At 63.3% G+C, this 55,871-nt stretch carries 54 protein-coding genes and 1 pseudogene (1 of these 55 running past the window's edge); 22 read left to right on the forward strand and 33 right to left on the reverse strand.

Annotation, left to right across the window (positions count from 1 at the left end):
• Positions 1-159: 159 nt before the first annotated feature.
• From rpoD to NKK52_RS16405, 3 genes are all read right to left on the reverse strand, one after another.
• The gene (gene rpoD, locus NKK52_RS16395; RefSeq protein WP_023672446.1) at positions 160-2,184 is read right to left on the reverse strand and encodes an RNA polymerase sigma factor RpoD; all 2,025 of its coding nucleotides are present in this window, start codon (positions 2,182-2,184) and stop codon (positions 160-162) included.
• Between the two features lie 412 nt (positions 2,185-2,596).
• Positions 2,597-4,537, reverse strand: coding sequence for a DNA primase (gene dnaG / locus NKK52_RS16400; RefSeq protein ID WP_023683795.1), 1,941 nt, complete (start codon positions 4,535-4,537; stop codon positions 2,597-2,599).
• A 171-nt stretch (positions 4,538-4,708) separates the two neighbouring features.
• Entirely contained in the window at positions 4,709-5,077 is a 369-nt protein-coding gene (locus NKK52_RS16405) for an RcnB family protein (protein ID WP_023683794.1), read from the reverse strand.
• Positions 5,078-5,466: 389 nt separating this feature from the next.
• Between NKK52_RS16405 and NKK52_RS16410 the strand changes: the two genes are divergently transcribed.
• Together NKK52_RS16410 and NKK52_RS16415 are read left to right on the forward strand one after the other, a co-directional pair.
• Entirely contained in the window at positions 5,467-7,131 is a 1,665-nt protein-coding gene (locus NKK52_RS16410; protein WP_023672443.1) for a Na/Pi cotransporter family protein, read from the forward strand.
• Positions 7,132-7,226: 95 nt separating this feature from the next.
• On the forward strand, positions 7,227-8,408 hold the full coding sequence (locus NKK52_RS16415) for an MFS transporter (RefSeq protein ID WP_023683793.1): 1,182 nt from the start codon (positions 7,227-7,229) through the stop codon (positions 8,406-8,408).
• A gap of 7 nt (positions 8,409-8,415) precedes the next feature.
• Here NKK52_RS16415 and NKK52_RS16420 read toward each other — a convergent pair whose 3' ends face one another.
• On the reverse strand, positions 8,416-8,973 hold the full coding sequence (locus NKK52_RS16420) for a GNAT family N-acetyltransferase (protein WP_023683792.1): 558 nt from the start codon (positions 8,971-8,973) through the stop codon (positions 8,416-8,418).
• Between the two features lie 116 nt (positions 8,974-9,089).
• A pseudogene (locus NKK52_RS16425) lies at positions 9,090-9,540 on the reverse strand (GatB/YqeY domain-containing protein).
• A gap of 258 nt (positions 9,541-9,798) precedes the next feature.
• Between NKK52_RS16425 and carA the strand changes: the two are divergent.
• The gene (gene carA / locus NKK52_RS16430) at positions 9,799-11,016 is read left to right on the forward strand and encodes a glutamine-hydrolyzing carbamoyl-phosphate synthase small subunit (protein ID WP_084565734.1); all 1,218 of its coding nucleotides are present in this window, start codon (positions 9,799-9,801) and stop codon (positions 11,014-11,016) included.
• Between the two features lie 263 nt (positions 11,017-11,279).
• On the opposite strand, the gene NKK52_RS32250 is transcribed toward carA, so the two are convergent.
• The 4 genes from NKK52_RS32250 to ypfJ form a co-directional block, all read right to left on the reverse strand.
• Positions 11,280-11,630 carry an aldo/keto reductase gene (locus NKK52_RS32250; RefSeq protein ID WP_280940313.1) on the reverse strand — a complete coding sequence of 117 codons (351 nt, stop codon included), beginning with the start codon at positions 11,628-11,630 and terminating at the stop codon, positions 11,280-11,282.
• Complete coding sequence (locus tag NKK52_RS32255; protein WP_280940312.1) at positions 11,624-12,193, reverse strand: aldo/keto reductase; 570 nt, start codon at positions 12,191-12,193, stop codon at positions 11,624-11,626. The genes NKK52_RS32250 and NKK52_RS32255 overlap by 7 nt, the downstream gene beginning before the upstream one ends.
• Positions 12,190-13,455, reverse strand: a complete 1,266-nt coding sequence (locus NKK52_RS16440) for a TCR/Tet family MFS transporter (protein ID WP_023683790.1) — start codon at positions 13,453-13,455, stop codon at positions 12,190-12,192. Before NKK52_RS16440 ends, NKK52_RS32255 begins: the two co-directional genes overlap by 4 nt.
• Before the next feature lie 176 nt (positions 13,456-13,631).
• Positions 13,632-14,567 (reverse strand): KPN_02809 family neutral zinc metallopeptidase, encoded by a 936-nt coding sequence (ypfJ, locus tag NKK52_RS16445; protein WP_023672436.1) that lies wholly within the window; start codon positions 14,565-14,567, stop codon positions 13,632-13,634.
• 186 nt (positions 14,568-14,753) lie between these two features.
• Between ypfJ and NKK52_RS16450 the strand changes: the two genes are divergently transcribed.
• Positions 14,754-16,142 (forward strand): hypothetical protein, encoded by a 1,389-nt coding sequence (locus NKK52_RS16450; RefSeq protein ID WP_245263096.1) that lies wholly within the window; start codon positions 14,754-14,756, stop codon positions 16,140-16,142.
• 705 nt (positions 16,143-16,847) lie between these two features.
• On the opposite strand, the gene NKK52_RS16455 is transcribed toward NKK52_RS16450, so the two are convergent.
• Together NKK52_RS16455 and mntR are read right to left on the reverse strand one after the other, a co-directional pair.
• Positions 16,848-17,036, reverse strand: a complete 189-nt coding sequence (locus NKK52_RS16455) for a hypothetical protein (RefSeq protein ID WP_023672434.1) — start codon at positions 17,034-17,036, stop codon at positions 16,848-16,850.
• Between the two features lie 91 nt (positions 17,037-17,127).
• The gene (gene mntR / locus NKK52_RS16460; RefSeq protein ID WP_023683789.1) at positions 17,128-17,583 is read right to left on the reverse strand and encodes a manganese-binding transcriptional regulator MntR; all 456 of its coding nucleotides are present in this window, start codon (positions 17,581-17,583) and stop codon (positions 17,128-17,130) included.
• A 257-nt stretch (positions 17,584-17,840) separates the two neighbouring features.
• Between mntR and NKK52_RS16465 the strand changes: the two genes are divergently transcribed.
• The 3 genes from NKK52_RS16465 to NKK52_RS16475 all read left to right on the forward strand — a co-directional run bounded on the left by NKK52_RS16465 (position 17,841) and on the right by NKK52_RS16475 (position 20,978).
• A complete protein-coding gene (locus tag NKK52_RS16465) occupies positions 17,841-19,199 on the forward strand; it encodes an Nramp family divalent metal transporter (RefSeq protein WP_023672432.1) in 1,359 nt (452 codons plus the stop codon).
• Between the two features lie 153 nt (positions 19,200-19,352).
• Positions 19,353-20,210: a protein-L-isoaspartate O-methyltransferase family protein gene (locus tag NKK52_RS16470; protein WP_023683788.1), complete on the forward strand. Its 858-nt coding sequence runs from the start codon at positions 19,353-19,355 to the stop codon at positions 20,208-20,210.
• 117 nt (positions 20,211-20,327) lie between these two features.
• The gene (locus NKK52_RS16475) at positions 20,328-20,978 is read left to right on the forward strand and encodes a dihydrofolate reductase family protein (RefSeq protein ID WP_023683787.1); all 651 of its coding nucleotides are present in this window, start codon (positions 20,328-20,330) and stop codon (positions 20,976-20,978) included.
• A 63-nt stretch (positions 20,979-21,041) separates the two neighbouring features.
• Here the strand turns inward: NKK52_RS16475 and NKK52_RS16480 are convergent, their stop codons facing one another.
• Positions 21,042-21,911, reverse strand: a complete 870-nt coding sequence (locus tag NKK52_RS16480) for a LysR family transcriptional regulator (protein WP_023683786.1) — start codon at positions 21,909-21,911, stop codon at positions 21,042-21,044.
• A 96-nt stretch (positions 21,912-22,007) separates the two neighbouring features.
• Here NKK52_RS16480 and NKK52_RS16485 point away from each other — a divergent pair, with 96 nt between their 5' ends.
• Entirely contained in the window at positions 22,008-22,607 is a 600-nt protein-coding gene (locus tag NKK52_RS16485) for a LysE family translocator (protein ID WP_023683785.1), read from the forward strand.
• Between the two features lie 159 nt (positions 22,608-22,766).
• Here NKK52_RS16485 and NKK52_RS16490 read toward each other — a convergent pair whose 3' ends face one another.
• On the reverse strand, positions 22,767-23,561 hold the full coding sequence (locus NKK52_RS16490; RefSeq protein WP_023683784.1) for an SDR family NAD(P)-dependent oxidoreductase: 795 nt from the start codon (positions 23,559-23,561) through the stop codon (positions 22,767-22,769).
• A gap of 179 nt (positions 23,562-23,740) precedes the next feature.
• Between NKK52_RS16490 and NKK52_RS16495 the strand changes: the two genes are divergently transcribed.
• Positions 23,741-24,205, forward strand: coding sequence for a MarR family winged helix-turn-helix transcriptional regulator (locus NKK52_RS16495; protein WP_023683783.1), 465 nt, complete (start codon positions 23,741-23,743; stop codon positions 24,203-24,205).
• A 29-nt stretch (positions 24,206-24,234) separates the two neighbouring features.
• Here the strand turns inward: NKK52_RS16495 and NKK52_RS16500 are convergent, their stop codons facing one another.
• The gene (locus tag NKK52_RS16500) at positions 24,235-25,413 is read right to left on the reverse strand and encodes an MFS transporter (RefSeq protein ID WP_023683782.1); all 1,179 of its coding nucleotides are present in this window, start codon (positions 25,411-25,413) and stop codon (positions 24,235-24,237) included.
• Between the two features lie 199 nt (positions 25,414-25,612).
• On the opposite strand from NKK52_RS16500, the gene NKK52_RS16505 reads away from it, so the two are divergent.
• Positions 25,613-25,969: an ArsR/SmtB family transcription factor gene (locus NKK52_RS16505; RefSeq protein ID WP_023683780.1), complete on the forward strand. Its 357-nt coding sequence runs from the start codon at positions 25,613-25,615 to the stop codon at positions 25,967-25,969.
• 23 nt (positions 25,970-25,992) lie between these two features.
• Here the strand turns inward: NKK52_RS16505 and NKK52_RS16510 are convergent, their stop codons facing one another.
• Positions 25,993-26,463: a nucleoside deaminase gene (locus tag NKK52_RS16510; RefSeq protein WP_023672423.1), complete on the reverse strand. Its 471-nt coding sequence runs from the start codon at positions 26,461-26,463 to the stop codon at positions 25,993-25,995.
• A 178-nt stretch (positions 26,464-26,641) separates the two neighbouring features.
• Between NKK52_RS16510 and NKK52_RS16515 the strand changes: the two genes are divergently transcribed.
• From NKK52_RS16515 to carB, 3 genes are all read left to right on the forward strand, one after another.
• On the forward strand, positions 26,642-27,418 hold the full coding sequence (locus NKK52_RS16515; RefSeq protein WP_023672422.1) for a metallophosphoesterase family protein: 777 nt from the start codon (positions 26,642-26,644) through the stop codon (positions 27,416-27,418).
• Positions 27,419-27,660: 242 nt separating this feature from the next.
• A complete protein-coding gene (locus NKK52_RS16520) occupies positions 27,661-28,719 on the forward strand; it encodes an SH3 domain-containing protein (protein WP_245261783.1) in 1,059 nt (352 codons plus the stop codon).
• Between the two features lie 234 nt (positions 28,720-28,953).
• Positions 28,954-32,457 carry a carbamoyl-phosphate synthase large subunit gene (gene carB, locus NKK52_RS16525; RefSeq protein ID WP_023683778.1) on the forward strand — a complete coding sequence of 1,168 codons (3,504 nt, stop codon included), beginning with the start codon at positions 28,954-28,956 and terminating at the stop codon, positions 32,455-32,457.
• Positions 32,458-32,484: 27 nt separating this feature from the next.
• On the opposite strand, the gene NKK52_RS16530 is transcribed toward carB, so the two are convergent.
• The 5 genes from NKK52_RS16530 to NKK52_RS16555 all read right to left on the reverse strand — a co-directional run bounded on the left by NKK52_RS16530 (position 32,485) and on the right by NKK52_RS16555 (position 36,225).
• Positions 32,485-33,225 (reverse strand): thymidylate synthase, encoded by a 741-nt coding sequence (locus NKK52_RS16530; protein ID WP_155921624.1) that lies wholly within the window; start codon positions 33,223-33,225, stop codon positions 32,485-32,487.
• Positions 33,191-33,895: a hypothetical protein gene (locus NKK52_RS16535; protein WP_023751211.1), complete on the reverse strand. Its 705-nt coding sequence runs from the start codon at positions 33,893-33,895 to the stop codon at positions 33,191-33,193. The genes NKK52_RS16530 and NKK52_RS16535 overlap by 35 nt, the downstream gene beginning before the upstream one ends.
• A gap of 382 nt (positions 33,896-34,277) precedes the next feature.
• Entirely contained in the window at positions 34,278-34,670 is a 393-nt protein-coding gene (locus NKK52_RS16545; protein ID WP_023683775.1) for a Rid family hydrolase, read from the reverse strand.
• A gap of 238 nt (positions 34,671-34,908) precedes the next feature.
• Positions 34,909-35,373, reverse strand: a complete 465-nt coding sequence (locus NKK52_RS16550; protein ID WP_023683774.1) for a cupin domain-containing protein — start codon at positions 35,371-35,373, stop codon at positions 34,909-34,911.
• A gap of 300 nt (positions 35,374-35,673) precedes the next feature.
• On the reverse strand, positions 35,674-36,225 hold the full coding sequence (locus NKK52_RS16555) for a DUF4142 domain-containing protein (RefSeq protein WP_023683773.1): 552 nt from the start codon (positions 36,223-36,225) through the stop codon (positions 35,674-35,676).
• A 326-nt stretch (positions 36,226-36,551) separates the two neighbouring features.
• Here NKK52_RS16555 and NKK52_RS16560 point away from each other — a divergent pair, with 326 nt between their 5' ends.
• Positions 36,552-36,890 carry a hypothetical protein gene (locus tag NKK52_RS16560; RefSeq protein WP_023683772.1) on the forward strand — a complete coding sequence of 113 codons (339 nt, stop codon included), beginning with the start codon at positions 36,552-36,554 and terminating at the stop codon, positions 36,888-36,890.
• Between the two features lie 288 nt (positions 36,891-37,178).
• Here NKK52_RS16560 and NKK52_RS16565 read toward each other — a convergent pair whose 3' ends face one another.
• Positions 37,179-37,667 (reverse strand): GNAT family N-acetyltransferase, encoded by a 489-nt coding sequence (locus NKK52_RS16565; RefSeq protein ID WP_023683771.1) that lies wholly within the window; start codon positions 37,665-37,667, stop codon positions 37,179-37,181.
• A gap of 5 nt (positions 37,668-37,672) precedes the next feature.
• Complete coding sequence (locus NKK52_RS16570; protein WP_023683770.1) at positions 37,673-38,602, reverse strand: lytic transglycosylase domain-containing protein; 930 nt, start codon at positions 38,600-38,602, stop codon at positions 37,673-37,675.
• A 177-nt stretch (positions 38,603-38,779) separates the two neighbouring features.
• Between NKK52_RS16570 and NKK52_RS16575 the strand changes: the two genes are divergently transcribed.
• Positions 38,780-39,361, forward strand: a complete 582-nt coding sequence (locus NKK52_RS16575; RefSeq protein ID WP_023683769.1) for a methylated-DNA--[protein]-cysteine S-methyltransferase — start codon at positions 38,780-38,782, stop codon at positions 39,359-39,361.
• A gap of 162 nt (positions 39,362-39,523) precedes the next feature.
• Here the strand turns inward: NKK52_RS16575 and NKK52_RS16580 are convergent, their stop codons facing one another.
• A complete protein-coding gene (locus NKK52_RS16580) occupies positions 39,524-39,850 on the reverse strand; it encodes a hypothetical protein (protein ID WP_023683768.1) in 327 nt (108 codons plus the stop codon).
• A gap of 298 nt (positions 39,851-40,148) precedes the next feature.
• Between NKK52_RS16580 and NKK52_RS16585 the strand changes: the two genes are divergently transcribed.
• Positions 40,149-40,361 carry a cold-shock protein gene (locus tag NKK52_RS16585; protein ID WP_015316174.1) on the forward strand — a complete coding sequence of 71 codons (213 nt, stop codon included), beginning with the start codon at positions 40,149-40,151 and terminating at the stop codon, positions 40,359-40,361.
• Positions 40,362-40,591: 230 nt separating this feature from the next.
• Positions 40,592-40,792: a hypothetical protein gene (locus NKK52_RS16590; RefSeq protein WP_023671961.1), complete on the forward strand. Its 201-nt coding sequence runs from the start codon at positions 40,592-40,594 to the stop codon at positions 40,790-40,792.
• Between the two features lie 100 nt (positions 40,793-40,892).
• Here NKK52_RS16590 and NKK52_RS16595 read toward each other — a convergent pair whose 3' ends face one another.
• Together NKK52_RS16595 and NKK52_RS16600 are read right to left on the reverse strand one after the other, a co-directional pair.
• Positions 40,893-41,753, reverse strand: coding sequence for an EAL domain-containing protein (locus tag NKK52_RS16595; RefSeq protein ID WP_023683767.1), 861 nt, complete (start codon positions 41,751-41,753; stop codon positions 40,893-40,895).
• Positions 41,750-42,649 (reverse strand): EAL domain-containing protein, encoded by a 900-nt coding sequence (locus tag NKK52_RS16600; protein WP_023683766.1) that lies wholly within the window; start codon positions 42,647-42,649, stop codon positions 41,750-41,752. Before NKK52_RS16600 ends, NKK52_RS16595 begins: the two co-directional genes overlap by 4 nt.
• A gap of 275 nt (positions 42,650-42,924) precedes the next feature.
• Between NKK52_RS16600 and NKK52_RS16605 the strand changes: the two genes are divergently transcribed.
• Positions 42,925-44,127: a pyridoxal phosphate-dependent aminotransferase gene (locus NKK52_RS16605; protein ID WP_023683765.1), complete on the forward strand. Its 1,203-nt coding sequence runs from the start codon at positions 42,925-42,927 to the stop codon at positions 44,125-44,127.
• Positions 44,128-44,186: 59 nt separating this feature from the next.
• Here the strand turns inward: NKK52_RS16605 and NKK52_RS16610 are convergent, their stop codons facing one another.
• Together NKK52_RS16610 and NKK52_RS16615 are read right to left on the reverse strand one after the other, a co-directional pair.
• Positions 44,187-44,582 (reverse strand): (R)-mandelonitrile lyase, encoded by a 396-nt coding sequence (locus tag NKK52_RS16610; RefSeq protein WP_023683764.1) that lies wholly within the window; start codon positions 44,580-44,582, stop codon positions 44,187-44,189.
• A 48-nt stretch (positions 44,583-44,630) separates the two neighbouring features.
• The gene (locus NKK52_RS16615; RefSeq protein WP_023683763.1) at positions 44,631-45,182 is read right to left on the reverse strand and encodes a methyltransferase family protein; all 552 of its coding nucleotides are present in this window, start codon (positions 45,180-45,182) and stop codon (positions 44,631-44,633) included.
• Positions 45,183-45,329: 147 nt separating this feature from the next.
• On the opposite strand from NKK52_RS16615, the gene NKK52_RS16620 reads away from it, so the two are divergent.
• The 3 genes from NKK52_RS16620 (at position 45,330) to NKK52_RS16630 (ending at position 49,710) form a co-directional block, all read left to right on the forward strand.
• A complete protein-coding gene (locus NKK52_RS16620; RefSeq protein ID WP_023683762.1) occupies positions 45,330-46,190 on the forward strand; it encodes an alpha/beta fold hydrolase in 861 nt (286 codons plus the stop codon).
• Between the two features lie 245 nt (positions 46,191-46,435).
• Complete coding sequence (locus NKK52_RS16625; RefSeq protein ID WP_023683761.1) at positions 46,436-48,487, forward strand: elongation factor G; 2,052 nt, start codon at positions 46,436-46,438, stop codon at positions 48,485-48,487.
• A 725-nt stretch (positions 48,488-49,212) separates the two neighbouring features.
• Positions 49,213-49,710 carry a methyltransferase family protein gene (locus tag NKK52_RS16630; RefSeq protein WP_023671969.1) on the forward strand — a complete coding sequence of 166 codons (498 nt, stop codon included), beginning with the start codon at positions 49,213-49,215 and terminating at the stop codon, positions 49,708-49,710.
• A gap of 22 nt (positions 49,711-49,732) precedes the next feature.
• On the opposite strand, the gene NKK52_RS16635 is transcribed toward NKK52_RS16630, so the two are convergent.
• Complete coding sequence (locus tag NKK52_RS16635; RefSeq protein WP_023671970.1) at positions 49,733-50,629, reverse strand: LysR family transcriptional regulator; 897 nt, start codon at positions 50,627-50,629, stop codon at positions 49,733-49,735.
• 80 nt (positions 50,630-50,709) lie between these two features.
• Positions 50,710-51,684, reverse strand: coding sequence for a thioredoxin-disulfide reductase (gene trxB / locus NKK52_RS16640; RefSeq protein ID WP_023671971.1), 975 nt, complete (start codon positions 51,682-51,684; stop codon positions 50,710-50,712).
• Between the two features lie 255 nt (positions 51,685-51,939).
• Here trxB and NKK52_RS16645 point away from each other — a divergent pair, with 255 nt between their 5' ends.
• The gene (locus tag NKK52_RS16645) at positions 51,940-52,419 is read left to right on the forward strand and encodes an Lrp/AsnC family transcriptional regulator (RefSeq protein ID WP_023683760.1); all 480 of its coding nucleotides are present in this window, start codon (positions 51,940-51,942) and stop codon (positions 52,417-52,419) included.
• Between the two features lie 5 nt (positions 52,420-52,424).
• On the opposite strand, the gene NKK52_RS16650 is transcribed toward NKK52_RS16645, so the two are convergent.
• The 4 genes from NKK52_RS16650 to NKK52_RS16665 form a co-directional block, all read right to left on the reverse strand.
• The gene (locus tag NKK52_RS16650) at positions 52,425-53,072 is read right to left on the reverse strand and encodes a D-glycero-alpha-D-manno-heptose-1,7-bisphosphate 7-phosphatase (protein ID WP_023683759.1); all 648 of its coding nucleotides are present in this window, start codon (positions 53,070-53,072) and stop codon (positions 52,425-52,427) included.
• A complete protein-coding gene (locus NKK52_RS16655) occupies positions 53,065-53,637 on the reverse strand; it encodes a D-sedoheptulose-7-phosphate isomerase (RefSeq protein ID WP_023683758.1) in 573 nt (190 codons plus the stop codon). Before NKK52_RS16655 ends, NKK52_RS16650 begins: the two co-directional genes overlap by 8 nt.
• An 8-nt stretch (positions 53,638-53,645) precedes the next feature.
• Entirely contained in the window at positions 53,646-55,139 is a 1,494-nt protein-coding gene (gene rfaE1 / locus NKK52_RS16660) for a D-glycero-beta-D-manno-heptose-7-phosphate kinase (protein ID WP_023683757.1), read from the reverse strand.
• Positions 55,140-55,263: 124 nt separating this feature from the next.
• Positions 55,264-55,871, reverse strand: the 3' portion of a protein-coding gene (locus tag NKK52_RS16665; RefSeq protein WP_023671977.1) for a LysE family translocator. The gene runs 25 nt beyond the window's last position; the window shows 608 of its 633 coding nt (coding positions 26-633); its start codon lies off the right edge, out of view — the gene reads right to left on this strand; it ends in the stop codon at positions 55,264-55,266.

Consider the following 55,871-nt stretch of genomic DNA (forward strand, 5'->3'; position numbering starts at 1 on the left):
GCTGAGGACATCAGCCGGGGCGGACATCCGGTTTTTCGCCCAGAACATGCATCCGACCAGGCAAGTATCCTCCCGACGGAGATGGGCGACAAGAGCCTTCACCCGGCAACAAAAAGGGCGCCATCGGCGCCCTTTTCGAATGCTGGTCTGTTGCCGGTATCAGCTGTCGAGGAAGCTCCTCAGCTTGCGGCTCCGGCTCGGGTGCTTGAGCTTGCGCAGCGCCTTGGCTTCGATCTGGCGGATACGCTCGCGCGTCACCGAGAACTGCTGGCCGACTTCTTCCAGCGTGTGGTCGGTGTTCATGCCGATGCCGAAGCGCATGCGCAGCACCCGCTCCTCGCGCGGCGTCAGCGAGGCGAGCACCCGCGTGGTGGTCTCGCGCAGATTGGCTTGGATCGCCGCATCGATCGGCAGGATCGCCATCTTGTCCTCGATGAAATCGCCCAGATGCGAATCCTCTTCGTCACCCACAGGGGTTTCGAGCGAGATCGGCTCCTTGGCGATCTTCAACACCTTGCGCACTTTTTCGAGCGGCATTGCGAGCTTTTCTGCCAGTTCCTCCGGCGTCGGCTCGCGGCCGATTTCATGCAGCATCTGGCGCGACGTGCGCACGATCTTGTTGATCGTTTCGATCATGTGCACCGGGATGCGGATGGTGCGCGCCTGGTCGGCAATCGAACGCGTGATCGCCTGCCGGATCCACCATGTCGCATAGGTCGAGAACTTGTAGCCGCGGCGGTATTCGAATTTGTCGACCGCCTTCATCAAGCCGATATTGCCTTCCTGGATCAGGTCGAGGAACTGCAGGCCGCGATTGGTATATTTCTTGGCGATGGAGATGACGAGGCGCAGATTGGCCTCGACCATTTCCTTCTTGGCGATAGCGGCTTCGCGCTCGCCCTTCTGCACCTGGTTGACGATCTTGCGGAATTCCAGGATCGAGATCGCCGTCTCGGTGGCGAGGTTCTGGATTTCCGAACGCAGATCCTTGATCGCGTCCTTCTCGTTCTTGGTGAATTCCTTCCAGCCGCGCGAGGTCAGGTTGCCGATCGAGCGCGTCCAGTTCGGGTCGAGCTCGGAACCCTGATATTCCTTGAGGAACTCCTCGCGGCGCACGCCATAGCTTTCGGCCAGGCGCAGCAGCTTGCCTTCGTTCTGCACCAGCCTCTTGTTGATGTCGTAAAGCTGCTCGACCAGCGCCTCGATGCGCGCCGTGTTGAGCGACAGCGACTTCACCGCCTTGATCAGCTGGTCCTTCAGCTCCTTCAGGCGGCGGTCCTGGCTTGGCGACAGCGTGCCGGTCGCGGCCAGACGGTTCTCGACCTGCTGGTCCTGCAGCTTGCGCAGCTTCTTGTAGGTGTCGGCGATGACGTCGAGCGTCTCCATCACCTGCGGGCGCAGTTCCGCTTCCATCGCCGCCAGCGACAGGCTCGCCTCGTCCTCGTCTTCCTCGTCGTCATCGACTAGGCCGCGCGTGTCGGCGCCGACATTGGTGATGTCGTCTTCCTCGTCGCGTCCACGCCTCGGCTTGTCCTCGGCCTTGGGCGCCTCCTCGATGCGCTCGACCACCGGCGCCTGCTTGGCTTCGGGGCCGGCATAGGTGGCTTCGAGGTCGATGATCTCGCGCAGCAGGATCTTGGATTCGTTGAGCTCGTCACGCCAGATGATGATGGCCTGGAAGGTCAGCGGGCTTTCGCAGAGGCCCGCAATCATCGTCTCGCGGCCGGCCTCGATGCGCTTGGCGATCGCGATTTCGCCCTCGCGCGACAGGAGCTCGACCGAGCCCATCTCGCGCAGATACATGCGCACCGGGTCATCGGTGCGGTCGGTCGGCTCTTTCTTGGTGGTCGTGGCGGCGACGGCGGTGCCGGTCTGCTCGGCCAGCTCGTTGGCGTCTTCCTCGGCGTCGGCATTGCTGTCGGCGGCCTCGGGCTCCTCGCTCTGATCGTCGTCCTCGACCACGTTGATGCCCATGTCGGACAGCATCGCATTGATGTCTTCGATGCGATCCGGATCGGTCTCTTCCGACGGCAGCACCGCGTTCAGTTCGTCGAGAGTCACATAGCCGCGCTTCTTGGCGGCCTTGATCATCTTCTTGACAGCATCATCGGAAAGGTCGAGCAGAGGCCCATCGGTGGCGCCTTCACGTTCGGTCTCGACCTCTTCCTTTTCCTTTGTCGCCATAGTCTTTATCTTCTCCTAGCGGCCGAGCATCGAAGCCGCGTAGCTGCCGCACCGGTCAAACTACATGCGCTGGTGGCGCATAACCGGGCCGGTAACCGAATCAACTCTTTTGTTTGTTCATATCGTGCCCCCAAAACCGGTTTTCACTTTTGGGCGATATGCATTAAGTCCAGATTAACCCTGATATCTGTGGCAGGCTGTCAGCCTGTCCAGTGATCAGCACCTCGCGTCAGTGCATTTCCATCGACGCCGGCGCGGGTTAAGGTTTCGAATCGTCCTGATTCCGTCATTCTGCCAGAAGGTCAAGCGCCTCTCGCATGATTCGCATCAAAAAAGCGAATCAATTACCCGACTTAGAGGCGTCGATTCGACGCGCAGCACGTACAACATTCATTCTTGCGCAGGTTTCGACCTAGACGCGCCCACCCCTGCCCGAGGATACACCGAACCCTTCGATCAGCGCTTCCGTTGCTTGTACATCACGGAATTGCGCCTGAATCTCGATGAGGTGCCGGTAGTTTTCGTCAGTGGGATCGCTGGCGAGCGCTGCTTCCGCCTGTTTCAGTTCCTTATGTAAGGTGCGCGCGCTGCGCTGCAAGTGCAGCGCCTGGTTGAAGGCGTCGCGGGCATCGTCAAGCGCTGCGGTTTCCAGCGCGGGCCATTGCCTGGCCCGTTGGATGAGCGCCACGGCGCGCCCCCAGATATCGCTGCAGCCGGCACGTTCGATGGTGGCGATCACCGCGCTACGGTCATTGGCCATGTCGTGCGCCATCGCATCGAGGATGGCGGCGTGCAGCCGCTGCAGATCGGTGTTGGCGAGATCGAGGAACTCGACATGGGCGAAGTTCTCGTCGATCAGCGCCGGATGGTTGACGAGGGCTACGATGATCGTCGCCTCGCGCACCGACATCATCTCGCCACCGCGTTTGACCATGGCGGAGCGGCCGAGGCTTTCGGTGATCGCGGCGCGCGCGCCTGCCCCGCTGCCTTTGGCGAACTGTCCGCCGGGTGCGGGCGTTTTGCCCTGCCCCGGTTTCCAGTCCTGGCGACCTTGCCGCACTTCGCGCTGGGCGCTGAAGAAGGTCAGCTCCCGCTCGCGCATCCACTGCTGGTAGTGGTAGCGCTGGCTCTCATCGCGGATGCGGCTGGTCAGTTCGCGCAGCGTCTTTGTCAGCCCCGCCCGCCGCTCCGGCGTGTCGAAGACGCCACCGGATGTCTCACGCATCCACAACAAATCAGCGAGAGGCCGCGCTTCCGCCAGCACGGCACGAAACGCGTCCGGCCCTTCTGCCTTGACCAGATCGTCGGGATCCTTGCCCTCCGGCAACAGCGCAAAGCGCACCGACCGCCCGGCCTGCACCGACGGCAGCGCGAGATCCGCGGCGCGCCACGCCGCCTTCAGCCCGGCCTGGTCGCCGTCGAAGCACAGCATCGGCTCAGGCGCCATGCGCCACAGAAGTTCGAGCTGGTTTTCGGTGAGCGCGGTGCCGAGCGGCGCCACGGCGTTCTCGAAGCCGGCCTGCGCCAGCGCGATCACGTCCATATAGCCTTCGACGGCAATCACCGTGCCGCCTTTTGCCAGCGCTTTGCGGGCGCGGGCGAAATTGTAGAGCACATTGCCCTTGTGAAAGAGCTCGGTGTCGGGGGAATTCATGTATTTGGCCAGCGCATCGGGCGCCAGTGCCCGGCCGCCGAAGGCGATGATCTTGCCGCGCGAATCCGGGATCGGGAACATGATGCGATCGCGGAACCAGTCATAGGAGACCGGGATGTCGTCGCCATGACGCACCAGCCCGCAGGCCTCGATGTCGGCCTTGGGCACACCCTTGGCGGCAAGATGTTCCTTCAGCGCATTGCGGCTGTCGGGCGCAAAGCCCAGCCGGAACGATTGCTGCGTCGCCGGCGTCAGCCCGCGATCCCTGAGATAGGCGCGGGCTTTTGCACCCTCCGGTCCTTGCAGCCGCTCCTGGAAGAAGGCAGTCGCCATCTCCATGACGTCGGTCAGACTGGCGCGTTCCTTCTCACGCTGTTCTTCCCGCTCGTCGCGCACCGGCATCGGCACGCCGGCCATGTCGGCGATCTTCTCGACCGCTTCGGGAAAGCTTAATCCGTCGAGCTCGGTCAGGAACTTGAAATGATCGCCCGACACCGAACAGCCGAAACAGTGATAGCGGCCCTTCTTGTCCTCGCAGTGGAAGGAGGGGCTCTTTTCGCCATGGAACGGACAACAGGCCCAATAGTCGCCGCGCGAGGCGTTGGTCTTCTTCCTGTCCCATGCGACGCGCTGGCCGATGACCGATGAAATCGGCACACGGTCGCGTATCTCATCGAGAAAGGCGGGCGGAAAGCGCATTGGGGAACTCGTTTGTCCCTCATATAATCATGCGCGCGGAATCCGACGACCCTTATTGCGGACCATACCCGGTTTCCACAGCCAAAAAGCCCGGTTTCTACAGCCAAAAGAAAGGCGGCCGTTTCGGACCGCCTCCTTTCAAGTCTCTGCATTGCGCCGGCGAGGCCGGGCTTAATGCGCGGCAATGGCGCCGAAGATGATGCCGGACAGGACGCTGACCAGCACATAGTCGTTGCCGACGCGGATCCATTCCTGGCCGCGGCCGGGGCGATGCAGGCCATAGCGGCCATAATCGCGGATCGGCTGGTGCCGCTTCCAGCTGGAATATTTCCGGCCATTGCGCCAATGGCTGCGCTTGACGACCACCGTCTTCTTCACGACGCGCTTCCTGACATCGACATGCTTGCCGGGCCTCTGCCAGTCGACCTGCGTGTAATTCGACTGCGGTGCGACCGGTGCGTTCACCGGTGCGGCCTGGCCGGTAAGCGAAGTGGCGGCCAGCATCGAGAAAGCGAGGGCGGAAAGAACAATACGTTTCATAGCGGGGCTCCTTGGTTGTCGATGCCTAGGGAATAGCGCCCGAAGGATGAACCGAAACTGAACACTAGCATTACATTTACGTAATGAAATCCGGTGCTTATCCTGGATATTTGAACATCATCGCAAAGGCGATTGCCGGGAGTCCGGCAAACCGGGACGATCCGCTGCCATCACCAGGGATCCGCCATGCAACCATTTGCGCATCCGTCCATTTTCCGACACGCCCTGTCGCGCCGCGACGGCTCTTGAAATCGACAAGATTTTATTACCCGGCTAAAATATTCCGGGATATTGTTCAAGACTGTCATGACCATGATTCGCAGCCCCGTTTTCCTCCCTGCACTGCGCGCCCTCCGCGTCGCGGTCCCTGTCTGCGTGCGGGTTTCGAAATGAGCGGCTCCGTCGTCCTGCTGCATCTGGCGGGCGCGGTGGCGCTGATGTTGTTTGCCACCCGCATGGTCAAGACAGGCGTCGAGCGCGCCTATGGCGACGTGCTGCGTCACCGGCTGCGCTCCACCATGCGCAATCCGATCATGGCGGTTTTGGCCGGCTGCGGCCTGTCCATCGCGCTGCAGAGCTCGACCGCCGTCACGCTTCTCGTCGGCTCCTTCGCCGGCGCCGGCATCGTCTCGGGCATGTCGGGCCAATTGGCTGTGCGCGGCGCCGAGATCGGCTCGGCGCTGGTGGTCAAGCTCTTGACCTTCGATCTGACTCTGCTGGTGCCGATCTGCCTCGTCGCCGGCACGGTCATGTTCATGGCCACCGAGCGGCGCGACTGGCGCCAGTTCGGCCGCATCCTGGTCGGCATCGGCCTTCTGGTACTGTCGCTGGAGATGATCGGCCAGGCCTCGGAGCCGCTGCGCCAGAGCACGCTGATGCCGCTCATCATCGAATATTTCTCCAGCGACTACGTCACCGCCTATCTGCTCGCCGCGCTCGTCACCTGGCTGTTCCACTCCTCGATCGCCGCCGTGCTTTTGATGGTCACGCTGGCCGGCCGCGGCTTCATCCCGCCCGAACTCGGCATCGTGCTGGTGCTCGGCGTCAATCTCGGCTCGTCGATCATCGCGCCGCTGCTCACCCGAAGTGCCGAACCTGGCGTGCGCGTCGTGCCGATCGGCAATCTGTTGATGCGCGGCATGGGCTCGCTGGTGATGCTGATCCTGTTCATGACGCTGAAGCCACCGGTCGCCTTCCTCGGCGCCACCGTGCCCGACCAGATCGTCAACGCCCACATCCTGTTCAATGTGCTGATCCTGCTCGCCGGCCTGCCGCTTGCCAGCCTGATCTATCGTGCCTCTGAGAAGATCGTCGCAATGGGCACCAAGCCGGCGCCTGCTACAGAGCTCGATGTGGTCGAACTCTCCGCCCTCAACGACGGCGCGCTCGACGTTCCGAGCCAGGCGCTGGCCAACGCCACCCGCGAGGTGGTGCGCGTCTGCGAGACGGTCGAGATCATGCTCAAGCGCATCATCGAGCTGTATGAAAGCGCCGACGGCGACAAGATCAAGGCGCTGGCCGCCCTTGACGACCGCGTCGACAGGAAGCACGCGGCGATCAAGCTCTATCTGGCCAAATTGACCAGGAACTCGCTCACAGAGGACGAGGCGCTGCGCTGCCAGGAGCTGATAGGCGCCTGCGTCAAGCTCGAGCAGGTCGGCGACATCATCGTGCGCAACATGCTGGTGCATGTGAAGAAGAAGTTCGAGCGCGGGCTGGAGTTCACGCCCGAGGGCTGGAGCGAGCTGCTCGCCTTTCACACCTCGGTGCTGGCCAATGCCAGGCTTGCCTTCAACGTGCTGGTGTCGCGCGACCCTGAGACTGCCCGCCAGCTGGTGCTGGAAAAGGACCGGCTGCGCGACCGCGAAAAGGAAACCAGCGCCAGCCATTTCGTGCGCCTGCGCGACGGCACCGCCAAGAGCGTCGAGACAAGTTCCATCCACCTCGACACCATCCGCGACCTGAAGCAGATCAACTCGCTGCTGGCGTCGATGGCCTATCCGGTGCTGGAAGAGCGCGGGTTGCTCGGCGGCTCCAGGTTGAAGGCGAGCTGATCAAGAAAACCTAAACCGGCCGCAAAAATTTCTGCATTGCCGGCAAGCGCCATCCATGATTTGAGGCCAACTCATTCAAGGATCGCTTCCGCGCCATGCTTCCGCTCATTGCCCTGTTCATCGCCGCCTTCGCTTTCGGCACCACCGAATTCGTCATTGCCGGCGTGCTGCCGCAAGTGGCCGACGGCCTTGGCGTTTCGATCCCGACCTCCGGCTATCTCGTCTCAGGCTATGCCGGCGGCATCGCGATTGGCGGGCCATTGCTGGCGCTCGCCACCAAGGGCATTTCCCGCAAGACGCTGCTGCTTTGCCTGACCGTCGCCTTCACCATCGGCCAGGCCGCTTGCGCGCTGGCGCCCGATTTTACCTCGATGCTGCTCTTGCGCATTGCGGTCGCCGTCGCACACGGCGCCTATTTCGGCGTCGCCATGGTGGTGGCTGTCGGCCTCGTGCCCGAGGACAAGCGCGGCATGGCCGTGGCTGTGATCCTCTCCGGCCTCACCGTATCCAATGTCATCGGCGTGCCGGCCGGCACCGCAATCGGCAATCTCTGGGGCTGGCGCGCCACCTTCTGGGTGATGTGCGCGCTGGGCGTGGTGGCGTTTGCCGCCATGGCCGCCCTCCTGCCGCGCAAAACGGGCGCATCGAGCCCATCCACCAGCCTTGGCAGCGAGGTTCGCGTGCTGGCGCGCCAGCAAGTCTGGACCTCGCTGATCCTGATGCTGATGTTGATGATCGGCCAGTTCGGCCTGTTCACCTACATCACCCCGACACTGCTTGAGGTGAGCCATCTCGACGAGAGCCTGATCCCCTGGGTGCTGCTGCTCAACGGCGTCGGCGCCACGGTCGGCGTCTTTCTCGGCGGCAAGCTTTCCGATTGGAAGCTGATGCCGTCGCTGATCACCATGCTTGCGCTGCAGGCGGTGATGTTGGGCGTGATCTATGCCGTCAGCCCCTACCCCGTGCCGATGGTCATCGCCATCGTTGTCTGGGGTGGCCTCAACTTCGCCATAGGCACGCCGATCCAGACCCGCATCCTGGCCTGGACGGCGGACGCCTCCAACCTCGCCTCCTCGCTCATCCCCTCCGGCTTCAATGTCGGCATCGCGCTCGCCGCGTCGCTGGGCGCTGCCATGCTCAATGCCGGCTACGGCTTTCGCAGCCTGCCGGTTGTGGGCGCTGCCGCCATGCTGGTGGCGGTGGTGGTGGCACTTGCCTCCTACATCTGGGAGGGGCGCAGCCGGGCAGCGCCACCGCTGCCAGCAGCGGCCGAATAGCGTCGGACTACAAATCGATCCGGAACAACAAACTCTCGGCGCCGCCATACGCGGCGTCCTTGATGAACGGACCGACCACACGGCCGCCATTGGCCAGCACCACCTTCTGCGAGGCCGGATTGTCGAGGTCGGTGGTGATCTCGACATATGGCAAACCAACAGCCCTCGCCTCGTCCAGCATCAGCCGCAGCGCCTCGGTCGCATAGCCTCGTCCGCGCTTCCACGGCACCACGGCATAGCCGATATGGCCGAGCACATGCGACGGCAGCGCGGCCGTACCCGGCTGCCAGCGAAAGCCGATCGAGCCGGCGGCCTCGCCGTCCCAGATCCAGCGCCGGAACCCCGGGAGCCGCGGCACGGTCGTGCCGTCCGGCAAGGTAATCGGGCCTCCTTTGGCCTCGGGATCGTCGAGGCTGGCAAGGAACGCCGCGGGATCCTCGTCGATCGCCGCAAGTTGCTCGCGCGTCGCTTCCATCAGCCGGACATTGTCCGGCGACCAGCCACGCTCGAGCGCCGCCTTGTAGGAGGGCAGATGTTCGAGCGTGGGTTTGACGATTTCGATTATGGTGGGGCTCTCCGGCAGGTCAAGGCTTGGCTCGCTTAAGCCGGTGCGGACCGTTTCTTGCCCAGAGGTGATGTCCCGCCCCCTGCTCTCCTTCGCCACTGACGCGGTGTCGGCTCTTACTGCAGCAGGCCTTTGACGATGCCGCTGGCCTTGCCGAAATCCATCTGGCCGGCATATTTTCTGCTTCAGCGCGGCGATCACCTTGCCCATGTCCTTTTGGCTGGCGGCACCGGTCGCAACGATCGCCTCGCGCGCCGCAGCTGTTACGGCGGCGTCGTCCAACGGCGTCGGCAGGAAGCCGCGGATGATCTCCATCTCGCCACGCTCCTGCGCCGCCAGTTCCGGGCGCTTGCCGTCCTCGAACGCCTTGGCCGATTCCTCGCGCTGCTTCACCATCTTGGCCAGGATCTGCAGGATCTCCTCGTCGCTGGCGGGGTCCTTGGCCGAGCCGCGATTGGCGATGTCGCGGTCGTGGATGGCGGCCTGGATCAGCCTGAGCGTCGGCAGGCGGTGCTTGTCCTGCGCCTTCATCGCGCTTTTCAGGGATTCAGCGATTTTTGCGCGCATGATGCTTTCTCCTTCGAACGGCGCGGACAATAACCGCGGCCCATCCGCAAAGCAAACGCGCCAAAGCCCTGATATCGTTTGACGAAACAAATGCTCGCCGTTTTGGCACGGCATCATTGACCGCTCTGGCGCCTTCCCCTATGTACTCGGCCTTGCATAAGACAAAGAATTGATGCGCGCAGGCTTGAGAGATCGGCCGCGCCGTTTGCTGCGCAGATGGCCCGCCATCGAAGCGCGCAGCGTGACAGGAGCGTCGCCATGGCCGAGATGACCCCCGAACTGACCCCGCCTTGGGCAACCGAAAAGCCGACCGCCGTCCTGGTGCTGGCCGACGGCACCGTCATCGAGGGTCGCGGCCTCGGCGCCACCGGTTCCGCCGTTGCCGAAGTCTGCTTCAACACCGCGCTCACCGGCTACCAGGAAATTCTCACCGACCCGTCCTATGCCGGCCAGATCGTCACCTTCACCTTCCCGCATATCGGCAACATCGGCACCAATGACGAGGACATCGAGGACTTGAACCCGGTCGCCCGTGCAGGCGCCGTTGGCGCGGTGTTCAAGGCCGATGTCACCAACCCGTCCAACTACCGCGCCGACACCGGGCTGGACCAGTGGCTGAAGAAGCGCGGCGTCGTCGCGCTGTCGGGCATCGACACCCGGGCGCTGACCGCGCTGATCCGCGAAAAGGGCATGCCCAATGCCGTCATTGCGCACGCGCCCGACGGCATCTTCGACATCGACGATTTGAAGCGGCGCGCCGCCGCCTGGTCGGGCCTGATCGGGCTTGACCTCGCCAAGGAAGTCACCTCGGGCCAGTCCTCGGTCTGGCGTGAAACGCCCTGGGTATGGAACGAAGGCTTTGGCGAACAGGCCGAGCCGTCGATGCACGTCGTCGCCATCGACTACGGCGTCAAGCGTAACATCCTTCGCCTGCTTTCCGGCCTCGGCGCCAAGGTCACCGTGGTTCCGGCCGGCACCGGCTCGGAAGAGATCCTGGCCATGCAGCCCGACGGCATCTTCCTCTCCAACGGCCCCGGCGACCCGGAAGCCACCGGCGACTACGCCGTGCCGGTCATCCAGGACCTGCTCAAGACCGACATCCCGGTATTCGGCATCTGCCTCGGCCACCAGATGCTGGCCCTGGCGCTGGGCGGCAAGACCGCCAAGATGCACCAGGGCCATCACGGCGCCAACCACCCGGTCAAGGATCATACCACCGGCAAGGTCGAGATCGTCTCGATGAACCACGGCTTTGCCGTCGATGCCGACTCCTTGCCCGAGGGCGTCGAGGAAACCCATGTCTCGCTGTTCGATGGCTCCAACTGCGGTATTGCGCTCACGGGCCGTCCGGTGTTCTCGGTCCAGCATCACCCCGAGGCCTCGCCCGGTCCGCAGGACTCGCACTATCTGTTCCGCCGTTTCGTCAATCTGATCCGCGAAAAGCGCGGCGAGGAACTGCTGGCCGAACGGGTTTGATTTTACAGGTCTTCGCCTAGCCGTTGCCCAGATCGTGATGCTCCGAATAGCCGGAGTTACAAACGCGGCGCGATTGCCCTTGTCTTGGGTCAATGGAATAAACCGGTCAACCGGTCTGTTTGTGACGGCGCGAAGCGACGAAGGCTTCGAGAGCGCCGACGGCATCCCCTGAGCCCAAGCCCTCCTCATCGCTTCGCTTGCGCGCCGCATTAACGGACGAAGCACACACCTATGGCGGGTTCGAAGTTCGCGCCTTGGTAACCTTACGCCACCGGCCGGCCTTCGCTGGCCTCCAGTATGGCGAACCATTGCTGGCGGTCGAGGTCGATCTCCAGCGCCTTGACCATGACGGCCAGCCGCTCGGGCTTCATCGTGCCGAGCACCGGCGCCAGCCGCGCCGGATGACGCAGCAGCCAGGCGATGGCGACGGCGGCGAGATCGCCGGCGCCGATCTCGGCAGCCACCGCCGCGATTGCCGCCCTGACCCGCGCCTCGCGCCCTTCCCTGCCGGTGAACAGCAAGCCGCCGCCGAGCGGCGACCAGATCATCGGCGCATAGCTGAGGCGTTGCGCGTGATCGAGGCTGCCATCCATCAGCGCATTGGTCTTCAGCACCGACATCTCGATCTGGTCAAGGCAAACGGCAGCCGCGAAGCCAGAAGGTCGAACTGCGACGGCGTGAAATTGGAGACCCCGACCGCTCTCACCTTGCCCGACTTGACCAGCCCGGCAAGGGCCGCCGCCGTCTCGTCGGCATCCATCAGCGGATCCGGCCGGTGCAGCAGCAACAGGTCGAGATAGTCGGTGCCGAGATTGGCGAGCGAACGGTCGACCGAGGCGGCAATGTGGGCCGCACTGGTGTCGTAATGCTTCAGCCGGTTCAGAGGCCGGTTGGCCGATGCCAGAATGATGTCGCATTTCGAGATCAGCTCGATGCTGTCGCGCTTGCCCTTCCAGCGCGACAAGCCGGCGCCAAAGGCAGCTTCCACCTGGTAATGCCCGTAAATATCGGCATGGTCGAAGCTGGTCAGGCCGAGATCGACCGCAGTGCCGATCAGCCGCGCGATCTGGTCGGCGTCCGGGCGCGCGGCGTTGTCGAGCAGGCGCCAGGCGCCGAACACCAGCCGCGACAGCGACACTCCGTCCTTGGTTAGCTCTATGCGGCTGTCATGGCTCATATCTGGGCTCCATCTTCCGCAGCGCCGGTGGCAACGCTTCTCACCGCCGTCGGCCTCGCAACTTTCGTCACAAAGACAATGACCGCAAGCGTCAGGAAGCACGCGCCAACCAGATAGGGCGCGCCGCCGAACACCACGGGCGCATTCGGTCCGGTGAACCAGGAAAAGATCGCGGTGTAGAGCAGCGGCGTGATGATCGAGGTGATCGAGAAGATCGACGTCATCGCGCCCTGCAATTCGCCTTGCGCCGACGGCGGCACCTTGGCGGCGGCAAGGCTTCTCAGCGGCGGATCGGCCAGTGCTTCCAGGCAGCCGACGACGATCACCGCATAAATCATCCAGCCTTGCGAGGCGAAGGCGTAGCCGAAGGCGCTGGCCGCCGTGAATGTCAGGCCGATGACCGCCGTCCTCCATTCGCCAAGTTTGGGGATCACGCGCGGCAGCACCGTCGCCATGACGATCGCCCCACACAGGCCGAAGGCGCCGAGCGAGAAGCCGATCTGCTGCTCGCTCCAGCCATAACGATAATTGGACACGAACGACCACACCGCCGGATACATCATGTGGCCGAGCGTCATTAGGAAGAAGGCGAGCCCGATCCAGCCGATGCCCTGATATTGGCGCATCTGCAGCAGCGTGCCGACCGGGTTGGCGCGTTTCCACTCGAAGCGGCGGCGGTGCTTTTCATCGAGCGTTTCAGGCAGGAAGAACATGGCGATGAGGAAGTTCACGAAGGCAAGCCCGGCGGCAAAGTAAAACGGCACTCGCGGCCCGAACGTGCCGAGCAGCCCGCCCAGCACCGGCCCAATGACGAAGCCGACGCCGAAGGCGATGCCGAGCAGACCGAAATTCTTCGCCCGGTTGTCATCGTTCGAGATGTCGGCAATGAAGGCCGACGTCGTCGAATAGCTGGCGCCCGAAATGCCGGCCAGCACGCGGCCGATGAACAGCATCGGATAGGACCAGGCGATGGCGCAGATCAGATTGTCGATCGAGAATGTAAGCACCGAGGCAAGCAGGATCGGCCGCCGCCCGAAGCGGTCGCTCAATCCACCCATGATTGGCGCGAAGAAGAACTGCATCGCCGCATAGACGAAGAACAGCCAGCCGCCTTCGATCGCCGCTTCGCTGATGCCGACGCCGGAAAGCTCCCTGAGAAAGGCCGGCAACACCGGCATGATCATGCCGAAGCCGATAATGTCGAGCAGCAGCGTGGTGAAGACGAGCGCAAGGCCCCGCCTGGCGGTTTTGGGGTCGATCATGATGGCGTCTGCTCCCTGAGACCGCCCTTGGGCGGGCGCCCGTTATAGGCGAGGCGCCACTTTGGAACAATAGGAGAACGCCTCAGGCGTTCTCCTCCTGACATCTGTTGCGGGTGGTGAATCGGCCCGCCGACGGATGCGCTTTGGACCGCGGTCGGCTGGAACTTGCGAGCGCCTCAAACCGGACCGGTCAGCGTGTTGCAGTCCGACAGCTTGCCGCTCTTGTAGCCGCGCGCCAGCCAGGTCTGCCGCTGCTGCGACGTCCCGTGGTTGAAGCTTTCCGGCACGACATAGCCCTGCATCTTCTTCTGCAGCGTATCGTCGCCGATCTGCTTGGCGGCGTTGAGCGCCTCTTCGATGTCGCCCTGTTCCAGAATGCCCTTCTGCGCGGTGAAATGCGCCCAAACGCCGGCGAAGCAGTCGGCCTGCAGCTCGATGCGCACCGACATCTGGTTGGCTTCCGCCTCACCCATCGACTGCCGCATCTGGTTGAACTTGGGCAGGATGCCGGTGAGGTTCTGCACATGGTGACCGACTTCATGAGCGATCACATAGGCTTGGGCGAAATCCCCCGAGGCGCCGAACTGCTGGTCGAGCTGCTGGAAGAAGGTGGTGTCGAGGTAGACCTTGTGGTCGCCGGGACAATAGAACGGTCCGGCTGCCGTCGAGGCGGAGCCGCAGGCCGAGCGGATCTGGCCGCTGAACAGCACAAGCTTCGGGTCCTCGTATTTCAGGCCCTGCGACTGGAAGATGCCGGTCCAGGTCTCTTCGGTCTCGGCCAGCACGGTCGCCACGAACTGCTTCATCTCGTCGGAAGCAGGCGTGCCGGCGCCGTCGTCCTGGCCGCCGCTGTTGTCGGTAATCTGGCCACCGCCACCCGGCAGCACGCCGCCGCCGTCGCCGCTGCCCAGGATCTGCGACGGGTCGAAGCCGAAATACCATCCGGCCAGCACCACGAGGACGACCAGCAATATGCTGCCGCCGCCGCCGGTGCGGCCGCCGATCGGGATGCGGAACTGGCCAGGGCTGCCGCCGCCGAAACCACCACCGCCGCCGCTGTCGCTGCGCTCGTCCTCGACATTGTCACTCTGACGGCGGCCCTTCCAGAGCATGGCAACTCCCCGTATGCAAATTTCGGCTGGCTTGGCCGATGTCGTGGCCCAGTCCGACCCAACAGACAATTATCGCAATGGTTGCGCCAAGTCACAGTATTTTTCGTGGCAGCGGCATCGCGTTCGCACTCTGGTCGAGGCGGCATGCGCGCTGTAGCATCCGGTTCGAACGGGGGTGTCGGGGACTTGCGGACAATCGGTCGATTTCTGCTGCTGGCGGTGGTGCTATGCCTCGGCCCGTCGCCGGCGCGCGCCGTGACGCTCGATTCCAGCGTCGCCGTAACCGATCCCGAGACATTGCAGGCGCTTGAGCGTGGCGGCCTCTCGATCAGCCGCCTGCTCGGCCCGGCGCTGGGTCTCACGCGCGAGGTCGACAATCGGGGCCTGTTTTCGGTGCGCGCGCTGACCCCTGTCCGCAACGCCGTAAAGCAGGAGATCGCCGACGAGCCTGCCAATAGCCCCGATCCTTACGTCGCGGCCATGGCCAAGTCGAAGGACACCAGCCAGAAATTCAACCCGAAATACATCGACGATGACGGCTCGACGCTCGACCTGACCGGCGTCGTCAACCGCATGGACCGCGGCTATCTCGGCCACACCGAATGCGGCGAGATCAGGCTGATCTACCGCTTCCATTATTCGGTGGCGGAGAAGCCCACGAAGGGAAAGACAGCGCAACGAATCTCGTCGCGGCTGCCGCTGACCATGAGCCTGGTCTTCAACGCCAGGCCCGGTGAGGCTCACGCCCGCGCTTCGAGAGACCGTCCAAGCGCCACCGCCGTTTCCTGTGCCGAAATCGCCAAGCGCTGGCTCGCCGCCGGCCAGAAGAACCTTGCGCCCGAGCAACTGGCAGCCTGGCTGCGCTCCGACGAAGGGCCGCTCTCCAACGCCATGCTGAATTCGTCGCAGATCATGCGACTTGAGCTGAACATGCAGGTTCTCCGGCTGTCGGCCTCGAGCCGCCGCGACTTCGGTGGCCACGCCGAATATCTCCTCAAGATTTTCAAATGGGACCCAACGACGTCCACCTTCCAGGAATCGAAGATGGAGAACCAGATCGACCGGAAAGTGGTTCTGGCCGACCGGCCGGGCTTCGCCAAATGGCTGCTGACCGACCGCAACCTCTACGACCTCGATCGCGGCCGGCTGGTCATCGACGACAAATTCCTGGCGACCAGCGCCGTCTCGGTCGCACCCGGCGGCATGGCCAGGTCGCAAAACAATATCGCCTATGGGCTGCTCGACGATGCCGACATCGACAAGGCACTGCAGGACTATGTCGCCAAGGGCAACGAGCTGCGCAGCGTGAAATCGGTGGCCGGCTTCAATCTGCGTCTCAACGAAATGACCTGCACCGGCTGCCACCAGACGCACGGCATTGCCGGCTTCCATTACACCGGCGCCGATCCGGCCAGCGAGCCGCGCCGCACGCCGTCTTCGTCCCCGGCTCGGCGGTGTTCTTCGCCGACCTGCCGCGCCGCCGCGCCATCGTCGAGGACTTCGCCGCCGGCGGCCATCCGGATTTCTCACGCGGCTTCGCCGCCCGTCCGGACGCCAAACTCGCCGAAGCGCTGAAAGGCACCGATCTCTACAATGGCTGGGGGTCGATCTGCTACAGTGGCGAGGATACGAGCTTCAAGGACTGGAACTGCGGCGAAAGCCTGCGCTGCGCCGGCGTCCATGAAAGCGACATCCATCCGGGCTTCGGCACCTGCGTCAGCGAGGCGGCCACCGCAGTCGGCGACCCCGTCGAGTTCGGCGAGATCAAGATGTCGAGCTGGGGCAGCGACAAATATTGCCGCCTGTCGCCGGCCACCGCAAAAGCCTGCGCCATCGATCCGGCGCGCGACAAGAAACCGGTAATCAAGCTCGCCGGCTATGGCGCGGCGCGCCAACGCTATGACAACCCCGAGCAGAAGACCGGTGGCTTTCCCGGGGGCATGCTGCGCAAGGCAAGCTGCGACAAGCTTCCCGACGAGGCGACTTGCGGCCGCCTGGCCAAGACCGGTTTCAACGACTGCATCGCGTCGGGCAAGGACCACAAATTCTGCACCAAGGAATTCACCAAGACCGCCGGCCTGCGCGCCTGCGACAAGGCGCATCCCTGCCGCGAGGACTATATCTGCACCGCCGGCTACGACGATCTGGCCGCAGCCAAGCCTGGCAAGGGCTCCTGCATTCCGCCCTATTTCATATTCCAGTTCCGCGTCGACGGCCATCCGCGCAGTTGGGTGCAGGACACCGAGGAATGAGCGGCAGGTTGCCGCTTGCGAACAGAACTCAGATCTTCTGCTTGGTGCCGGCGCTTTTGCCGTCCGAGCTTTTGGAGCGTTCCTCGAAACGCGCGGCGCCCTTTTTCAGCGCATGGCCGGTTTCGACCTCGGTCTTGCGTTCGTCCTTTGCCGCTGCCTGCCTCAAACCCTCGGCCGCCTGCTTGCCCTTCGCGGTCGGTGCCTGTTCGACGCCCATGTTTTCCTCCTTGGCGCGCAACAATCACGCGCAACGTCAGGAGCAACGAGCCTGACGTGCGGAGGTTCCAGTGGTGCGGCCCCGGCACCCCTCAGCGCGGCGCGATCATCGCCTTGCGAAAGGCTTCCAGCGTCTCGGCGCTGACATGATGCTCGATGCCCTCGGCATCGATGCGCGCCGTCTCGGCGCTGACACCGAGCGAACGCAAAAACGCTTCTACCGTCTGGTGGCGGATGCGGCTCTCTTCCGCCACCTTGCGCCCGGCGTCGGTCAGGAACACACCGCGATAGGGTTTTCTGGAAACGAGCCCGTCGGCGCACAGCCTGGTCAGCATCTTGGCCACCGTCGGCTGGGCGACACCCAGCCGCGCAGCAATATCGACCTGACGCGCCTCATTGCCGTCCTCGATCAGGTCGGCGATCAGCTCGACATAATCCTCGACCAGCGCGCCGCGGCGCGCTTCGCGCTGCTGCCGGAACCCTTTCGAATGAATCTCGGCGTCCGGCAGCGGCTCCTCGCGTCCAACCCGTCTGTGCTTCAGCGCCAACACGCGCTCCTTCCTATCTTTTGACAAGAATCGGCTTTGGGCAAAGCAATCGCCCTTTGCCATTCATAGCACGGGCTTAACTATTCCAGCCGTTTATTTCCATTCCATGGCAGGCGCAACCGGCGTTTGCGATCCCCTGCCGGCCTGCCGGTCGGCGCAACAGGAAGCACATACAATGAAATATAGCCTATTGCATAATGTTGAGCCCTGGCATAGATAGGATGACGTCAACCGATCCACCCAGTGGAAAGCCCTCCATGTCCGAAGCTGACGCTACCTTGGGATCATCCTGGCGATTTGACAGGCCGGAGGACAATCCTCCCAGCCTGCGCGAGGTGAACTCCACGATCGCGGTGCCACAGTCCGGCGTCTGGTTCCGTCGCCTGTTCGCCTTCATGGGACCGGGCTACATGGTCTCGGTCGGCTATATGGATCCGGGCAACTGGGCCACCGACCTCGCCGGCGGCGCCCAGTTCGGCTACACGCTATTGTTCATCATCATGCTGTCCAACCTGATGGCGATCCTGCTGCAGGCGCTTGCCGCCCGGCTTGGCATCGCCACCGGCCGCGACCTCGCCCAGGCCTGCCGCGCCTATTATCCGCGTCCCGTCAGTTTCGTGCTGTGGATCGCCTGCGAACTCGCCATCATCGCCTGCGACCTCGCCGAGGTGATCGGCACGGCGATCGCGCTGCAGCTTCTGTTCGGCATTCCGCTGATCGGCGGCGCGTTGCTGACGGCGCTCGACGCCTTCATCGTGCTGCTCTTGATGAACAAGGGTTTCCGCTATCTCGAAGCCTTCGTCATCGCGCTTCTGATCATCATCTTCGGCTGTTTCGCCATCCAGATCTTTGCCGCTGCCCCTCCAGTCGGCTCGATCCTGCATTCGATGTTCGTGCCGTCGACGGAGATCGTCACCAATCCGGCGATGCTATACATCGCCATCGGCATCATCGGCGCCACGGTGATGCCGCACAATCTCTACCTGCATTCCTCGATCGTACAAACACGCGCCTATGAACGGACCGAAAAAGGCAAGCGCGACGCCATTAAATGGGCGACGACGGACTCGACCATCGCGCTCGTCCTGGCGCTGTTCGTCAACGCCTCGATCCTGATCGTCTCGGCGGTGGCCTTCCATGGCACCGGCCATCAGGATGTCGCCGAGATCGGCCAAGCCTTCGAGCTCTTGTCGCCACTGCTCGGCCTCGGCATCGCCTCCATCCTGTTTGCGGTGGCGCTGCTGGCCTCCGGCCTCAACTCGACGGTTACGGCAACGCTTGCCGGCCAGATCGTCATGGAAGGCTTTTTGCGCCTGCGCATTCCGCAATGGGCGCGCCGGCTGCTGACGCGCGGCATCGCCATCGTCCCGGTGGTGGTCGTCACCGCGCTCTATGGCGAAAAGGGCACCGGCCAGTTGCTGGTCTTCAGCCAGGTGGTACTGTCGATGCAACTGCCCTTCGCAGTCATCCCGCTGGTGCAGTTCGTCTCCGACAAGAAGAAGATGGGCAACCTTGCCATTCCCCGCGGCGTGGCGGTCCTCGCCTGGGTCGTCGCGGCGGTCATCCTGGTGCTCAACTTCAAGCTGCTCTACGACACCGTCTTCGGCGTCGGCTGAGTTTCTTCTTGAGCAGTTCGCCGTTTCGCCGAAACGGCGAACTGCTCTATCTCTTGTTTTGACGCAATTCCGGGCGGAAAGCCGCCTCACACCTTTCCTGGAATTGCTCAAGACGGCGACAAACCGGCGGCTTGCGCTATCTTACCGGCCATCATGACAAGTGTCGAAGACGCCAGGAAATTTTACGCGCAGCTGATGGCGGCCAATGCCGGCTCGGCCGATCCGCGCCTCGAAGAGGCGTTCGCCACCGTTCCGCGCGAGGCCTTTCTCGGTCCCGGACCCTGGGCGGTAGTCGCCGGCAGGGCGCTCACCACCGGCAACGGCAAGATCATGACGCCGAGCGCCGATCCTGTTCACATCTATCAGGACGTGCTGGTGGCGCTCGATGCCGACAAGGGCATCAACAATGGCGAACCCTCCTTGCACGCGATGTGGATCGGCAGGATCGCCCCCAGACCGGACGAGGCCGTCACCCATATCGGCGCCGGCACAGGCTACTACACCGCCTTGCTGGCGCGGCTGGTTGCGCCCGGCCCGGTGACCGCCTTCGAAATAGAGGCAGATCTTGCTGCCAGAGCAACAAAGAATCTCGAAACCTACGGCAATGTAAGCGTCGTCCACGGCGATGCCGTCACCGGCGATCTGCCGCCGTCCGACATCATCTATGTCAATGCCGGTGTCGTCGCACCGCCGGCTCCTTGGCTTCGGGCGCTGAAAGCGGGCGGCCGCATGATCTTTCCCTGGCGTCCGTCCCAGGGCGTCGGCCTGGCCGTGATGGTAACCCGCAACGACAAGGGCTTTGCCTGCGACCCCTTCATGCGCTCGTGGTTCATCCCCTGCGTCGGCGCCTCGGCGGCCGGTTCGGCGGCCAAAATCCCCGACCTCCAGAAGGCGGCGCGCAGCCTTTCGATCTGGCTGACATCAGACAGGGCGCCGGACCGGACCGCCACCGCCATCATCGGCGACCTCTGGTTTTCGTCGCAGGCGCTTGGCGGCGGGCGACGGCGGTAGGTACCCTTGTCGGCCGGCAGCGTTTTTTTGCCAACGCCTGTCGGGCGGCCGCCGGCCTGTCCGTCCTTAGATCGAAATCCGGCCCTGACGGCGCGGATCCTGGAAAAGGAAAATCCAATGCGAAAGATCATCGCCGCTACCTTCGTCAGCCTCGACGGCGTCATGCAGGCGCCGGGCGGCCCGGAAGAAGACCCGGTTGGCGGCTTCGAGTTCGGCGGCTGGACGTTCCACTACTTCGACGAGGTGGCGGGCGTGGCCATGGAGGAATTGTTCTCTAAGCCCTTCGCCCTGCTGCTCGGCCGCAGAACCTACGACATCTTCGCCGCTTACTGGCCGTATCAGAAAGATGCCATCGGAGATGCCTTCAACCCTGCGACTAAATATGTGGCGACGCATCGGCCGGATTCGCTCACCTGGGAAAATACGCAATGGCTTGGAGAAGATATCGTCGCGGCGTTGCGCCGCCTCAAGAAGGAAGATGGGCCTGACCTGCTCATCCAGGGTTCGAGCGAGCTGATCCAGAATTTGCTCGCCAACGGGCTGATCGACGAGATCCGGTTGATGATCTTCCCGCTGCTGCTGGGCAAGGGCAAGCGGCTGTTCGATGGTGGTGCGATGCCCGCCGCTTTCAAGCTGGTCAAGTCGCAGGCCACTACCACAGGCGTCATCATGGCGACCTACGAACGCGGGGGTGAGGTCAAGGTCGGGTCGTTCGCTACGCAGAAGCCGTCAGAGGCCGAGCTCGAGCGGCGTAAGAACTGGAAGTAACAGGGACAGGCTTGGCACCTTTCCTCTCCCCCGATCGACGGGGGAGAGGAAATGCAAGTTCTGTCAAGCCGCCACAGCCCGCCGTGCCAACCCACCCCGGATATACCGCGCGAACTCCTGCGCTGCCGGCGCCGTGCCGTACTTCGGCAAATGCAGATTGATGGAAAAATTCGGCAGCGGCGGCAGCCCGGCATCAAAAGCCAGGATGTCAAGATCGGCAGGCACGGTGGAGGCCAGCCAGGCGGTGACGGCAAGGTCGGAGCGCACTGTCGCGGTCGTCGCGTCGATGTTGCCGTTCTCGAACACGGTGCGCCATTCCAGCCCGTGCTCGTTCAGCGCCGACAGCACCACCGGTCGGAAGGCGCAGGTGTCGGCGACGATCGACACCGGCAGCGGCCGCTTGGCGCGGGCGACGCCGCCCTTGGCCCCCACCCAGACCAGCCGGTCAATGGCCAGGCACTCACCGGCGGACGGGCCGACCGGTTCCTCGATGACGGCAAGGTCGATGGTGCCGGCTGCAAGAGCCGCGGCAAGATCCGGCGAGGCGGCGCAGAGTAGGGATATCTCGATCTTCGGATAGGTCTCGGCATAGGCTTTCAGCACCGGCGCCAGCAAGGTGCCGACAAGGTCATAGGGAACACCGAGCCGCACCTGGCCGGCGACCTCGGTGCCCGCCATCTCGGCCCAGATCTCGTCATTGAGGCCAAGCAACCGTTTGCCCTTGCCGAACAGCCGCTCGCCGGGCCGCGTCAGCCGCAAGCCACGCCGGTCGCGCTCGAACAGGCTGCAGCCCAGCGCCTCCTCCAGCCTTTTGATCTGCTGGCTGACGGCGCCTTGCGTCAGATGCAGCGCGTTCGCCGCCGCCGTCATGCTGGCCTTGTCGGCGACAGTGACGAAGGTGCGGATCAGCGCTGTGTCGAGGTTACGGATCATGGTTGGCATTATACCTACTAATGCCAACCATCGCAAACATTGCATTTACTGAAGTATGCAGAAGTCTACCGTAGGGCCTTCGATGGAGGACGCCTCATGTTGCAGCCCATCTTTCCGCTCATCCTGTTTGCCTTCGTGGCCACCGTCACGCCGGGAATCGCCACCACCCTGTCGACTGCTTCAGGTGCGCAGTTCGGCTTTCGCCGTTCCGTTCCCCTATTGATCGGCAGCGCTGCCGGCCTCGCCACCGTGACCGCTGCTGCCGCCGCCGGGCTCGCCGGTCTGCTGCTGGCCATGCCGTCGCTGCAACTGGCGATGAAAATCATCGGCTCGCTCTATCTCATCTGGCTGGCAATCAAGATCGGCCGCGCCGGGCCGCCTGATCTCGATGTGGCGATGGCAAAACCCAACAGCTTCTTCGGCGGCGCCGGCATTCAATGGATGAACCCGAAGGGCTGGGCGATGGGACTGGGTGCGGCGGCCTCGTTCGCAGCCCTTGCCGACGGTCCGGGACAACTCGCGCTGCTGCTCGGCTCGACCTTCGGCTTCACCGCAGCCATCTCGCTGTCGATCTGGTGCGTGGCGGGCATGGTGCTGGCACGGCTGCTCAAGACCGAATGGCAATGGCGCGCGCTCAACATCGTGCTGGCGCTGGTGCTGGCTGCGTCGATCATACCGATGTGGCGGGGAGCGTAAACGCAGAGGTCGGCGCCAGTACCGCACCCGGACCTGCGGTCCGACCTCCCCACAAAGGGGAGGTAGGGGAGCGCGCACTTTATCCTCCCCCTTGTGGGGAGGGCCGCGAACGAAGTGAGCGGGGTGGGGGTCCTGGTTCGCGAAGCGAACCAGCTACTCTCAAGCCGCGTAACGCGCCGCCGGCTTGTCGGCGTGCAGGCTGCCGTAGAAGACTTGCCTTGCGCCGAGGAAGGTGTCGAGCTTGGCTGTGTCGGCAAGTGCCGGCACGGTGACGGCTTCGCCCCTGGATAGGCCCACAAGCGCGGCATCGACCATATCGTCGGCGGACATGATGATCTCCTTCGGCAGATTGTGGATATCGCCACCGGCGAGCTCCCAGAAATCGGTGCGGGTCGCGCCCGGCAGCACCGCCTGCACCTTCACATTGGTGCCGGCGACTTCGCGGTGCAGGGCCTCGGTGAAGTTGACGACATAGGCCTTGGTACCGCTGTAGATGCCGCCGAACGAGGTATCATAGGCGAGCACAGAGGCGATGTTGACGATGGCGCCGCGGTTGCGCGCAAGAAGCCCCGGCAGAACGGCGCGGGTCAGGCGGGTCAAGGCGATGACGTTGACCTTGATCATGCGCTCGGCCTCGTCGGCGTCGGCCGTTGCCACCACGGCCTGGCCGCCAATGCCGGCATTGTTGACCAGCAGCGTGACGCTATCGTCGGCTGCGATCGCCTGCTCGACGCGGCGCACATCATTGTCGTCGGCGAGGTCGGCTGATATCACGCTGACCTTGCGCTTGTAGGCATAACGCAGCTTTTCAGCCAGTTCCTGCAGCCGGTCGGCGCGCCGCGCCACCAGCACCAGATCGTAGCCTTGCCCGGCCAGCCGGTCGGCATAGACAGCACCTATGCCGGCCGATGCACCAGTGACGACTGCGGTACCCTTGTTGTCCTGTCCACTCATTGTCCTGTTCCTTTTTCTGCCCGGCGAGACAGGTCGATGACCCTCGTCCCGCCCTGACTTCCAATTAGTGGTATATGCCACCATCCTGGAAGTAGGTATATGCCACTATCTTGTCAACGGAGGCGGCAGAAACTATTTCTGCGACAGGCCGGCAGCGGTTTTGCCGGCAAGGAGTCGTGATGAGCAAGACCGTGCTGCCGGGATTCAGCCTTTGCAACAACGCCACGCTGCGGCGCGCCGCGCGCAAGCTCGGCCGCTTCTATGACGATGTAATCTCGCCTTCGGGTCTGAAGGGCACGCAGTACGGCCTGCTCTACCAGATCCATGTCAGCAACGAGCCGGCGATGGGCACGATAGCCGAAGCGATGGTCATGGATCTCTCGGCGCTCGGCCACACGCTGAAGCCGCTGATCCGCGACGGCTATGTCGACACCTTCGCCGACAAGGACGATCGCCGCGTCAAGCGGGTGCGGCTGACGCCGCAAGGCCAGACCAAGCTCGAGGAGACAACGCAATTGTGGAGCACTGCTCAGCAGCGCTTCGAGGCGCTGTTCGGCCCGCAACGAGCGGCAGATCTGCGCGCTATGCTGGATGAAGTCGCGGCGCTGGACTACGACGTGCCCGCGGCCGCCCCTTCAAGCTGAAAGAGCGGCCGCCAGTGATTTGCAAAGGTCTATTCGGCCGGCATGGCGACCGGCCGGGCCGCCCAGCGGCCGGCCAGCACCACGCCAAGCCCGATCAGCGGGAAGATGGCGGCGACCAAGCCGAGATCGGCCGGCACGCCGTAGCGCAGCACGGCGCCGCCGACCACAGCACCCAGCGCCACGCCAAGATAGAGCGCCGAAGCGTTGAGCGACAGCACGATCGGGGCGGCGTCGGGCGCCAGCTTGATGATGCGGCTGGCCTGCGCCGGCGGAAATGCCCAGCCGACCATGCCCCACGGCACCATCATGGCCATCAATGCCGGCCCGGCGAGATGCTGCGGCAGGAAGGTCGGGATGACCGAGAGCATCACCAGCATGACGGCGCTCAGCGCCAGCGACCAGCCGACGGTGCGCGTCGCACCAAAACGGTCGGCCGCCTGGCCGCCGGCTATGTTGCCGATGACGGCGCCGACACCGAAGGCGAGCAGCATGCCGGGCAGCGCAATCGGGCTGAGGCCGCCGCTCTGGATGGCCAGCGGCGCGATATAGGAAAACACCGAGAAGGCGCCGATCAGGGCAAGAGCGGTGGTCAGCAGGATCGGCATGACGCCGGGGCGCAGCGCCGCAGCCAGCCGCCGCCTGAGCGGCAGCTTGGTGCCGACAATTCCGCGCGGCAGCCGGTACCACAGGATGGCGCCGACCAGCGCGCCGAGCCCGGCAATGGCAAAGAAGGTCCCGCGCCAGCCGGCTATCGTGGCAACCAGCGCGCCGAGCGGTGCACCCAGCGCAACCGCCACCGTGGTTCCGCCGACGACGACTGCAATGGCCCGCGCCCGGTGGTGGTCATCGACCAGCGCCACCGCCGTGCCTTGAGCGGTCGCGGCAAACAGGCCTGACGACAGCGCCATGATGATGCGGGCAATGAGCAGCAGCTCGAAGGACGAGCTCAGCGCCGCCACCACATTGCCGATGACGAAGAACGCCAGCGTCCACAAGATGACGCGGCGCCGGTCCCATTCGCCGGTCAGCGTTGCCAGGATGGGCGTGCCGATGGCGTAAGCCAGCGCGAAGGCGGTGATCAGCGTGCCGGCGAGCGGAATGGAAATGCGGGCGTCGGTGGCGATGTCAGGCAGCAGGCTGGAGATGACGAAGCCTTCGGTCGAGATCGTGAACGATCCGAGCGCAAGCCAGAAAAGGCGCTTGTCCATAGGGCGTGTCCTTAGTTCAAAAGTTATTGAACAATTGGACATAACAGGGCGTGATGTCAATGAAGCCAGATGAAAATAGCTGAAGCCTGCTGACAGCCCTGTGTCAGGACAGCCATTGGGCCAATCGCGAAGCGGACTGTGCATGCCCGCGAAACATGGACGCGTTGAAATCGCCACCGACTGTGCTTAGTTTCGGGCCATGACTTTGCCGCACCCCAATACAGACCAGATCAGCCTGCCGGTTGTGCTCGGCGTGCTTGGCGACCCGACCCGGCTCGCCATCGTGCGCTATCTCGCCAGCAAGGAAGGCGTGCCGCTGAACTGCAGCCGGTTCCTCGACCTCGGCTCCAAGACCAATCTCAGCTATCACCTGGCCAAACTGCGCGAGGCCGGCGTCACCCGCGCCGAAGTGGCCGGCACCAACCGGATGATCACGCTGCGCCGCGCCGACCTCGACGCTCGCTTCCCCGGCCTGCTCGACAGCGTGATTGCGGCGGCCGGAGATGATCCGGCTCTGCCCATCGTCGGCGGCCACGACATCGAAATGCCGGCGTAGCTGGTGCCGAAGTCAGGCCGCTCCTAGCGCTGCCAAAAACCGATATGCGGGGCGAGGAGCTCCTCGTCCATCTCGGGGAAGGGTCCGTGGACCTCGACCGGCTTCTGCCCGGAGCCGAGGACTGTGCGCGACGAGAGGTTCATCGTCGGATTCTCGGCGTGGTTGCCAGTCAGCGCGAGAAGCTTGGTCTCCTCGAAGCCGTAGACCAGCCGGCCGATATTGGCCCAGTACAGCGTTCCCGTGCACATCGCACAGGGCTCGCCGGTTGTGACCAGCGTGCAGGACCAGAGGAAATCCGGCGGATAGGTGTCGGCGGCACGCCGGGAGAGCTCGGTTTCGGCGTGGCGGACGGTGTTGATGTTGCCTTGCCGCATCAGGATGCGATCGTCGGGGCCGACGAGCACGCAGCCGAAAGGATGGTGCCCGTGCGCGGCAGTCTCGCGCGCGACATCATTGGCGGCGCGAAGGTGGGCAACCATCTGGTCGCGGGTCATCGCCTGTCCTCCCCCGGATGAACTCTGGAGCGGCGTGGACGCTAGCAGATGGAGTGCTTCCGCGATAGGCGGGGCTCCCGGCTGTCTCAAACGATCTCAAGGGCTTGATAATGAAGGCAGCGGCTTGATAGGAAGCCGGGCCGCAAGCCTCAACGGGCTGCACCAAGGAGCCCGCCGCATGCGCATTGCCGTTCTCGCCGACATCCATGGCAATGTGCTGGCGCTGGATGCCGTGCTCGCCGATCTAGCGCGGCGCGGCGGCGCCGATCTCACCGTCAACCTTGGCGACTGTGTCTCCGGCCCGCTCTGGCCGCGCGAGACGTTCGAGCGGCTCGAAGCGCTCGACCTGCCGACGGTGCGCGGCAACCATGACCGCCGCGTCGCCGTCGATCCGGCCGACGATATGATGTGGGCTTCAGACCGCTATGCGCAGGAACGGCTGACATCAGCGCAGCGCGAAGCCCTGCTCGCCCTGCCCTTCACGCTGGAGATTGTTCCCGGCGTAGTCGCTTTCCATGCGCGGCCCGACCATGACGAGAAATACCTGCTCGACGCGATCGTCGATGGCCAACTGGTGCGCGCGCCGCTTGCCGCTATTCAGCGGCGGTTGCAGGCGCTGGACCCGGCCTGCCGCATCGTGCTGTGCGGCCACAGCCACCGCGCGGAACTGGTCCGTATCCCCGGCGGCCCCTTGCTCTTCAATCCCGGCAGCGTCGGCGCCCCCGCCTATGAAGATGACACGCCCCCGGCGCATGTTTCGGAGCAAGGCAGCCCGCATGCGCGCTACGGCATCCTCACCTTGGATGGCGATGGTCCAGACCGTTTTGAGACCATCGCCGTCGACTACGACCACGAAGCGGCGGCGAGACAGGCCGCACAGGCGGGCCGACCGGAATGGGCGCATGCGCTGAGGACCGGCTTCATGCCCAAACCCTCTTGGCAAGGCTCCGCTTGACCGCACGGCTGCGCCCTGCTTCCGCCTCGCGGCACCAAACATCGGACGCATTTTCAGACTTACATGGCCGCGTATCGTCCCTTATAAAACCGCCTTGGCATACGGCAGGACTGCTGCCGCAAGGGTAATCGGCGCACGGCCAAATGATGAGGCGCACAATCCGAACCATTTTGCATCGACTGACTGGCGCTCCGCTCCTGCGGGCAGCCCGGTTGTTGGCGGGTCCGTTGGTGGTGGGCCCGTTGTTGGTGAGCTTGCCGGCCAATGCCGAGGACGCGCCTGCCGACATCGTTTCCATAGTGACCGAGCTCGGCCCAGGCGATCTCCTCAACATCCGCGCCACGCCGTCGCCGGTCGGCAGAACCCAGGCGCGTCTGCCGATCGGCTCGAGCGTCAGGAATTTCGGCTGCAACGAAGTGGATGGCCACCGCTGGTGCAAGGTCGAGGAGATTGACAATCCACTGGTCAAAGGCTGGGCGCCCGCGCGCTATCTTATCCCCGACAATCCGACCGTGGTCGAAGTAGACGCCGCGCCGCCCCAGGTGACCGCCAGCGCTGAAGCCGGCGGCCCGACGCTCGCGCCCGACATGTCGACGCAGCCGGCCGACGTGGCCGCAGCGCCCCGGACGACTGCACCTGCCGCCTCTGCCGCTCCGGCTGCACCCACTCAGGCTCCACCCACCCCGGCTGCACCCGCGCCGGCCCCACTCGACCTGACGGAGCGCCTTGGCGGCACGGATCCGGGCGCGCCGAAGTCCGCCGCCGAGATCGGCAGGACCGCCATGCAGGATGCTTACGGCCTTGCCTTCGCAGCGAATGAAAGTCCGCCGACGGATGAAATCCCTGCCACAGAGGCTCCGGCAACGGAGGCCACAGGGACGCCGGAACTCGCCGCCGCCGCGTCTGCGGGAGCAGCGCCGGATACAGCGTCGGCGCCGGGGGTACTATCCCCGACGCCACGGCCAGACCAGGCCAAAGCTGCGACCGCTACGCAAACCGTTGCACGGCTGGAACCCCCGCCCGCCCTCGGCGCCACCGCCGAGATCCCCTGCGCCCGCTATGTCGGCCAGCCGATGACCCGCTGCGCCGTCAACATCGCGCACAAGGGCACCGACAAGGCCGATATAACCGTCACCTGGCCCGACGGCGGCACGCGCGTTATTTCCTTCTCTGCCGGCATGCCGGCCGGCTCGGATTTGGGCAAGGACTTCCGCTTCACAAGGGAAGGCAGCCTCAACATGATCCGCGTCGGGGTATCCGAGCGGTTTGAGATTACGGATCAGCTCGCGCTGGGGGATTAGGTGTCAGGCAGTAGGGAATGGGCATAGGCGCCTTAACCTCGCTCCTGCCTAATCCCCACTGCCTGATCCCTACTGCCTAATCCCTACTGCCTAGCCTCATTTTCGGGGTTACATCTCCCAAAACTCTTCCCTATAAGGCCCTCCTAGCCTGATACCAGAATCGCAAGCACAACCGGCCGGGTCTTCCCGTCCCGGTTTTTCGTGCAAGCCGCTCGCCGAACGGAACTCACAACGATGCCAAGACGCACCGACATCAAGTCGATCCTGATCATCGGGGCCGGCCCCATCGTCATCGGCCAGGCCTGTGAGTTCGATTATTCCGGCACACAGGCCTGCAAGGCGCTGAAGGAAGAGGGCTTTCGCGTCATCCTGGTCAATTCCAACCCGGCCACCATAATGACCGACCCGGAACTGGCCGACGCCACCTATATCGAGCCGATCACGCCTGAAGTCGTCGCCAAGATCATCGCCAAGGAGCGGCCCGACGCGCTGCTGCCGACCATGGGCGGCCAGACCGCGCTCAATACTGCTCTGTCGCTGCGCCGCATGGGCGTGCTCGAACGCTACAATGTCGAGATGATCGGCGCCGACGCCACGGCCATCGACAAGGCCGAGGACCGGGCGCTGTTTCGCGAGGCGATGAAGAAGATCGGCCTGGAAACGCCGAAGTCGATGCTGGCCAATGCCACCGACGTCAAGAACGCCGACCGCAAGACCCATGAGGCCGAGCGCGCCGCCGTCAAGGCCGAGGCGCCTGCCGACCTCGATGCCGCGCTCGACGCGCTGGAAACCCGCTGGAACCTCGGCGAAGGCGACCGCAAGCAGCGCTACATCAGCCATGGCATGGCGATTGCCGCCCAGGCGCTCGACCATGTCGGCCTGCCCGCCATCATCCGCCCGTCCTTCACCATGGGCGGCACCGGCGGCGGCATCGCCTACAACCGCGCCGAATTCTACGACATCGTCCAGTCCGGCCTCGACGCCTCGCCGACCACCGAAGTGCTGATCGAGGAAAGCGTGCTCGGCTGGAAGGAGTATGAGATGGAGGTCGTCCGCGACAAGGCGGACAATTGCATCATCGTCTGCTCGATCGAGAACATCGACCCGATGGGCGTACACACCGGTGACTCGATCACCGTCGCCCCCGCGCTGACCTTGACCGACAAGGAATACCAGATGATGCGCAACGCCTCGATCGCGGTGCTGCGCGAGATCGGCGTCGAGACCGGCGGCTCCAATGTGCAGTTCGCCGTCAACCCGGCCGATGGTCGGCTGGTCGTCATCGAGATGAACCCGCGCGTCTCGCGCAGTTCCGCTTTGGCTTCGAAGGCGACCGGCTTCCCGATCGCCAAGATCGCGGCCAAGCTCGCCGTCGGCTACACGCTGGACGAGCTGGAGAACGACATCACCGGCGGCGCCACGCCCGCCTCCTTCGAGCCAAGCATCGATTACGTCGTCACCAAGATCCCGCGTTTTGCCTTCGAGAAATTCCCCGGCGCCGAGCCGGTGCTGACCACCGCCATGAAGTCGGTCGGCGAAGTCATGGCCATCGGCCGCACCTTCCAGGAATCGCTGCAGAAGGCTTTGCGTGGACTGGAAACCGGCCTTACCGGCCTCGACGAAATCGAGATCCCCGGCCTCGGCCACGGTGCCGTAGCTGCCAACCACGCCGACGACCGCAACGCCATCCGCGCAGCGCTCGGCACGCCGACGCCCGACCGGCTGCGCATGGTGGCGCAGGCGATCCGCATGGGCACCTCGCTGGAAGACGTGCACGCAATGTGCAAGATCGACCCGTGGTTCCTCGAACAGATCGCCGGCATCGTTGCCATGGAAGCCCGCATCCGCGAGCACGGCATTCCGCAAGACGCCGTCAATCTGCGCATGCTGAAGGCGATGGGCTTCTCCGATGCCCGCCTCGCGTCGCTGACGAAGACCGACGCCGAAGTGATTCAAAAGGTTCGCGAAAAGCTCGACGTTCATCCAGTTTATAAGCGCATCGACACCTGCGCCGCCGAGTTCGCCTCGCCCACCGCCTATATGTACTCGACCTATGAAGTGCCCTTCGCCGGCGCGCTGGCCAATGAAGCGCAAGTGTCGTCGCGAAAAAAAGTCGTCATCCTCGGCGGCGGTCCCAATCGCATCGGCCAGGGCATCGAGTTCGACTATTGCTGCTGCCATGCCGCCTTCGCTCTGCGCGACGCCGGCTATGAAGCGATCATGATCAACTGCAACCCCGAGACGGTCTCGACCGACTACGACACCTCCGATCGGCTCTATTTCGAGCCGCTGACGGCCGAAGACGTGTTGGAGATCCTGCGCGCCGAACAGGCCTCGGGCGAATTGGTCGGCGTCATCGTCCAGTTCGGCGGCCAGACGCCGCTGAAGTTGGCCGATGCGCTGGAGAAGGCCGGCATCCCTATCCTGGGCACGTCACCCGACATGATCGATCTCGCCGAAGACCGCGACCGTTTCCAGAAGCTCTTGCACAAGCTCAACCTCAGCCAGCCGAAGAACGGCATCGCCTATTCGGTCGAGCAGGCTCGCCTCGTCGCCGGCGAGCTCGGCTTCCCGCTGGTGGTGCGCCCCTCTTATGTGCTCGGCGGCCGCGCCATGCAGATCATCCATGACGAAGGCATGCTGCAGAGCTACCTGCTCGACACCGTGCCCGGCCTGGTGCCGGAGGACATCAAGCAGAAATACCCCAACGACAAGACCGGCCAGATCAACACGCTCTTGGGCAAGAACCCGCTTTTGTTCGACACCTATCTCTCGGGCGCCATCGAGGTCGATGTCGACTGCCTGTGCGACGGCAAGTCGACATTCGTCTCAGGCATTCTGGAGCACATCGAGGAGGCCGGCATCCACTCCGGCGATAGCGCCTGCTCGCTCCCTGTTCACTCGCTGCCTTCCGAGCTGGTCGACGAGCTGGAGCGCCAGACGGCGGCGCTTGCCCGCGCGCTCAACGTCGGCGGCCTGATGAACGTGCAGTATGCGATCAAGGACGGCACGGTCTATGTGCTGGAGGTCAACCCGCGCGCATCGCGCACCGTGCCCTTCGTCGCCAAGACCATCGGCCGGCCCATCGCCAAGATTGCCGCACGCATCATGGCCGGCGAAAAGCTGGAAGACGCCTTCGCCCATTACGGCGCGATGCCCGACCCGAGAAACCCCGGCCACATCGCGGTCAAGGAAGCCGTCTTCCCCTTCGCCCGCTTCCCCGGCGTCGACATATTGCTCGGCCCCGAAATGCGCTCGACCGGCGAGGTCATGGGCCTCGACCGCGATTTTGCGCTGGCCTTCGCCAAGAGCCAGCTCGGCGCCGGCGTCGATCTCCCCCGCTCCGGCACGCTGTTCGTCTCGGTGCGCGACGAGGACAAGGCCGGCATCCTGCCGGCGGTCAAGCGCCTCGCCGGCCAGGGCTTCAAGGTGCTGGCGACATCCGGCACGGCCCGCTTCCTCGCCGAAAATGGCGTCGACGCCCAGAAGATCAACAAGGTGCTGGAGGGCCGGCCCCACATCGAAGACGCCATCCGCAACCGCCAGGTCCAGATCGTCTTCAACACCACGGACGGGCAGAAGGCGGTGTCGGATTCGAAATCGCTGCGCAGGGCAACGCTGATGCAGAAGGTGCCGTATTACACGACGCTGTCGGGCGCTGCCGCTGTGGCGGAAGCGATTGCGGCGCTGAAGGCGGGGAGCCTGGAGGTGAGGCCACTGCAGGAGTATTTTGCGTAGGGCATCGCCGAATGCCAGCTAGTGGTTCTAACAACGTGCCAGAAATTCCTTCGTACTATCTATAACCTCAACCAAGTTCTGGATTGGGGTTATCTCCCAGGTCTGAATGAACGCTCGCGAGAGAAACAGGTTCAACGGGCCTGGTTGTGTCGTCGGCGGCAGCTTTGAACCATCTGCTTCTTTAGCTTTTCTAAGAATGGAAAATTGTATCTGACGAAGATAGTATATGTCATTGTAAAGAAAGTTTAATATATCGCAAGATCGAAACATGACGTTCAGCGACAACTTTCCGTCTCTATATTTAAAATCTCCGCTTGTAGGACAAGGGACGTAGCCAGGCCATCTTTTATTGTATAAGTCAGAAGGCCTAAAGAAAGTAAAAACGTGGGTACTAGCACGCGGAAACGCTGAGACTTCGCTTACTATTTTATCGATTTGGTTGATGGCATTTAGCGGGACAGGTCTAGAAGCTGTGTCGGGAAAATTTTCTAGCCGGCTGCGATAGCTAGGTTTGCTAACTCGATTCTTTTCCGAGGTATAGACACGAGCCGTTCTTTCGATCGCCTTTAGTCCCCGAATACCAAGCAACTCGCCGTACTCATAGCGTCGCTCAGCGAAATATGTGAATCTTTCCGGTGAATATGGTATAAATATAACTAGAGGGCTTATCTCTAGCGATCTTTTAACCCGCTTGCCTTGTAAAAAAACTTCGGAGATCGCCCTGCAACAGGCATCAGTTTCCGATTTTGACGTTATTGCGTAAGTCATTAATTATTTCTTTTGCGGGTGAACACATCAGAACCGCCAACGCCAAACCGAAGAAAAACATCGACGTGACGGTTCCCTTTTTTGTGACACTATACATCTTCTTCAGATTGGTTTGCCGATAATTCTGCAGAAGGTACAAAATGAATACCTGCTGGAGATCTTCTTTTAGCATGACTTCACGATCTAAAGATCCGGAAATAGCTTTCAAGAAATTTCTAAAATTTCTCCGAACATCTTCAACCGCCGCCTCCTTGTCGTCGTGCCCGAACAGATCGTCGAGATCGTCTATAACATCGCCGGAAACCGTATACCTGTAGTACCAGCTTTTGATGTCAGCGGCTTTTCTATGGGGATGATTTTTCTCAGAAACGTGAGTGTACATCACGATCAGGCGGCACGCCGTAATTCCGAGTACTATCAAGCCCAAGCCAAGAAAGAAAACAAAATATCTAGATCCTCCAACCGAATTAACTATCGCAGCCGCAGCAGCAATAAATGATAGCATGCCTAGAGCGGCTTGAAACAACTTACCACGCTGATCTTCATACCAATCGTGGCGCCCAACGGCGTACTCGATCATACGATACGCTCTATCTTGCAAATCGCCGTTTTCGCCAAGTTCGTATTCGGCAGCGACCTCCGATAATTTCTTGCGAATTTGGGGCTGCATAGTTGGCCTTTGGTGCGAGCGTATGGATGAGTCTCACCGTCGATTAGAGCATATAACGCGCTACTACATCCACGTGTTGTTATCGACCCACGGCAACGAATCCGAAAATAAGACTTTCAGAATAGCCCCTCACCCCTGCTCCGGATACGGCATCCCATGCTTTGTGCAGGAACCACCAGCCGACTAGGCTTATCATGTCGATGTCGGAGCAAGTGATGACATCGTCGGGGTCGCGCGAACCGACCTCCAGATAGCGCGTCCTCATCGACGAGCGGTTGATCATGTGGTGGCCGTTGCCGCTGTTTCCGGCGAAGGCGGCGGTAGCTTGCCTCGAGCAGCGTCTCACCGCTGTCTTGGACCAGTCTCAACTCGACAGGGAAGCTCACGCCACCGCCACACACTCGATCTCGATATCGAACTCCATCGGCCACGACGCCACCGGCACGAAACTCCGCGCCGGCGGGTTCGTGGAAAAGTACCTGGCATAGACCCGGTTGATGGCGTTGTAGAAGCCGGAATTGACGGCGTAGATGCGCACCATCACCACATTGTCCAGCGAGGTGCCGGCCGCTTCCAGGCAATGCTTCAGCGCCTTCAGCGACGCCTCGGTCTGGGTTTCGATGTCGCCGCGCACCATCTCGCCGGTCACCATGTCCACCGGCGGCGTCGCCGAGATGAACACGAAGCCATTGGCCCTCACCGCCGTCGAGCAGGGCAGCCCGAGCGCCCGCACCTTGGCCGACATGACGGGCACTTCGATGACTTCTTTTTTCACGGTGATGCTCCCTTTGTTTGCCAAGCTGGCGCCAAGGCCCCCTCACCCAGCCTCCGCTTCGCTCGGCTGACCTCTCCCCGAGGGGAGAGGAGCCGGTCAGCGCCAGCGCTTCCCTCTTCTCCCCAGCGGGGAGAAGGTGGCCGCGAAGCGGTCGGATGAGGGGGCCGGCGCCACCTTTAATCGTGAGGAACTTATCCCCCCACCCAGCGAACACCAGCGCCGAAGCATGGTCCAGCCCTCACCCCTGCCCCGGATACAGCGTCCCGTCCTTGTGCAGAAACCTGCCATCCGAACTCGGGCTCATCATGTCGATGTCGGAGCAAGTGATGAGATCATCCGGATTGCGCGAGCCGACCTCGAGATAGCGCGCCGTTGTGGACGAGCGGTTGATCATGTGGTGGCCGTTGCCACTGTTCTTGGCAAAGGTCGCGCAGTCGCCGGCCTTGAGCAGCGTCTCGCCGCCATCCTCGACCAGCACCAGTTCGCCTTCCAGCACATAGACGAGCTCGTCCTCATGGCTGTGCCAGTGCCGCTGGCTCGACCAGCCGCCTGATGGCAATGTCATCAGGTTGACGCCGAAATCGGTGAGGCCGCCGGCATCGCCGAGGCGGTGGCGTGTGCGCTCGTCGCAAGGGGCGTCGAAGGGTGCGGGGTAGCCGGAGCCCTTGCGGACAGGCACGGTGGACAGGTCGAGCTTGGGCATGGGAGCTCCATTGAATTGGTGGCGGCAGTGTATGTCACTGCCGGCGCAGCCACAGAGCCACTTTGCCGCAATGCCTTGCCAACGGCAGGCATCGGCCGTCGCACTCTACGGCGCCCCCTCTGTCCTGCCGGACATTTCCCCCACAAGCAGGGAGATTGGCTGTCGCCTCAGCCTTCGCCAATTTTCACCGTCGCAAGAAAAGCACGGCGCCGACGCTGCTGATCTCCCCACTCGTGGGGGAGATGTCCGGCAGGACAGAGGGGGCGCCGTAGAATGCTATTGGTGGCTAGTCACCAGCCCTCAACCCTGATGCGCCGCCGCGAGTTTCTTCACGTGCTTCTCGTGCATCTGCAGCGTCGGCAGCGTCTTCTTGGCGAATTCCTTCATCGCCGGGTCGTCGCCCGAGTTGGCATAGCTGCTGAAAAGGGCAACGGCCTCCTTGTGCGCGTCCGTCTGCATCTGGATGTACTTGGCGTCAAAATCCTTGCCGCTTGCGCTCTTCAACTCGTCGAGCATTGCCTGCTCCTTCGGCTGCAGGGCCGGCCCCGCGGCTTTGGTCGAACCGGTGGTCTGGCCCTGGCTCAGCGCCGCCTTGAACTCCTTGCCGGCTTTGGTGTGGTCCTTGACCATCTGCTTGGCGAATTTCTTGACGTCAGCCGCCTTGGATTTCTCCTCGGCGAGCTTGCTCGACTGGATTTCGAATTCGTTGGAGCTAGGCACCGTCTTGACGAAGGTTGGGGTATCGACCTTGCTGGCGGCCATGGCAGGCGCGACCGCAGTCGAGTTGGCCGCAAGGGCGGCAGGGGCACCGGCGAACAAGGCGACGGCGGCAATGGTGAGAAGCGTTTTCATCTGAGGTCTCCGATTTGAAAATTTCCCTCGGCTAATCAAACGCGGCATTGGCGGCAGGGTTGCGTCCGGAGAACTATTCGTCAGCGACCATCTGCCGAAGAGCCGTCCCGAGCCCCTGGCGGACAAACCTCCAGGACAGCACGCCTCGCCATATTGCAGCTGTTCGTTCCAGTTCGGCCGACCCTCAGGCGTGAAATCCATAAGGTCCCACAGGATCTCGCAGATGCCGATGGCGCGCGGATCCTAATGGACGGCGCTGCATTGGGAGCCGGTTGCACTTCCCTGTATTGCGTCTGCAGGTTAGATTTCCGGAGCTGGGGAGACACATGCAAGAGGATGAAGAGATCGATCTGCGCTGCCCGCAAGTGGTGGCCGACAATGCCGCCAAGGGGTTGAGGCTGCGCAAGCAGTTCGGCCGTGGCGGCACCGAGATCGGCGTCGCGCGGGCGACGGAACTCAAGAATCGAGAAAAGCTGGCGCCCTCGACCATCCGCCGCATGGTCAGCTATTTCGCCCGCCACGAGGTCGACAAGCGCGGCAAGAATTACGGCAATGAAGACAATCCATCGGCCGGCCATATCGCCTGGCTGCTGTGGGGCGGCGACGAGGGCCGCGCCTGGGCGCTTGAGCTCAAAAAGAAGATCGGCAATGCGCCCGATATCTGAGGGCGACCGTAAAACGACTGGCGGGCCCCAAACCCCCGCCTGGGACCCGCCAAGGAGTGGCTGAACACATGCCGGTGCAGCCCCTCCACATCTGCCAGTCGTCGATCCGCCATCGGTCGAAAGGCATGGATGGTGAGGTAGCATCCGGTTGCGGCGGCCTATGTGAAGCAGTTCACAATCCGAAGGATTTCAACAGCGCTCGAGCAATTCCAGGAAAAGTGGGAACCGGTTTTTCCCGGGAAAAGCGCGTAGCGTTTTCCCCAGGGAATTGCGGCAAGAAAAAAGCCCTTACCCTTCCCATGCGACAGGCATCATCCCCAGCCGCTCGTAGAGCCGGAGCGCGGCGGCGCTCTCGACCGTGTTGGTCTTGAGGTCGACATGGGCCGCGCCTCGATCGCGAAAGGCGTTGAAAGCCTGCCACATCAGCGCTTCGCCAATTCCTTTGCCGCGCGCTTCGGGATGGACCGCGAGGTCCTTGACGAAGGCCCTCGTCCAGCACAGCGCTGCCGCCGCCAGCCGTCCCTTGGCGTCGATGACCAGGAAACACAGCGCCGGGTCGAATTCGGCATCGCTGGATATGCGCGGCCACCATTCGTCGAACGGGCCGTCAGTGCCGTCGTCGAACACCCCGGTCAAAAGCGCGTGCAGGGGCTGCGCGTCACCATGTTCGAAGCAGCGCATGGCAAAGCCGTCCGGCCAGTGCGGCGCAACGAGCGTCTCGTCGAGGATCTTGCGCAGCCGGATGTCGTTTGGAGCCGGCGGGCGCGGTTCAGGCATCGCGCTCAGGCGTCGGGCTGCAGCCGGCGGCGCTTGCGGTCGACACCGAGGCCGGTGGCCTCGAGCAGGCCTTTGCGCTTGGCGTCGAAATAATAGCCGGTCTGGTAGAGCCAATCGGCCTTCTTGGCGTTGCCACCCGCCACCAGCCAGGCGCCACGCAGATATTTGACCGCGTATTTCAGATTGGTCTCGGCGTCGAACAGGCCCTTGGCCGGCCCGTCATAGCCCATGCCGCGCGCCGTCGCGTGCTTGATCTGCATCAGTCCCCAATGGCCGTTATTGTAAGCCTTGGGATTGTAGGTGCTTTCGCGGTTGACGACGTGGCGCACCAGATCGACCGGCACCTCGTAGAGAGCAGCGTATTTCTGGATCAGCCGGTCGACGTCGCCGCGCATGCCGGTCGCATGCTCTTCTTCCGGGAGACCGATGGGCGCGGCGGGGAACTGGCCCAGGGAAGCAGGGTTCTGCGGCACGACATAGGCTACCTGCTGCACGCCGGGCATGGCGTTCTGGCCGCCCTTGGGGGCCGCCGGCATGACAAGGCTGGCGGTCGTATATTGCGCCGCGACCGGCTGTCCGGCGTTGGCGGGCGCAGGCGCCTGCCAGGCATTGGCTGCCATCAACGCAGGCACGGCCGGGGCCGTGGGCGTCGCGCCGGCAAAGGCCGCGGTCGCGGCAGCCGGCTGCGGGGCGGCGGCAAGTGCCGGTGTGGCGGGAGTTGCTTCGGCCGCCTGGACGGGTGTTATGCCCGAGGATTGCGGCAGCACCGAAACCGTATCGGGCAGCGGCACGGTGAAGCCGACATCGCTGCCGGCGGCGGTCGCGGTTTCGGTCAGCGCAGGCGTGGCCTTCATCTGCGAGGTCGATTGGCAGCCGCTGAGGGCAGCTGCGCCGACGATCACAGAGATCGCGAAAAGGTTGAATTTTGCTGGCAAGCCGCGCGGGTCCGATTTGTCGGTTGTTAAGAAGTCCTTACACCAGCGATTCCTGGTGGGCAATCGGGACCATGTGGTGGTTTTCGGGTGGCGAGAGCCGGGCCCAGATGCCATATTGTTCTGGATATGTACCGGTCGGTATCCCGGTTTTCGCCGGTTTTCGGAAAGGAGCGCATCATGGAAACGGCATCTTCGATCACAGCCGGCCACGCAGTGTTAGAAACAGTGATCGGCTTCATGGGCATCGCCTGGAGCGAAAAGGGCCTGATCCGGCTCTGCCTGCCCGAAAGGAGCCGCGAAGCAGTGGAGCGCCGGCTGATGCGGCATGCCGGTGTTGCCGCCAATACGACTGCGAACACTGGGCAGCCGCAATGGGTGGTCGAGCTGATCGCCTCGATCAAAGCCTATGCCTCAGGCGAGGACGTCGATTTCTCCGGCGTGCCGGTCGATCTCGACGGCGTCGACGACTTCCGTCTCGCCATCTACGACGCGGCGCGGAAACTGCATTACGGCGAAACCACCACCTATGGCGAACTGGCCAAGCGCGCCGGCCAAGCCGGCCTGCCGCGCGAAACCGGGGCAGCGCTGGGCGCCAACCCGGTGCCGCTGGTCATCCCCTGCCATCGGATACTAGCCGCGGGCGGCAAGATCGGCGGCTTCTCGGCGCCCGGCGGCTCGGCCACCAAGGAAAAGATGCTGGCCATGGAAGGCGTGCGCGTCGGCCCGCCGCCGGCGGCGCAGGTCTCGTTCGGGTTCTAAGAGCTTGGATGGTATGCCGGCTGGGTATGTTGAGATTCAGGTCAGGCCGCACCGAGAACTATGGTCTTCGAGAACCGGAGCGGAGCGTACTTAATGTACGTGGGCGCCGGAAGCGCAGAAGACCATCGTTCGCAGGCCGGCCTCACTTGAATATCAATATGCCTAATGACGGCGCAGGAAGCGGCGGTGAAAATGGTCGTTCTCGATCCGCTTGCAGAGATAGACCGGGCAGGATTCGGTATCGACGCTCGGCACATAGGCGCGCTTCCTGACCTCGCCGACATTGCAGAATTGCTGGCTCTGCACATAGCGGTCGAAGAGCGGCAGCCCCGGCACACGCCTGGACTGATAGCGCAGGATGACCGCGCCCTGGCGGGCGATCGTGCCTTGCACCCTGTCGCAGCTCATACGAGTGGGGTCGTAGCGCGAGATCGCCTGCGCCTCGGCGGCCGCCAGCGTCAGGCAGGCGGCAAGCAGAATGGTTTTCACAACGGTTTTCATGACAGTCTCCCAAAACCGGACTAACGCCGTCGGGCGTCCCGATCTTCCCGATTGCTCGACGCTTTCATGCGATTGGGGCGGCCTTTGGGCGGCGCCACCGCAACGCCATTTTTCGAGCCATCTTGTTTTTGGTGCGAAACCCGCCTATATCAGCTCCATTGATATTTCGGCCGATCGATCCGGGCCTCGCGATCTTCGCGTTTGCTGACGTCTATCTCCAAAATCTCGATACAAACCGGCTGAACCTCGGTTCGGTCAAACCAAAGCAAATGCGAGGACTATTCATATGGCAACTGGTACGGTCAAGTGGTTCAATGCCACCAAGGGCTTCGGCTTCATTCAGCCTGATTCGGGCGGTGCGGACGTTTTCGTTCACATCTCCGCTGTCGAGCGCGCTGGACTGTCGACCCTGGTCGAAGGCCAGAAAATCAACTTCGAGATCGAGCAGGACCGCCGCACAGGCAAGTCGTCCGCTGGTTCTCTGAGCAAGGCAGCCTGATTTTGCGATAGCGCGCGCCGGACGAGAGTTCGGGGCGCGCGGCAAGTCACGGATGTACTGACGGTCGCGCGAGAAGCGCGCTGGAGCAGAAAGACCCGACAAGCTGGATCAGCAGATAGCTGCCGGCCCGGACATAAAGCTCCGATCAGGCTACCGAAAATGGGAAGGCGGGATTTATCCCGCCTTTTTGTTTGTCTGGAATTGGACGATGGCCATGCTAGTTTCGCCCCATGACCAAGCTCGAACAGATTGAAAGATCCATCGCAGCCCTGAACACCAAAGAACTAAAGGCCTTTACCAAATGGTTCGCAGCGTATCAGGCAGAGGTGTGGGATATGCAGATCGAGGCGGACGCCAAGGCTGGCCGGCTGGATAAGTTTGCCGAGCAGGCTTTGGCTGAACTTCACGCGGGCCGAGTTCGCCCTCTTTGAATGCGCGCTACGGCCGAAGGCCGCAAGCCCAACCGGGCATCGCGCCCGTTGGCGTCCGGTCCGGAACGAGCCGCGAAGCGGCGGCAAGCGCGAGCACAAATCAGCGCCGCAGATGCAGCGGCACCACCTTGTTGTCGGCGCCAAGCAGCGCCTCGATCGACAGCGGCTCCCGGTTGAAGATCGTGCCGGCCAGCGCCGGGCGGCCGAGATGGAACCCCTGTAGCAGGTCGACGCCGCCATCCAGCGCGACGCGCAGATGCACGGATTGCTCGATGCCTTCGACCAGCACCTTGGCGCCGCGATCGTGTAGCGACGAGACGAGCGGCCGGAAGAAGCGCTCGGCGGCAGCGTGGCGGCAGAATTCGGCGAACCAGCCGCCGTCGATCTTCACGATATCCGGCTGGAGCAGGTTCATCCGCTCCGCGGTCGAGTGGCCGGTGCCGAAATCGTCGATGGCGATGCGGATGCCGTGGCGCCGCATCTCGCGCGCCAGCGGGGCCAGCACATTATCGTCGGCCGCCTGTTCGGTGATCTCGCAGACCAGCATGGCGGCATGCAGGTCGAGATCGCCGAGATGCCGCGTCATCAGCCGGATCTCGGCCAGCGCCCGCCCGAGATGATCGTTGATCATCGGATTGTAATTGGAGAACAGGTCGAGCCCGTCGACGCCGATGTTGCGGAAGTTTTTCAGATGCAGCATCCGGCACATCGTCTCGACAAACAGGCGGTCGCCCGGCGCGACGCTGTCGAAGAACATGGCCGGTGCAACCGGCATGGAAGCGCGCTGCGGTTCGATCAGCGCCTCGACGGCAACCGCGGCCAACGCGCCACCGCGTGGCGCAAAGATCGGCTGGTAGGCGCTCTTCAGCCGGAACGCGCCATAGACGCCATATTCGATGCCGACCTCGTCGGCAAAGATCGCTTCGCCGATATCGCGACGCCTCTCGCGCTGCCCGGTCATGGCCCGGTCCTGCGCCCGAACACCCTGCCCGGCCGCGCCGGAGGCGCTGCAGTCGGGCCGGCAGGCGTCTTGCCAGGCTCGGCCGCCGCGACAGACGGCTGCGTATCCTTGCCGAAAGCGCGAAAGCTGGTCGGCGCCAGTTCCGGCTTTGCCAGCACAAAGCCCTGCACCATCGATGCGCCGGATTTCTCGGCTAGTTCAAGCTGCCAGCCTTCCTCGATGCCTTCGAACACCGTGCGGATGCCCTGTAGTTCGAAGTTCGTCACCATGGCAGTCAGCAGGGCAAAGCCGGCGCCGGATTCCATGAGCTGCGTGATCCAGTGCGCATCGAATTTGACGATGTCGGGCTTGAGCTCCTTGATGCGGTTGATGTCGGATTCATCGGCGCCGTAATCGTCGACGGCAATGCGAAAGCCATTGGCCCGCAGCGCCTCGACAAAGCTGTAGAGCGTTTCCTGCGACGCCGACTTCTGCTCGGTCACCTCGCACACGATGCGGCGCGGATCGATCCCGGCTTCGTGCAGCACCAGCCGCATGTCGCGCAACGCGTTGTCGGCGATGGAGCGCTCGGTAAACACCGACGGATCGAAATTGACGAAGATCGAAGCCTCTTGCGGCAGGCAGGCGCCGGCATTGAGCAAATGCAGCGTGCGCGTCAGCGCCTCGATATGCAGGCGGTCGCCGGCCGGACAGGTGCGGAAGAAGTTCATCGGCGATTGCGGCTCGCCGTCACGAAACGGCCGGATCAGCCCCTCGAACGCTGCGATCGAGAGCTTGCCGTCCTTGAAGGCGAAGATCGGCTGAAAGGCGCTCTGCAGCGTGTAGGGACCCCAGACACCTGAAGCGGTGCCGTCATCGTGACGGATGATGTGGGCAAGCCCGGTGCTGCGCGACAAGGGTCCCTCGCTCCGCGAGACAGGCGAAATGGCTGGCGATCCTGCCGTCAAAGGTTTTAGCGGCCGTTGATGAATTTAGTCTTGCCGGGGATAGGCGTCGATTGCAGAGCCCGCAACGCAGAGTGAAACCGTCATGCACGCGCTCCAAAAAGCCGATCTCCACGGGTCCTTGACCCCTGGCTCATCCGACAATGCTTGCACTTGCCGGGTCGATGCGACATGAGAAGCGCCGCAGCTGTTTGCGGTTGCGCCGACCCCTCTGGAGATATCTGGTCATGGCCTTTCTTGCCGACGCCCTTGCCCGCGTAAAGCCTTCCGCCACCATCGCGGTGACGCAGAAAGCCCGCGAGCTGAAAAATGCCGGCCGCGACATTATCGGCCTCGGCGCCGGCGAACCGGATTTCGACACGCCCGACAACATCAAGAATGCGGCGATCGAGGCGATCCGCCGCGGCGAGACCAAATACCCGCCGGTTTCGGGCATCGCGCCGCTGCGCGAGGCGATCGCAAAAAAATTCAAGCGCGAGAACAATCTCGACTACAAGCCCGAGCAGACCATTGTCGGCACCGGCGGCAAGCAGATCCTGTTCAACGCCTTCATGGCGACGCTGAACCCAGGCGACGAGGTCATCATCCCCCGCCCCTATTGGGTCAGCTATCCCGAAATGGTGGCGATCTGCGGCGGCACCTCGGTGTTCGCCGACACCTCGATCGACAATGGTTTCAAGCTCACTCCCGCCGTGCTGGAAAAGGCGATCACGCCGAAGACCAAATGGCTGTTGATGAACTCGCCATCGAACCCGTCCGGCGCCGCATACACGGAAGCCGAGCTGCGCGCGCTGGCCGACGTGCTCTTGAAGCATCCGCATGTCTGGACACTGACCGACGACATGTACGAACACCTGACCTATGGCGACTTCGTCTTCAGGACGATCGCCGAGGTCGAGCCGAAACTCTACGAGCGCACGCTGACCATGAACGGCGTCTCGAAAGCCTACGCCATGACCGGCTGGCGCATCGGCTATGCCGCGGGTCCCGTCCAGCTGATCAAGGCGATGGACATGATCCAGGGCCAGCAGACCTCGGGCGCCTGCACCATCGCGCAATGGGCCTCGGTCGAGGCGCTCAACGGCCCGCAGGATTTCGTCGCCAGGAACAAGGCGATCTTTCAGGGCCGTCGCGACCTCGTCGTGTCGATGCTCAACCAGGCGCGCGGCATAACCTGCCCGTCGCCGGAAGGCGCCTTCTATGTCTACCCGTCCTGCGCCCAGCTGATTGGCAAGAAGACCAAGGCCGGCAAGATAATCGACACTGACGAGACTTTCTGCTCCGAATTGCTCGAAGGCGAGGGTGTCGCGGTGGTGTTCGGCTCGGCCTTCGGCCTCGGCCCCAACTTCCGCATCTCCTACGCCACGTCGGAGACGCTGCTGGAGGAAGCCTGCACGCGCATCCAGCGGTTCACGGCATCGCTGACCTGAACTGGCGGCACCGAGACATGAAACCCGGCTTCGAGCCGGGTTTTTGTCAGGAGCAGACCTCAGCCGCCATACTGCTCGCTGGTGACCGCTTCCATCCAATCTGCGTGGACGCCGTCCAGCGCTTCCTGCATGGCGACGTGGGTCATTGTCGTCTTTGGACCCGCGCCGTGCCAGTGCTTCTCGCCCGGCTCGAACGAGATCACGTCGCCCGCCTTGATCTCCTGGATCGGCCCGCCCCATGTCTGCGCAAGGCCGGCGCCCGACGTGACATAGAGCGTTTGGCCGAGCGGATGCGTGTGCCAGTGGGTACGCGCGCCAGGCTCGAAGCTGACCAGCGTGGCCCGCAGCCGCGCCGGCGCTTCCTTCTCGATGATGGGCGTCTGCAGCACGCGGCCGGTGAAATACTTCTCCGGTGCGATGATGGTCGGCACGCTGCCGCAGGCAATGATCTTCATCTCTGGTGACCCCTGAGTTCAGTAGAACCTACCCTGCCCCGGTGCTCGCTACCACCCCAGCCGAGGCCAGAACAGGCCGGCACGTACGCGATAGTCCGCGTAGGCTCCGGCCAGCGGCGTGCGCGAAAATTTCTTCTCTTCGTCCAGCGCCGCAAACACATAGAGGATAGCGATCCCGGCGACCGGCACCAACGCCCAGACCGACCAGGTCGCGATCCCCCAGCCGATCCAGAAGACGATGTAGGACGTATAGAAGGGGTGGCGGACATGGCCGTAGGGGCCGTGGGTCAGCAGGCTGTGCGGATCGTCGGGTGCGAAGACGAAGCGCAGCCGCACCTTGCGCGACGTGACGATCGCCCACCAGAACAGGGCAGAGCTCGCCAGTTCGACGGCAAGTCCGGTGAGCTTTGCCGAACCCGGCTGCGATTGGATCCAAAGGGTGGCGAGAAAGAACAGCGCCGTGGCGATGACCGCCGCCGAAATCACCATGGCGCCTGGAGACATCGCCTGCGATTGGAAATGCGCCCGCATCGACCAGACATATTGGCCAAGCATCGCGATGCTGCAGATCGAGACAAGAAGATCGAGGACTGGTTCCATTGTCGGGATTCCGCGCGTGATTGCCATGGAGCCAGCGATCGTGCCGGCTATCTCTTTAGAAATCCTTTCTTAACCACATGTTTAAAGAACATATAGAGCCAGCGATGCGATGTTGGCGGTCAGGCAAATCTCAAGGTCTAATCCAGCATGAGCATCACTCACCGCACCATCCGCACGCCGCAGGCCGACTTGCGCCTCAGCCAGTCGTCTGGGTCCGGCATGCCCATCGTCATGATCCATGGGTCGGGCAGTTCGCGCGCCGTGTTTGCCCGTCAGTTCGATAGCCCGCTTGCCGACGGCCATCGGCTGATCGCCTTCGACCTTCCCGGCCACGGCGAGTCCTCCGATGCCCGCGACCCGGCGACCGCCTATACGATTACCGGCCTTGCCCAGTCCACAGCCCGGCTTCTCGACGCTTTGGGCATCGGCCACGCCATCATCTTCGGCTGGTCGCTCGGCGGCCATGTGGCGGTCGAACTGGCCAGCTTTCACCATGCGGTCAGCGGCCTGGTGCTGACCGGAGCGCCGCCGGTGTCGCGAGGGCCGCTTGGCATGCTGCGCGGCTTTCACGCCAACTGGGACATGCTGCTCGCCTCCAAGAAGGTCTACTCCGAACGCGACATCGAGCGTTTTGAGGCTCTGTGCTACGGCGACACCGCCAGTCCGTCTTTCCGCGAAGCCATCAGGCGCACCGACGGTCGGCTTCGCGCCGGCGTGGCGCGCTCCATGTTTGCGGGCAAGGGCGCCGACCAGAAACAGGTGGTCGAGCACGCTCCGTTCCCCGTCGCGGTGATCAATGGCGAGCATGATCCGCTGGTGCGGCTAAGCTATTTCGAGACCGTCGCCTACAGCTCGCTGTGGGAACAGTGCCATGTCATACCAGGCGCCGGCCATGCGCCCTTCTGGGAACGTCCGGACCTGTTCAACCCGTTGCTGTCGCGCTACGCCGAGATGGTGGTGAAGCAGAGTGCAGCCGCCACGCCCACGCGCCGCACCCAGGCAAGCTGAAATCGCCCGACGGTTCTGATCCCCGGGTCTTGCCTCGGCCGCCTGACGGCGGCGCGATTTCTATTTTCCTTGCCCTCCCGGCTAACCCGTGGGACGATGGGTTGGGCAGGTGGCTAAATGAAAACAACCCCGCCCGCGACGGTCGAACAGGCCGGCCGCCGCTCACGACAGGGTGCGATCGGCGCAAAACCGTTTCCACTTTTGCTGATCGCACTCCAAGGGCAACGCCTGAGTGGAGGTCAGCCATGGGTACTCGCGCCGGAGGACGACGCACGGGACCGAAATGCATTGCCATAGTCGGTCCCTTTGCAAGCGGTAAGACGACACTTCTCGAAGCCATCCTCGCCCGTACGGGCGCCATCCCCCGCCAAAATCCCGTTTCATCGGGAAGCACCGTTTCCGATCATTCGCCCGAGGCGCGGGCGCACGCCATGAGCGTCGAGGCGACCTTTGCCACCACCGAATTCATGGGCGAGCAGATCACCTTCGTCGACTGTCCCGGATCGATCGAATTCTCCTTCGAGGCCGAGCCGGTGCTGGCAGCCTGCGATCTCGCGGTGGTCGTCGCCGAGGCCGACGAGAAGAAGATCCCAGCCTTGCAGCTCATCATGCGCAAGCTCGACGATCTCGGCGTGCCGCGCATCCTGTTCCTCAACAAGGTCGACAAGGCAATCGCCGGCGTACGCGATACGCTGAAGATGCTGCAGCCGACGAGCGCGGCGCCGCTGTTGCTGCGCCAGATTCCGCTGCGCAAGGACAATGTGGTGATCGGTTCCATCGACCTGGCGCTAGAGCGCGCCTACATCTACCGCGAATATGCCGAAAGCCAGGTTGCCGAAATTCCAACTGACGACAAGGCGCGCGAACTGGAGGCTCGCTTCTCCATGCTGGAGACGCTTGCCGACCATGACGACCAGTTGATGGAGCAGTTGCTGGAGGAGATCGAGCCGCCGAAAGACGCGGTCTTCGACGATCTGTCCGCCGACCTGCGCGCCGGCGCCATAACGCCGGTGCTTATCGGCACCGCCGAAAAAGGCAACGGCGTGCTGCGCCTTTTGAAGGCGATCCGCCATGACGCACCGGATGTCGAGGCGACGCGCAAACGGCTCGGCGTCCCCGACGGCAATCACACCGTGGTCCAGGTGATGAAGACCATCCACACCGCGCATGGCGGCAAGCTGTCCGTGTCGCGCGTACTCTCCGGCCAGATCGCCGATGCAGCCGAACTCTATTTGTCGAATGGCGAGACGGCGAAGGTCTCCGGCATCTACAAGATGCTCGGCAAGGACCAGTCCAAGCTCACCGCTGCCAAGGCCGGCGACACGGTGGCGTTGGGCAAGCTGGACGAGGTCAAGACCGGCCAGACGTTGAGTTCCACGAAGGGCGGTATCAAGCCGCTGGTCACGCTTACGCCGCCGCAGCCGGTCTTTGCCTTTGCGCTACGGCCGAAGGAGCGCAAGGACGAGGTCAAAATGTCGGCGGCCATCCAGCGCCTGGCCGAGGAAGATCCCTCGCTCACCTTGCGCCACAACCAGGACTCGGCCGAGACCGTGCTGTCCGGCCATGGCGAGATGCATCTGCGGGTCGTGCGCGAGCGGCTGGAAGGCAAGAATCAGATTCCGGTCGAAGGCCATGCGCCTGCCGTCCCCTATCGCGAGACGATCCGAAAGACGGTGCAGCAGCGCGGCCGCCACAAGAAGCAGTCCGGCGGCCATGGCCAGTTCGGCGATGTGGTGATCGAGATCAAGCCGCTGCCGCGCGGCTCCGGCTTTCAGTTCTCGGACACCATCACCGGCGGCGTCGTGCCCAAGACCTACATCCAGTCGGTCGAAACCGGCGTGCGCGATTATCTGAAATCCGGCCCGCTCGGCTTCCCTGTCGTCGATGTCGCCGTCAACCTCTCCGACGGCTCCTACCACGCCGTCGATTCCTCCGACATGGCTTTCCAGATGGCGGCCAAGCTGGCCATGAAGGAAGGCATGGCGGCCTGCTCGCCGGTGCTGCTCGAGCCGGTCATGAAGGTCGAGATCGTCACGCCGTCCGAAGCCACTTCGAAGATCATCGCGCTGATCCCGCAACGGCGCGGCCAGATCCTTGGCTACGACGCGCGGCCTGACTGGCCGGGATGGGATGTCGTGGAGGCGACCATGCCGCAGGCCGAGATCGGCGACCTGATCATCGAACTGCGCTCGGCGACCTCCGGCGTCGCCAGCTATCGTTGCGCCTTCGATCACATGGCCGAGCTGACCGGTCGGTTGGCCGACGAGGCGATGAACGCCAACGGCAAGGCTGCCTGACAGGCCGAAGGATGATCCGCACAAAAAACGGCGCCCGGATGACCCGGACGCCGCTCTTATTGCGGACCGTCTTCTTGGGAGGAAAACGGCAGGTCCGCCGCACGTATCCGCCGCGCCATGCGGCACTGACAGACGAATAGGTTCGGACGCGGTAGCCGCCTGAGCCCGGATCTTCCGAGTGATGCCCCCATCTCCCGGTCGAACCACACCGCGTCCTATGATCTGCTTAAACGATGAATCGCGCCTGCGGCATGTTACCTGAGGTTACATGTCACTGTTACGCGGCGATTTTGCTCGATTTTTCGCTGGCTACGGCAGGCCCGGAAACAAAAAAGCCGGATCAATGAAGATCCGGCTGAGTTTGATTGGAAGTGCCTGTTAAGGCTAACCTCCAGAGGGGAACACTCGAGGGCGCTAATGGGAGGAGAACGCGCCCAGGAGATGATCTATATATGTGCTGTTCATGCCCAAGAAACAAGCATCTATTTTGCAACACACGCATGCAAAAAGGTACAGGCTGTGGTCTAACCCATGTCTAGGGGCCATAGGACCACGAAAAGTTGCCAAATGAATGGCGCGACCGTGCGGTTGCCTTCGCAGAACCGCAAGTCGGGCTGATTCTCGCGCTCGCGGGCAAAAAGCCGAATGACGTTGAATCGGGCAGCAGGCGTTTATTTTTGCGGCAGCGGGATGGGAAGGGTCGGCCGGAAGAAGGGAGACCTGACATGCGGACACCCCAGGCGATCGCCGGCAGCGCGGTCTTCTTCATCGCCGCACCTTGTGTCGTGGCCGGGCTGGTGCCCTGGCTGCTGACGGACCGCTACCGTCTGCCGCTGTCGACGGTGCCCGGCTTCGTGCCGGCTGGCTCCATCCTAATCGTCGCGGCCATCGCCCTGCTCGTCCATTCCTTTGCCCGCTTCGCGCTCGAAGGCATGGGCACGCCGGCGCCTGTAGCACCCACCGAGAGACTGGTGATCGGCGGCGTCTACCGCCATGTCCGCAACCCGATGTACGTCGCCGTGCTGTCGATCATCCTCGGCCAGGCGTTGCTGTTTTCAAGCTGGAGCGTCGCTGCCTATGCCGCCATCGGCGCGATCGTCATGGGCTCTTTCGTCAGGTTCTATGAGGAGCCGACTCTCGCCCGCCGCTACGGTGGCGAATACGAGACCTACCGCCGCAATGTTCCCGGCTGGCTGCCACGGCTGACGCCTTGGCGGGGGTGACCAGCACCTCCCAAGGGCATGTTTAAAATGACCAGCTGCGCGCTTTGGCGATGATGAAGTCGCGGAAGACGTGCAGCTTGGCCTGGTTCTTCATTGCATCGGGATAGGCGAAATAGGTGTCGAAGGACGGCACCTCGGTCTCCGGCAAAAGCTGCACCAGATCCGATTCCTTGGAGATCACGTAGTCGGGCAGCATGGCGATGCCGGCGCCGCCCTGCACGGCGCGCTTGATCGACAAGATGTCGTTGATCTGCAGCGTCGGCACCCTTTGCCCACCGTCGAAATCGCCGATCGTTTCCAGCCAGTTCAGCTCCGACAGATGCGACGGCACCGGCACACCGAAAGTGACGATGCGATGGTTCTTCAGATCGGCGACCGAGGTCGGCTTGCCGTGCTTGCCGACATAGGACGGCGAGGCATAGAGGTGGAAATGCACGGTGAACAGGCGGCGCTGGATAAGGTCGGGCTGCTGCGGCTGGCGCAGCCGTATCGCGCAGTCGGCCTGGCGCATGGTGAGGTCGAGTTCCTCATTGGCCAGGATCAGCTGCAGGCTGATTTCCGGATAGAGCTCGATGAATTCCTGCACCCGCTCGGTCAGCCAGCCGGCGCCGAGCCCGACCGTGGTCGTTACCCTCAGCACGCCTGAGGGACGGTCCTTGGCCTCGGTCAGCTTCGACTTGATGGTCTCCAGCTTCATCAGCACGTCATGCGCCGTGCGGAACAGCATTTCGCCCTGCTCGGTCAGCACCAGGCCGCGGGCATGGCGATTGAACAGCGGCACCCCGACATCATGTTCGAGCGCGCTGACCTGGCGTGAAATCGCCGATTGCGACAGGTGCAAAGTCTCGGCGGCATGGGTAAACGACCCAGCCTCCGCCGCTGCGTGAAACACGCGAAGCTTGTCCCAGTCCAACGCCATTGAGTTCCCCTCGTTCTGTTTTTGGCGTCTGAATGAAAAATCAGGCTTTTGAACGGCTTGCGACGCCGTCTTGATAGATTTTATTCCGCCGCTTCGCGGTGCACCTCGATGCCGGCCAGGTATTTTTCCGCCTCGAGCGCGGCCATGCAGCCGAGCCCGGCGGCGGTCACCGCCTGACGGTAGATATCGTCGGTCACGTCACCGGCGGCGAACACGCCGGGCACATCGGTGCGGGTCGAATTCGGCGCCGTCCACAGATAGCCGTTCGGCTTCTGCTTCAGCTTGCCGACAAACAATTCCACCGCCGGCGCATGGCCGATCGCCACGAACACGCCGTCCACCTGGAGATGGCTGACCTCGCCGGTCATCGCATTTCTGAGCTTCAGCCCTTCGACCGAAGGCGGCAGCGGCGTCTTGCCGGGCCGGCCGGTGATCTCGTCGACGATCGTGTCCCAGATGACTCGGACATTGTCCTTTTTCAACAGCCGCTCACGCAGGATGCGCTCGGCGCGGAAATCGTTGCGCCGGTGGATGACGGTCACGCTCTTCGCCAGATTGGAGAGATAGAGCGCCTCCTCCACCGCCGAATTGCCGCCGCCGATGACAGCGACATCCTTGCCGCGATAGAAAAAACCATCGCAGGTGGCGCAGGCCGACACGCCGAAGCCCATGAAGGTTTGTTCGGTGGGGATGCCCAGCCACTTCGCCTGCGCACCGGTGGCGATGATCAGCGCATCGGCCGTGTAGGTGGTGCCGGAATCGCCCGTGGCGCGGAACGGCCGCACATTGAGGTCGACCTCGGTGATGATGTCGTTGACGATGTCAGTGCCGACATGCTCGGCCTGCTTCAGCATCTGCTCCATCAGCCACGGGCCCTGGATCGGATCGGCGAAGCCCGGATAGTTTTCGACATCGGTGGTGATCATCAGCTGGCCGCCCTGCTGCAGGCCGGCGACGAGCATCGGCTTCAGCATGGCGCGCGCGGCGTAGACCGCCGCCGTATAGCCGGCCGGGCCGGAACCGATGATAAGGACAGGCGCGTGCTTGGTGGTCATCTAAAGCCTCTGCGGGGCGGACAATCGAGTGTGCCTTGGAAAAAGACGTGAAACGGTGCTGGTAATGTAAGGGTTGCCAACCACACCAGCAAGACGATCAGGCCGTCGTCCCCGGAAAGCTTCGGCCCACAGGCTTATTCGCGCAATGGCCGCTTCCGTTACGGTCGCAAAATCGCCCGACCAAGGGCTGGCATCGCCACAAAAGTCGTTTAATGACGAGATCGCGAAAGATTCTTGCGCTAAGCAGAGACCGCCATGCCCCTGAAAGCCGACCTCGACGCCATCGACTGGAAGATTCTGCGCGAGCTTCAGGCCGACGGGCGCATGACCAATGTCGAACTGTCGAGCCGCGTCGGCATTTCCGCGCCGCCCTGCCTGCGCCGTGTCCGGCGGCTGGAGGAAACCGGCATCATCAAAGGCTATCGCGCTTTGCTCAACGCGCCGGCGCTCGGCATGGATGTCGTCGCCTTCTGCCTGATCGGCCTGCATCACCAAGCCGACGCGGAGCTCAAAGCTTTCGCCGAGCGCACTCGCGGCTGGCCGATCGTGCGCGACGCCTGGATGGTCTCGGGCGAATCCGACTTCCTGCTGCATTGCGTGGCGAGCGATCTCGGCACGTTCCAGACCTTCGTCATTGAAGAACTGGCCTCGGCCCCCAATGTCGACACGGTGCGCACCGCGCTGACCATCCGCCGCGTCAAGGACGAAGGGCTGGTGGCGTTCAGCGCCCCATGATCGTCCTAGATTCGGGCGAGCGACTCGATAGCCCCCAAAAGCGCTACCAGATCATCGGGGTTGCGCAGCGGCAGAACCTCGAAGCCCGGCTCATTATTTCCCTCGCCATCCACCAGCCAGCCGCGCGGCAGGCCGGCACGTTGTCCGGCCTGCATATCCGCGGGCTTGTCGCCGACGATCAGCGAGCGTGTGAGATCGAGGCCGAGGCGCTGCTGGGCCTCGAGCAGCATGCCCGGATTGGGCTTGCGCATCGGGTGGTCGGCGACCGCCAGTGACCCGCTGCCCGCCTCGTGGTAGGCGCAGGCCAGAACCATGTCGACGAAGGCATCGCCGGCGGCAAGCAGCTCGAGAACCCGGCCGTTGACCGCGGCAAATTCCTTCCAGCCGAAATAGCCGCGCGCGATGCCGGACTGGTTGGTGACGATGACGACCGGGATGTTGCCCCGGTTGGCGGCGGCGATGACCGACACGATGCCGTCGCGCAGCACCATTTTGCCGGGATCGTCGGGATAACCCGTATCGACATTGATGGTGCCGTCGCGGTCGAAGAACAGCGCCGGCGTCCCAGCGAGAAAGGACTGCATACCCACCCGCTCAACCCACAGGCCGGGTTCAGCCAGCGGGTATGGACCGTAGGCCCCGGTGTCAGCCATTTGACAGACGGTCTTCCACCACCTCGCAGAGATAGTGGTAGAGGCAGAGATGTCCCTGCTGGATGATCGGCGTCGAGGTCGAGGGCACGTTGAGCAGGATGTCGGTGAGCGGCTTCAGCTTGCCGCCGGTGTCGCCGGTCAGGCTGATCACCGTCATGTCCATCATCCGTGCCTGTTCGGCGGCAGCCAGAATGCTCGGCGAATTGCCGCTGGTCGAAATGGCGAGCAGCACGCCACCGGCCGCGCCATGCGCCTCGACCTGGCGCGAAAACACCGTGTCGAAGCCGTAGTCGTTGCCCCAGGCGGTCAGCATCCCGGCGTTGGCCGGCAGCGCAATGACATTGTAGGCCTTGCGCTCCTTAAGGAAGCGGCCGACCAGTTCGGTGGCAATGTGGATGGCGTCGCTGGCCGAGCCGCCATTGCCGCAGACCAGCAGCGCCTTGCCCGAGGAAAGCGCGGCGACGACCGCACTCACAGCACGTTCCATCTCGGCGGTCAGGTCACGCTCGACTGTCGCGGTGATCGCGGCCGCCGAGCGGACCAGATAGTCATTCAGTCCGGGCATGAAATCCCTCAGTTGGTACCGCCGCCGGCGCGCAATTTGCCGATCGTGCCGGTGGTGCTCTTGCCGGCGACAAGGTCGACCAGGACGACGCGGCCTCCCGCCTTCTGCACCACATCGGCGCCGACAACGGTTTCGACGGTATAGTCGGCGCCCTTGACCAGAATGTCGGGCAGCAGCGCCTCGATCAGCGCCAGCGGCGTATCCTCTTCGAACACCACGACCGCATCGACCGAGGCCAGGGCGGCGAGCACGCAGGCACGATCATGCTGATCGTTGACCGGGCGCCCGGCGCCTTTCAGCCGACGCACCGAGGCATCGCTGTTGAGGCCGAGCACCAGCCGGTCGCACTGGCTGCGCGCCGCGTGCAGAAGACTGACATGGCCGGCATGCAATATGTCGAAACAGCCATTGGTGAAGCCGACGCTCAGGCCCTCGTCCTTCCACGCCGCTACCATGCGCGCGGCCGATGCGGCATCGAGGATGGCGTCCTTGTGGGCGGTCGGGCCGTGCGAGCGGAACAGCGCGCCGGTGAGTTCCTCCACGGTCAGCCGCGCGGTGCCGCGTTTGCCGACCACCACACCGCCGGCGGCATTGGCGATGGAGGCGGCCATGATGCGATCGGCGCCCGCGGCCAGAGCCAGCGCGAAGCTCGCGATGACCGTATCGCCGGCGCCCGAAACGTCGAACACTTCGCGCGCCTGGGTGGCGATGTGGCGCGCCTCATCCGCGCCGACGACGCTCATGCCCTTTTCGCTGCGGGTGGCGACGACGAAGTCGAAGCCATGTGCCGAAATCAGCTGGCGTGCCGCCGCGACGATCTCGTCGTCGGCGAAAACCGGGCGACCGACAGCTTCGCCAAGCTCCTTGCGGTTGGGCGTGATGGCGGTCGCGCCGGCATAGCGCGCATAGTCGCGGCCCTTGGGATCGACCAGCACCGGTTTTCCCGCCTCGCGGCAGATGGCGATCAGGTCGGCGGCGACGCCGTCGAGCAAGATGCCCTTGCCATAGTCGGACAGAATGACGATGTCGGCGCGCGTGAGTGCGGCGCGAAAATGCCGGACCAGGTCCGCCCGTTCCTTGTCGTCGAGCGGCTTGATCTCTTCCTCATCGAAGCGCAGCACCTGCTGATTGAGCGCGCTGAAGCGGCTCTTCGACGACGTCATGCGACCGCGCTCCTGCGCCATATCAGCCGTATCGGCGCCGAGTTCGCGCAGCATGCGCACCAGATTGTCGCCGGCCATATCGGTGCCGATCACCGATATGGGAATAGCGCTGGCACCCAGCGAGACGATGTTGGCGACAACGTTGCCTGCGCCGCCCATCGTCGAGGTCTCGCCGCGCCCGTGCAGCACCGGGATCGGCGCTTCCGGCGAGATGCGCTCGATGACGCCGTTGACGAAACGGTCGAGGATGAAGTCGCCGACCACCAGCACGGCAACGTCGCCAAAGCGGGCAATGGCGCGGTGCAAAGGTTCGGGCGAAGGCGGATTGTGCTTGATCATGTCACTGGCAATGCGAGGGAAAGGCCGACCTCAATCACGCTGAAAATTGTCAATTTACGGGCCGGATCGTTCATGGCGAAGCCGATATACCGCAAATCCGCGCAGCGCAACGTCAGGGCGGCCGTCAGCTCTTCTGCAACGCGACGTGGACGCCCAGTCCGACCAGCACCGCCCCGCCCGCCCTCTGCATGATGCGCTGCGCACGGCTGGAGCGCTTCAGCCGGGCGATCACCATGCCTGCCAGCAACACGCAGACAATATCTGCCGAAGAGAACATTAGATTGACGATGGTGCCCAGCACGACGAATTGCAGCCACACCGGGAAACCCGCCGAGGCATCGATGAACTGTGGCAGGAACGCCATGAAGAAGATCGCCGTCTTCGGATTGAGCACTTCGACGGTGATGCTCTCGAAAAATGCCCGGCGCGCCGATTTGCGCTCGATCGCCGGCAGCGCCGTATCACCGTCCCCGCGCTTGCGGAACAAGGACACGCCAAGCCAGATCAGATAGAGCGCGCCGATGAGCTTGACCGCCATGTAGAGCGGCGGCACCGCATGGAAGAGCACCGACAGCCCGGCGGCAGCCGCAAAGACATGGAAATAACCGCCAAGATGGATGCCAAGTGCCGCCGTCAGCCCCGACCAGCGCCCGCGCGCCATGGTCTGCGCGGCGGCATAGAGCATCGCCGGTCCTGGAATATAGGCAAAGATCGCCGTGGTGGCGAAAAACG

The organism is Mesorhizobium sp. C277A (assembly GCF_040324395.1).
In the GTDB taxonomy this organism is placed as follows: domain Bacteria; phylum Pseudomonadota; class Alphaproteobacteria; order Rhizobiales; family Rhizobiaceae; genus Mesorhizobium.

Bases quoted from the DNA above. Each gene is read 5' to 3' on its own strand.
- NKK52_RS16515 (WP_023672422.1), top strand. From the start codon at position 26,642: ATGCGCATTGCCGTTCTCGCCGACATCCATGGCAATGTGCTGGCGCTG.
- NKK52_RS16415 (WP_023683793.1), top strand. From the start codon at position 7,227: ATGCTTCCGCTCATTGCCCTGTTCATCGCCGCCTTCGCTTTCGGCACC.
- NKK52_RS16530 (WP_155921624.1), bottom strand. From the start codon at position 33,225: ATGACTTACGCAATAACGTCAAAATCGGAAACTGATGCCTGTTGCAGG.
- NKK52_RS16635 (WP_023671970.1), bottom strand. From the start codon at position 50,629: ATGGCGTTGGACTGGGACAAGCTTCGCGTGTTTCACGCAGCGGCGGAG.
- NKK52_RS16550 (WP_023683774.1), bottom strand. From the start codon at position 35,373: ATGCCCAAGCTCGACCTGTCCACCGTGCCTGTCCGCAAGGGCTCCGGC.
- NKK52_RS16465 (WP_023672432.1), top strand. From the start codon at position 17,841: ATGTCCGAAGCTGACGCTACCTTGGGATCATCCTGGCGATTTGACAGG.
- rfaE1 (WP_023683757.1), bottom strand. From the start codon at position 55,139: ATGATCAAGCACAATCCGCCTTCGCCCGAACCTTTGCACCGCGCCATT.
- trxB (WP_023671971.1), bottom strand. From the start codon at position 51,684: ATGACCACCAAGCACGCGCCTGTCCTTATCATCGGTTCCGGCCCGGCC.
- NKK52_RS16485 (WP_023683785.1), top strand. From the start codon at position 22,008: ATGTTGCAGCCCATCTTTCCGCTCATCCTGTTTGCCTTCGTGGCCACC.
- rpoD (WP_023672446.1), bottom strand. From the start codon at position 2,184: ATGGCGACAAAGGAAAAGGAAGAGGTCGAGACCGAACGTGAAGGCGCC.
- NKK52_RS16655 (WP_023683758.1), bottom strand. From the start codon at position 53,637: ATGCCCGGACTGAATGACTATCTGGTCCGCTCGGCGGCCGCGATCACC.
- NKK52_RS16585 (WP_015316174.1), top strand. From the start codon at position 40,149: ATGGCAACTGGTACGGTCAAGTGGTTCAATGCCACCAAGGGCTTCGGC.
- NKK52_RS16560 (WP_023683772.1), top strand. From the start codon at position 36,552: ATGCAAGAGGATGAAGAGATCGATCTGCGCTGCCCGCAAGTGGTGGCC.
- NKK52_RS16605 (WP_023683765.1), top strand. From the start codon at position 42,925: ATGGCCTTTCTTGCCGACGCCCTTGCCCGCGTAAAGCCTTCCGCCACC.
- NKK52_RS16575 (WP_023683769.1), top strand. From the start codon at position 38,780: ATGGAAACGGCATCTTCGATCACAGCCGGCCACGCAGTGTTAGAAACA.
- NKK52_RS16455 (WP_023672434.1), bottom strand. From the start codon at position 17,036: ATGGGCGTCGAACAGGCACCGACCGCGAAGGGCAAGCAGGCGGCCGAG.
- carB (WP_023683778.1), top strand. From the start codon at position 28,954: ATGCCAAGACGCACCGACATCAAGTCGATCCTGATCATCGGGGCCGGC.
- NKK52_RS16625 (WP_023683761.1), top strand. From the start codon at position 46,436: ATGGGTACTCGCGCCGGAGGACGACGCACGGGACCGAAATGCATTGCC.
- NKK52_RS16645 (WP_023683760.1), top strand. From the start codon at position 51,940: ATGCCCCTGAAAGCCGACCTCGACGCCATCGACTGGAAGATTCTGCGC.
- NKK52_RS16500 (WP_023683782.1), bottom strand. From the start codon at position 25,413: ATGGACAAGCGCCTTTTCTGGCTTGCGCTCGGATCGTTCACGATCTCG.
- NKK52_RS16475 (WP_023683787.1), top strand. From the start codon at position 20,328: ATGCGAAAGATCATCGCCGCTACCTTCGTCAGCCTCGACGGCGTCATG.
- NKK52_RS16630 (WP_023671969.1), top strand. From the start codon at position 49,213: ATGCGGACACCCCAGGCGATCGCCGGCAGCGCGGTCTTCTTCATCGCC.
- NKK52_RS16590 (WP_023671961.1), top strand. From the start codon at position 40,592: ATGACCAAGCTCGAACAGATTGAAAGATCCATCGCAGCCCTGAACACC.
- NKK52_RS16505 (WP_023683780.1), top strand. From the start codon at position 25,613: ATGACTTTGCCGCACCCCAATACAGACCAGATCAGCCTGCCGGTTGTG.
- dnaG (WP_023683795.1), bottom strand. From the start codon at position 4,537: ATGCGCTTTCCGCCCGCCTTTCTCGATGAGATACGCGACCGTGTGCCG.
- NKK52_RS16470 (WP_023683788.1), top strand. From the start codon at position 19,353: ATGACAAGTGTCGAAGACGCCAGGAAATTTTACGCGCAGCTGATGGCG.
- NKK52_RS16495 (WP_023683783.1), top strand. From the start codon at position 23,741: ATGAGCAAGACCGTGCTGCCGGGATTCAGCCTTTGCAACAACGCCACG.
- NKK52_RS16410 (WP_023672443.1), top strand. From the start codon at position 5,467: ATGAGCGGCTCCGTCGTCCTGCTGCATCTGGCGGGCGCGGTGGCGCTG.
- NKK52_RS32255 (WP_280940312.1), bottom strand. From the start codon at position 12,193: ATGAGCCATGACAGCCGCATAGAGCTAACCAAGGACGGAGTGTCGCTG.
- carA (WP_084565734.1), top strand. From the start codon at position 9,799: ATGGCCGAGATGACCCCCGAACTGACCCCGCCTTGGGCAACCGAAAAG.
- NKK52_RS16535 (WP_023751211.1), bottom strand. From the start codon at position 33,895: ATGCAGCCCCAAATTCGCAAGAAATTATCGGAGGTCGCTGCCGAATAC.
- ypfJ (WP_023672436.1), bottom strand. From the start codon at position 14,567: ATGCTCTGGAAGGGCCGCCGTCAGAGTGACAATGTCGAGGACGAGCGC.
- NKK52_RS16615 (WP_023683763.1), bottom strand. From the start codon at position 45,182: ATGGAACCAGTCCTCGATCTTCTTGTCTCGATCTGCAGCATCGCGATG.
- NKK52_RS16595 (WP_023683767.1), bottom strand. From the start codon at position 41,753: ATGACCGGGCAGCGCGAGAGGCGTCGCGATATCGGCGAAGCGATCTTT.
- NKK52_RS16565 (WP_023683771.1), bottom strand. From the start codon at position 37,667: ATGCCTGAACCGCGCCCGCCGGCTCCAAACGACATCCGGCTGCGCAAG.
- NKK52_RS16610 (WP_023683764.1), bottom strand. From the start codon at position 44,582: ATGAAGATCATTGCCTGCGGCAGCGTGCCGACCATCATCGCACCGGAG.
- NKK52_RS16555 (WP_023683773.1), bottom strand. From the start codon at position 36,225: ATGAAAACGCTTCTCACCATTGCCGCCGTCGCCTTGTTCGCCGGTGCC.
- NKK52_RS16620 (WP_023683762.1), top strand. From the start codon at position 45,330: ATGAGCATCACTCACCGCACCATCCGCACGCCGCAGGCCGACTTGCGC.
- NKK52_RS16650 (WP_023683759.1), bottom strand. From the start codon at position 53,072: ATGGCTGACACCGGGGCCTACGGTCCATACCCGCTGGCTGAACCCGGC.
- NKK52_RS16490 (WP_023683784.1), bottom strand. From the start codon at position 23,561: ATGAGTGGACAGGACAACAAGGGTACCGCAGTCGTCACTGGTGCATCG.
- NKK52_RS16440 (WP_023683790.1), bottom strand. From the start codon at position 13,455: ATGATCGACCCCAAAACCGCCAGGCGGGGCCTTGCGCTCGTCTTCACC.
- NKK52_RS16405 (WP_023683794.1), bottom strand. From the start codon at position 5,077: ATGAAACGTATTGTTCTTTCCGCCCTCGCTTTCTCGATGCTGGCCGCC.
- NKK52_RS16510 (WP_023672423.1), bottom strand. From the start codon at position 26,463: ATGACCCGCGACCAGATGGTTGCCCACCTTCGCGCCGCCAATGATGTC.
- NKK52_RS16480 (WP_023683786.1), bottom strand. From the start codon at position 21,911: ATGATCCGTAACCTCGACACAGCGCTGATCCGCACCTTCGTCACTGTC.